The following is a 55,222-nucleotide window of genomic DNA, read 5'->3' on the forward strand; positions in this document are numbered from 1 at the left end:
CGAGGACCTCATCGCGCGGCGGCTGGCGGCGATGCCGCCCGACCAGTACGTGGAGACGCTCCGGACCGCCTTCGAGGAGGACGAGTGGATGCTCATCGGCCTGGGTGCGGTGCTCGGGTTCGTCGCGGGCTGGATCCAGCTGCTGGTGGTGACCGCCGTATGACCGCCCGCGACCCCGAGGATACCGACGCCGGTCCCGACGAGGGGCCGACGGCTGGTCCCGTGGAGGCGGAGACCGGAGCCGATACCGACGGGCCGGCTGACCCCGGTGACGGGATGACGTCGCCGAGCGAGGGCGACGCGGACGTCGACGAAGACGGGACGGAGCCGTCCCCGCAGGGCTCCGACGGTGACGGCCACAGGGACCCGCTGGACGTGACCGAGGCCGACCTCGACACCTCCGAGGTCGACGACGAGGACATAGACCGGCTCGTCGAGCTGCTCGACGAGGCCCGGGACGACCCCGATGCAGTCGGGGGGCGCGACTTCGAGGACATGCTGACGGTGTTCGACGACGCCGGCATCGACACGAACGACCTCGGGGCCGAGGACCTGGAGGAGCGGTTCGACGAGTCGCTGAAGGTGGCCCGGATCCTGGTGACCGCCGCCGCCAACACCGGCGAGTACGCCGGCCTCGCGAGCATCCGGGCGGGCAGCCGGATGGCCGAGGCCGCGTTCACCTCCGAATCCCCCCGCGACCTGCTGGAGGAGACCACGGACATCGCCCGGGACGAGCTGGACCGCCTCGGCCTGCCGTTCGGCAGCCCCGGCCGGGACGGTGACGCCCCGACACGTCGTGAGCGAGGGGCGGACCGGGAGGAGAACGGGCCGATCACCATCGCGGATCTAGAGCGCCACGGGGCCCGGCTGCTGGAGCTGTCGGCGGACGTCGACCACGAGGAACCGTTCCACCCGGCCTACGTCCGCGTCGTCGAACAGCTGTCGGCCGACGAGGCCCGCATCCTCCGCCTGCTCGCTACCGAGGGGCCACAGCCCGCGCTGGACGTGCGGGACCGGGGGTTCCTCCCGCTCGGTCGGGGAACGCTGGCCGCCGGCGACCTGACCATGCTCGACACGGACGCCGGGCTCAGGTACGGCGAGCGCGCGGACGTCTACCTCGACAATCTGGAGCGGCTCGGGCTGGTCCGCGTGAGCAACGACAGCCTCCGGGCGCTGGAGGAGTACCGCGTCCTCCAGGCACAGCCCGACGTGGAGCAGGTCATGGAGCGCACGCGGCGGCCGAAGACGGAGCGCCGGAGCGTCCGGCTCACGTCGATGGGCATCGATTTCTGCCGGACGGTGTTTCCGTTCGAACTCGCCGAGGAACACTACGGCGACGGGGCGTGACGCCGCGGCTTCCGTCCACGGGAAGGTTTACGTTGTAAGGCCCGGACAGAACGGTCGTATGACCGAGCCCGTACTGTACGACGTCGAGGACGGCGTCGCGACGGTGACGCTGAATCGTCCGGACAACCGCAACGCCCTCACGGCGGAGATGTCGAACGCCATCATCGACGCTGTCGACCGCGCGGAGGCCGATGACGAGGTCCGCTGCCTGGTCATCACCGGGCGCGAGGGGACCTTCTGCGCCGGCGGGGACGTCAACTCCATGATGGAGATGATGTCCGGGGCCGCCGAACTACACGAGGCCGTCGAGCGCATCCAGCACAACACCCATCGCGCGGTCATGCGGGTCGCGCAGTTCCACCTGCCGACGGTCGCGAAGGTCGACGGCGTGGCGTACGGTGCCGGTGCCAACCTCGCCATCGCGGCCGACGTGCCGGTGGCGAGCACGGACGCCTCCATCAGCTTCGGCTTCCGGCAGGTCGGCCTCGCGGTCGACTCGGGGACCTCCTACCTGCTGCCCCGTATCGTCGGCGAGAACAAGGCAAAGGAGCTGGTGTTCACCGGCGAGATGCTCTCGGCCGAGGAGGCCGGCGACGAGGGCATCTTCAACCACGTCTACGACGCTGACGCGTTCGACGAGCAGGCCGACGACCTCGTCGAGACCATCGCGACCGGGCCGACGATCGCACTGCGCACCTCGAAGCAGGCCATCAGTCAGGGCCTCAACATGTCGCTGAAGGAGGCGCTGGACAACGAGGCCGCGCTCCAGGCACAGGTGTTCGCCACCGCCGACCACGAGGAGGGCGCGACCGCGTTCATGGAGGGGCGCGCGCCCGACTTCCAGGGCGAGTAGGGCCGCGAGGCGGCGCCACCGTGCTATCATCACTCGTTAACAACGGGTGAAGGGCAGGGAACTCTTTTTAACACCGGAAACCGAAGGATGCGCTATGTCGTTCACCACGACCGGCGAACACGAGGCGATCCGGAAGGCGGTTCGGGAGTTCGGCGAGGAGGAGCTGAAGCCCGTCGCCCGCGAGCACGACGAGACAGGGGAGTACCCCGAGGACCTGCGCCGCAAGGCCGCGGAGCTGGACTTCGTCGCGCCGCACGTCCCCGAGGAGTACGGCGGCGCGGGGATGGATATGATCGCGCGAATCGTCGTCACCGAGGAGCTGTGGCGTGCCGACCCGGGTCTGGGGAGCGCCATCGGTTCGGCCGGCTTCGGCTCCTCGATGCTCCTGAAGTACGGCGACGAGTGGATGAAGGAGGAGTGGCTCACCCGCATCACCGCCGGGGAGTCCGCCTCCTGTTCCTGCATCTCCGAGCCCGCGCACGGCTCGAACGTCGCCGGGATGGAGACGACCGCCGAGAAGGACGGGGACGAGTGGGTCATCGACGGCAACAAGATGTGGATCACGAACGGCACCGTCGCCGACGTCGCCGTCGTGATGGCCAAGACCTCGCCCAGCGAGGGCCACAAGGGAATCACCGCGTTCCTCGTCCCCACCGACCGCGACGGCTGGCAGCCGACCAAGATCGACAACAAGCTCGGCATCCGCGCGTCGGACCTCGCGGAGATCGTCATCGACGACGTGCGGGTCCCCGAGCGGAACGTCATCGGCGAGGTTGACGCGGGCTTCTACCAGCTGATGGACTTCTTCGCCTCCGGTCGGACCGGCGTCGCCGCGCAGGCGGTGGGCGCCGCACAGGGCGCGTTCGACGCCGCGCTGGAGTACGCCGGCGAGCGCGAGCAGTTCGACCAGAAGATCGGCGAGTTCCAGGCCATCCGCCACAAACTCGCGGAGATGGCGACCGACATCGAGGCCGCGCGCTCGCTCACCTACCGTGCGGGCGCCAACGTCGAGGAGGGCAACCCCGACCGGGCCGCCAAGTTCGCGGCGATGGCGAAGCTGTTCGCCTCCGAGCACGCCGTCGAGGTCGCCGACGAGGCGCTGCAGGTGTTCGGCGGTGCGGGCTACGTCACCGACCACCCCGCCGAGCGCTACTACCGCGACGCCCGCATCACGAAGATCTACGAGGGCACCAGCGAGATCCAGAAGAACATCATCGCGGACCGGCTGCTGTAACCCGCCCGGAACCCGACCCCGCTCGCCGTTCGTTCGACCACCACCCTCTCTCAGCTACCGCCGGCGAGCGACGGCCGTCGTCGACCCGCCCGACGGTCGGCTCCGGACTCGACCTCGAAACGCCAGATGCGTGTGGCTCGGACTCACCCTTAGTCACCCCGCCCGTCGCGGGACGGTGTATAATTATCACCAAAGAAAGCGTGGGATATGAATACGGTAGGGTGAAGACTAAGGTCACTCGGCGTGCATGGCGGGTATGGAAACCCGGAAGGTGCAGCGGCTGGGCCCCTCGACGCTGGCGATGACGCTGCCCGCGGAGTGGGCCAAGGCACAGGACGTGGAGAAGGGCGACGAGGTCTCGCTGCGGATGGGCTCGAAGGGGACGCTGACGGTGATGCCGGAGTCCCTCCAGCAGGAGGAGTCCGAGGCCGTCATCCACGCCGGCGAGCTCGACGCCGAGGCCGTCGAGCGGGCCATCCTCGCGCAGTACGTGCTCGGCCGTCGCGTCATCCACGTGGAGGTCGAGACGGGCGGCACGCTGGGGTCGGCGACCATCAACGCCGTCTACAACGCCGAGACGCAGCTGATGGGGCTGGGCGTCATCGAGGAGACCCCCGAGCGCATCGCCATCCGCTGCTCGGTCGACCCGGAGGATTTCACGCTCGACAACCTGCTCACGCGGCTGGAGTCGACCGGCAGCACGATGCGCAACGAGGGCATCAAGGCGCTCGCCCACGGCAACCCGGATCTCGCCCAGCGGGCCCTCAACCGGGAACGACAGGCCAACAAGATCTTCGTCCTCCTGCTCCGGCTCATCTTCACCTCCTACCAGAACCCCAACCTCGCCCGCGCGGTCGGCCTCGACGGCGGGTTCCCGCTCATCGGCTACCGCTCCATCGCGAAGAACCTGGAGCTGACCGCCGACAACGCGGAGGACATCGCCGAGATCGTCCTCGAGACGGAGGGTCACTCCCTGGAGGTCGACCAGGCCACGATGCGGCGCATCCGCGACTTCACCGACGACGTCGACGAGATCACCGAGAAGGGGGTCCAGGCCGCCGTCCAGCGGGACTACGACATCGCCATCGAGGTCCGGGAGCTGTTCCAGCAGATCGAGGACCGCGAGCGGGAGATCCTCGACGACCTGGAGGAGATGCCCAACGAGGACCTCCTCCAGGTCCGCGAGGTGCTGGTCTCGCTCGGCCAGACCGCCCAGTACGCCGTCCGGAACGCCGAGATCGCGACCAACCTCGCGCTCAACGAGGATTCGGAGTTCGTCAGTATCGCGTAGTTCTCCGGCTTTATCGGTCGAATACGCGACCAGGCCGAGCCGTTCAGTGTTTCTCTCGGATATTTCCTCGCTCCCCATCCCGGCGGTTGCGCCCGGACGGGCGTAAACGGCAAGCCGGCGGCCGGACACGTCCGCGTATGCGCGACCTCGACGACACCGACCGGGAGATCCTGCGGCTCCTGCTTGCGGACGGTCGGCGGCCGTACGCCGACATCGCCGAGCGCGTCGACCTCTCGCCACCGGCGGTCTCCGACCGCGTCGAGCGGCTACAGGACCTCGGCGTCATCGAGCGGTTCACCGTCGATATCGACGGGTCGACGCTCCGGGACGGCGTGCAGGTCCTGGTCACGCTCCGACCCGACGGCCACCGAGTGGGTGACGTTCGCGAGACGCTCGCGGGCCTCGACGGCGTTGAGCACGTCTTCGAGACCGCGGACGGGCGACTGCTGGCCTCGATGGCGGCCCCCGATGGCGAGGTCCGGGGGCGTCTCGCCGGGGCGCTAGATATGGCGGCCGTCCGGGAGTTCTCCGTCGACCTCCTCGCGGGGGCGGAGTGGACGCCGGCGCTCGGCGACGCCACCATCGGCATCGACTGCGTGGAGTGTGGCAACACGGTCACCGAGGAGGGGGTGCTCGCCGAGGTGGGCGGCGAGCGACGGGCGTTCTGCTGTGCGTCCTGCGAGGCGGCGTTCCGGGAGCGGTACGAGGAACTGGAACGGGGTGCGTGACCCTCTCGGCTTCGTGTTCCGAAGCCGAACCCTCTCGGAACTTCGGTTTCGAACGGGAAAGGGGGATGAACGGTCGGGACGTACGTGGAGGTGAGGTGACCATTCGTGTCCGAACCACGCCGTGAACGGATCGCCATCGGCGGGATGAGCTGTGCGAACTGCTCGGCGACCGTCGAGGAGGCCGTCGGCCAGATGGACGGCGTCGAGTCGGTCGACGTGAACTACGCGACCGACGAGGGGTCCGTGACGTACGACCCGGACGTCGTCTCGCTGGCTGCCGTCTTCGAGGCGGTCGAGGGGGCGGGCTACGAGCCCGTCACGGAGTCGACGACGGTCCCGGTCACGGACATGACGTGCGCGAACTGCTCGGAGACCGTCGCCGACGCGCTCCGGGCGGTCCCGGGCGTCCTCGAGGCGAGCGCCAACTTCGCCGCCGACGAGGCGCGGGCGACGTACAGCCCCGAGACGGCGTCGCTCGCGGACCTCTACGGCGCCGTCGAGTCGGTCGGCTACACGCCCGTCCGCGACGACCAGGGTGACGGGGAACCCGACGAGGCGCGCCGCGACGCCGCCCGGGCGGCCGACGTCCGCCATCAGCGGAACCGCACCCTGCTGGGCGCGGTGCTCTCGCTCCCGCTGCTCGGGTTCATGACCGTCGAACTGCTCGCACCCGGGACGCTCCCGGAGACGGTTCCCGGAACGGCGCTGCCGTTCGGCTGGGTCGCGTTCGCGTTCGCGACGCCCGTCCAGGTGCTGTTGGGGCGGCCGTTCTACGGGAACGCGGTGCAGGCGCTGCGCAACGGCCGCGCCAACATGGACGTGCTCATCGCGCTCGGGGCCAGCACCGCGTACGGCTACAGCATCGTGACGCTGCTGGACCTGCTCGCCGGCGGGCTCTACTTCGACACCGCCGCGTTCATCCTGACGTTCATCACGCTCGGCAACTACCTCGAGGCCCGGTCGAAGGGACAGGCCGGCGACGCCATTCGCGAACTCCTCGAGTTGGAGGCCGACACCGCCACGCGACTCGTCGAGCGCGACGACGGGACCGTCGAGGAGGAGGTCGCCATCGACGAGGTCGCCGTCGGTGACCGGCTGAAGATCCGCCCGGGTGAGAAGGTCCCGACCGACGCCCGTGTCGTGGACGGCGCTTCGGCGGTCGATGAGTCGATGGTGACCGGCGAGTCCGTCCCCGTCGAGAAGCGGCCCGGCGACGAGGTGGTCGGGGGGACGGTCAACGAGAACGGCGTCCTCACCGTCGAGGCGACGAAGGTCGGCGAGGAGACGGCGGTCCGGCGGATCGTGGAGACGGTCCGCGAGGCCCAGTCCCGCCAGCCCGATGTCCAGCGGGTGGCCGACCGCATCTCGGCGTACTTCGTCCCCGCGGTCATCGCGAACGCCGTCCTCTGGGCGGGGCTCTGGGCCCTGTTCCCCGAAACTCTCGGGGGCATCGTCCGCGCGCTCCCACTGTGGGGGCTCGTCGCCGGCGGCCCGGCCGTCCTCGGCGGGTCCGTCTCGCTCCTGGAGTTCGCCACCGTGGTGTTCGCGAGCGCCGTCCTCATCGCCTGCCCCTGTGCGCTCGGGCTGGCGACGCCCGCCGCGACGATGGTCGGGACGGCCATCGGCGCCCGCAACGGCGTCCTGTTCCGTGGTGGCGATATCCTCGAGCGCGTGCGGGACGCCGAGGCGGTCGTCTTCGACAAGACCGGGACGCTCACCGCGGGCGAGATGACCCTGACCGACGTGGTGGCGCTTGCCCCCGCCGACGGGGGCGTGGCCCCGGACGGTGGGACGCTCGATGCCCCCTACGGACCCGTAGAAGCGCCCGATAAGGCTGCCGTCCTCCGGTACGCCGCGGCCGCCGAGACGGCCAGTGAGCACCCGCTCGCCGAGGCGGTCGTCGAGGGGGCCCGCGAGCGGGGGCTGGACCTCCCCGACGCCGACGCGTTCGAGAACGTCCCCGGCAAGGGCGTTCGGGCGACCGTCGAGGGCCGCGAGGTGCTCGTCGGGAACCGGGCGCTACTGGGTGAGTCCGGAGTCGACCCCACGCCCGCCGCCGACGCCATGGAGCGCATAGAGTCCGAGGGCAAGACCGCGATGCTCGTCTCCGTCGACGGCCGGGTCGTCGGCGTCGTCGCGGATGCGGACACGGTCAAGCCGTCCGCCCGCGAGGCCGTCGCGGCGCTCCGCGAGCGCGGGACGACGGTCCACATGCTCACCGGCGACAACGAGCGGACCGCCCGCGCGGTCGCCGGGCAGGTCGGTATCGACCCCGACAACGTCCGGGCCGGCGTCCTCCCCGAGGAGAAGGCCGACGCCATCGAGGACCTGCAGGCTGACGGCACGCGCGCGCTGATGGTCGGTGACGGCGTCAACGACGCCCCCGCGCTGGCGACGGCGTTCGTCGGCATCGCCATCGGCAGCGGGACCGACGTGGCCATCGAGGCCGCGGACGTGACGCTGATGCGGTCGGACCCGGCGGACGTGCTGAAGGCCGTCCGCATCAGTGAGGGCACCCTCGCCAAGGTCCGGCAGAACCTGTTCTGGGCGCTGGGCTACAATACGGCGATGATCCCGCTGGCGTCGCTCGGTCTGCTCCAGCCGGTCCTCGCGGCCGGTGCGATGGCGCTGTCCTCGGTGTCCGTCCTGGCGAACACGCTGCTGTTCCGGCGGTACGCGCCGACCGAGGACTATCGCCTCCTCGGCGGGTGGCGATAGCCGGACGAGGCGCGTCCATCATCGGGGGAGCGGCGCGAGTCCGGCGGACACACGCGCCCGACCACGACTACCGGCTATTCGGGCCATTCCGACCCTGTGGCGCCCCGCAATCGAATCGGCTCTCGGCCGCTGACCGGCGGGGCGTTCCGGGAACCCGTGGACTTCGACGTGCCCCGTCACGCGACCCGGTCCAGCCGACGCTCACCGGTTGAGCGACCTGCTCATCCCGTGAGTTCATTCCGCTGGGACCCGACTACTGGAACAGGGGGGTGGGAGCACCCGCTTCGCCGCGGGGTTCGGCCGATTCGACCCGACGGCGACGCCGTTTGATACTGCCCGTGAAGACGGCCGTCACGCCGAGGCGCCGTGTTGACGGACGTGGTCGTCCGTGCCGTGCCAGCCCGTGCCGCGCAACCCATTTCCGGGAATCGCCCCTCCATCCGATAATGCGTTCCCTCCATCTCCACCGCGGGTGGTCGCGTCCGTGAGCCGGCTCGCCGTTCCACCCCACTACCGGGACGCGGCACTGTTCGTCCTACTAGCCGCGCTGTTCGGTGGTTCGTTCGCAGCCATCAAGACGGGTCTCGCGGCCTTGCCACCGCTGTTCTTCGCCGCGCTCCGGTTCGACGTGGCCGCCGTCGCTCTGCTCGCCTACGTCGCCGTGACGCGCGACCGGGAGACGTGGCTACCCCACACGCGTGGTGATTATCTCGGTATCGCCGTCGCCGCGGCACTGCTCATCGCGGCGAACAACGCCCTGCTGTTCCTCGGCCAGGGCTCGACCACGACCGCCGCGGCGTCGGTGATGTACGGGCTGAACCCCATCCTCGCACCGCTGTTCGCCTGGTGGCTCCTGAAGCAGCGACTCGCGCCGCTTGGCGCCCTCGGCATCGCCGTCGCGCTCGGCGGTGTGGTCATCATCGTCCAGCCGTCGCCGGAATCGCTGGCCGGCGGGAGCGCGCTCGGACAGCTGCTGGTCCTCGGTGCCGCCGCGGCCGTCGCCCTCGGCAGCGTCGGGCTCCAGTGGGTCGAACCCCGGATGGACAGCGTCCCGCTGACCACGTGGGCGATGGCCGGCGGGGCCGTCCTGCTGCATCTGACCAGCCTCGGCGCGGGCGAAGCCGTCCCGCCACTCGTCTCGCTGGCGCCCGCCGCCGTCCTGAGCGTGCTCGCCGTCGCCATCCCCTCGACGGCCATCGCCTACCCCATCTACTTCGGCCTCATCGGGCGTGTCGGCCCTGTCCGCGCCAACCTCGTCGCCTACGCGGTCCCCGTGTTCGCGACGCTGCTCGGGTGGCTGCTGCTCGGCGAGGTGCTCTCGCCATGGACCGCCGTCGGCTTCCTCGTCGTCGTCGCCGGCTTCGCGCTGGTCGAGCGCGCGGTCATTCGGGAGGAGTGGCTCCGCCTCCGCCGCCGCTTCGCCGCGAGTGAGGCGGACCGGCCGACGGCGGACCCGCCCTGCGACGACTGACCGCGGTTCAGGACCGGTTCGTCGACGAACGGGGCGACGGGCGGGGATGCCGCCCTGCATGAGGACGCCGACACCGAGCCGGTCCGCCTCGCCGGATGCGCCTCCGAGAGGGTCGACGGGCCGAGTCCTGCGACAGCGACCGGGTCGACTTCCGGTTCGAGGGGCAGTCGGGGTCCCCCGTCTCAGCGGCCGTCCCCTGGTTGATCCCCGACTTACCGGTTCCGGCCGAGTTCGTCGTGGCTGGTTACCCAGTCCGACGCGGAGATGGCCGACGCCAACGACAGCTCGCCGGCGAGCACCACGGCGGCGGCGATCTCGGCGAACTTCTCGACGTTGCCGGGGCCGTCACAGCCCAGCATCGACAGGCATTCGCTCTGGGTGGGCAGGCCCGTCCCGCCGCCGTAGGTCGCGACGATGAGCGACGGGATCGTCACGGAGACGTGCAGCGAGTTGTCGTCGAGCAGCGTGGTGTTCACCATCGCCGCCGAGGACTCGGCCACGTTGGCCTCGTCCTGACCGCAGGCGATGAACAGCGAGGCGAGCCCGTTGGCCGGATGAGCACCGTTCGTGTTCGCCCCCGAGAAGAACGAGCCAAGCGTCGCCACCTGTGCGTGGTGGTGGATGGCCTCGGGCTCGGCGCCGAGGTGGTGGAGAATCGTCTGCTCCGAGAGGGTGGTCTCCGCGGTGACGCGCTTCCCGCGGGTCTGGAGGTCGTTGATCTTGGAGGCCTTCTTGTCCGTCGCGAAGTTGCCCTCCAGGTAGAAGTTCTCGACGTAGCCGGGGTACTCCGAGAGGACCCAGTTACACGCGGCGAACGTAGCCTTCCCGACCATGTTCTGCCCGGCGGCGTCCCCGGTCGTGTAGTCGAACCGGAGATGGACGTGGTTGTTCGTGACGTAGTCCTCGATACGCACGAGTTGGGCGACAGACGACGTGGCCTCGGCCTTCTCACGGATGGTGTCCATGTGCTCGAAGACCCAGTCACGGAAGTCCCGTGCGTTGCGGGCGTCCTCGAAGACGAACACCGGCGCACGGTTCATGTTGTCGTCGACGACGGTCGTCTTCGCGCCGCCGCTGAGATTGATGGCCTTCATCCCGCGGGAGTACGACGCCACGAGCGTTCCCTCCGTCGTCGCCAGCGGAACGGGGTACTCCCCGTCGGCGTGCTCGCCGTTGACCTGCACGGGGCCGGCGAGGCCGAGCGGCATCTGGGCGACACCGATGAAGTTCTCGACGTTCCCCTCGGTCACGTCGGCGTCGAAGGAGTTCCGCGGCACGTGCTCCAGCTCGACGCCGGTCTCCGCCGCTATGTACTCGTGGCGGGCGGCGATGGCGGACTCGGAGTAGTTGTCCTCGTCGTCGCGGGGGATGCCGCCGACCGCCTCCTCGTCGCGGATGCTGTCGGTGACCTCCAGGGTGAGCTCGCCGAACGGGTCGGCGATGAAGTCGATCTCGATCTCGTGCTCGCCCGCGCGCAGGTCGATACCTTCGACGACGATGACGACGGTCCGGCCGACGGGGAAGTTGATGGGCCGGCCCTCGTCGATCTCGTCGAGGGTGTACTCGTGCTCGTCGGCGGCAACGACCCGGACGTCCTCGAGGTCGACCCGTTGTCGGTCGACCACGACCCGGGAGACGCCGGTGACCTTCGCGTCCTGAAGCCGGTTCTTGATCTCGAACTCGGCCCCCCGGTCGGCGTTCTTCAGGCTCCCGTAGGTGTAGAGCCGCTGGAGGATGCGGTCCGGGATGTCCAGCGAGAACCGGCCACCGGAACCGACCAGGTTCGCGTAGAGCCGCTTCAACACGCCGCTGTCTGGGGTCGGGATGACCATCTACCGTCCCGCAATCCGGGGCTTCCTAATTAAACCTCGTGTCCCTCCCGACGATTCGGCCGCGCTGGGGCCAAAGCTCCCCGTCTAGCCGGTTCTACCCGGTCAGATATCAACGCCACAGCCGGCTCCGGGCCGCCTCGACCGCCTTCCGGACGCGCCGGCGGATGGAGGGGTCCGCGCCCGGAGTTGTGTGGACGTTCTGTAGCGACAGTGTCCCCCGGACGAAGGGGCGGACCGGGAAGACGCCGAGCTGGCGGTACTCGATATCGACCACCGCGAAGGCGTCGTGGTCACTGAACAGGTCGCCCGTGCGCCGCGTGAGTCGACAGCCCGCCGCGATGCGGCTCCAGAGCGGGGCGAGCAGGCGCTGGGGTATCCGTCGCCAGCCGTCCTCGGCGACGTGCTCGAGGAAGCGGAACTCGCCGCCGGGCCGGAGCACCCGCGCCACCTCGTCGAGCGCCGCCCCCGGGTCGGGGATGGTGCAGAACACCATCGACGCCACCACCACGTCGAAGGAGTCCTCGGCGAAGGGGAGCGACTCGGCCGTCGCGTCACTCACCATCACGTCGAGGTCGCGGTCGCGGGCCGCCGCCACGGCCTGCTCGCGCATGTGTGGGTCCGGCTCCAGGATGGTCACCCTCGCCGCACCTGACCGGACCGGCTCCTCGTAGTAGGGCAGCATCGCCCCGGTTCCGGCGCCCAGGTCGAGCACGTCCCCCTGCAGGTCGCGCGCGAGGTACTCGCGATGGGGCGGGAACAGTTCGGCCTCCGAACGCCGCATCACCGGGTCGTACAGCCGCGCGAACCAGGGATGGGCCGGGCCCTCCGGCCCGTGGTCGCCGGCCTCGGTCTCCCCACCTACCACCCCATCCTCGGCGGTCTCCTCTCCCGTGGTGGCGGTTCCCATAGCGGGATGTAACGGGGTCCCCGGTTTATTCCTCGGGGTTCGTTCGACGGGCGTCAGCCGCCGGTCGTGCGGCGGGGTCCGTGAACTCTGAGCGCGCCGACGGCCCGGACCGCAAACGACAGGGGCCGTCCGGTCCCGGGGGTGGGTATGACCGAGAGTCCCGAGGCCGTCCAGTCCATCGTCGACGACCTGCACGCTGAGGCCGAGCGCGACCGCCCCGCCGCGGACACCCCCGAGGTCGGCATCGTGATGGGGTCGGACTCGGACCTGGACACGATGTACGGGGCCTACGAGGCGCTGACCGAACTCGGGTTCGCCGAGGTGACCGACCGTGAGGACCCGCTCGAGGCCCGGTACACCTTCGAGACGTACGTGGTGAGCGCCCACCGGACGCCGGACCTGATGTACGCGTACGCCGAGACCGCCGAGGCCCGCGGCATAGACGTCATCATCGCGGGCGCCGGCGGGAAGAGCGCCGACCTCCCGAACATGACCGCAAGCATCGCCTACCCGCTCCCGGTGGTCGGGGTGCCGGTCCAGGAGAAGTCCGTGAACAGTGTGCTCGGGATGCCGACGGGCGCGCCCATCGTCGCCGTCGACGCGGGGAAGTCGTTCAACGCGGCGCTGTCGGCGGTCCAGATGCTGGCCCGAGAGCATGACCAACTACGACAGCGACTGGTCGACTACCACGGATCGCTCCAGGCCGGAGTGGGCGAGGTCTCGCGCGACCTCCACGGGACGGGGACGGCAGCGTTCCGGGCCGAACGGGAGTGAGCCGCCGGTTCGGCCGGTCGACCCGCGCTACCGGCGGGAACCCGGACGTCGGAATCGGTCGCTGCGGGCCGTAATTCGGGCGAAGGCGGCGTTATCAACTCTTATGTACGGGGCTTCCTAAGCGACTGTTGATAGTCGTGAGTAATCCATGGATCGCTATCGGGGCGCTTGCGGTTGTGGGGGTGGCGATCCCCCTGACGATGATCGCCGCGTCAGCCCTCATCCGCCCGAGCGTGCCCGAGCAGGGAAAGCGAGCCGTCTACGAGTCCGGCGAGGTTCCGACGGGCAACACGCGCATCCGGTTCAACATCCAGTACTACATGGTGGCGCTGCTGTTCGTCGTCTTCGACATCGAGACCGTCCTCATCTTCCCGTGGACGGTCATCTACCGGGACGCCGTGACCCAGTTCGGCCTGGCGCGGGCTCTCCTGCCCATGCTGGGGTTCATCGGCGTACTGGTCGTCGGTCTCGCGTGGGCGTGGCGTAACGGCGCCGTCCGCTGGGTCAGGAGCGAGCACGTCCCCGGTCAAACCGCAGATTAACACATGAGTTCAGAGAACGCACCACAGACCGAATCGACACAGGAGGCACGGATGGGAGAGGGCGTCGACAGCCGCTTCAACTCGAAGCTGCGCGAGGCCTTCGGTTCCACCCCGTTCATCCTCACCAAGTTCGACAAGTTCATGAACTGGGTCCGGGGGTCCTCCATGTTCATGCTGCAGTTCGGCATCGCCTGCTGCAGCATCGAGATGATGCACACGTACGCGGTCAAGCACGACCTCGACCGCTTCGGGGCCGGCGTTCCCCGTGCCTCGCCGCGGCAGGCCGACGTCATCATCGTCCCGGGGACCATCGTCTCGAAGTTCGCCCCGCGGATGAAGCGGGTCTACGACCAGATGCCCGAGCCCAAGTTCGTCGTCGGCATGGGTTCATGTACTATCAGTGGCGGCCCGTTCCAGGAGGGGTACAACGTCATCAAGGGCGCCGAGGAGGTCATCCCGGTCGACATCCACGTCCCGGGCTGTCCGCCCCGCCCCGAGGCGCTGGTCTACGGCGTCGCCAAGCTCCAGGAGCGCATCGCCAACGGCGAGAGCGCCCCCGTCACGGTCAAGCCGTACGAACTGGAGCAGTTCGGCGACCTCGATCAGGACGAGCTCGTCCAGCACCTCGCCGACGAGATCGACGAGGAGGACCTCGTCATGCGGTACAACTGGGCTGATTCGCCATGAGCCTCGAAGACCCCACCAAACCGGAGAGCGAGGCCGTCGTGGGCGAGACCGAGGACGGGCTCGACTACGACGCGCTGGAGGCACTGCTCGGCGACCTCGCCATCGGCCGCGAGACGCACCTCAATGCCGAGGCGTTCGTCGTCCGCCCCGACGAGGTCGACGCCGCGCTGACGACGCTACGCGACGAGGCCGGGTTCGACCACTGCTCCTGTGTCACCGCCCAGGAGTACGACGACCGCTACGAGTCCATCTACCACCTCCGGAAGTACGCTGACCCCACCCAGGAGGTCGGCGTCGTCGTCCCGACCAGCCGCGACAACCCGGTCAGCCAGTCCGGCAACAACGCCTACCGCACCGCCGACTGGCACGAACGGGAGGCGTACGACCTCGTCGGCATCGAGTACGAGGACCACCCGGACCTGAAGCGCATCCTGCTGCCCGACACCTGGCAGGGCCACCCGCTCCGGAGCGACTACGACCAGGAACAGCCCCAGGTCGTCGCGCTGCGCGAGCACGCCAACCCGCTGCAGGAGGACCACCGCGGCGGCGAGGACTCGGATACGATGTTCCTCAACATCGGCCCGCACCACCCCGCCACCCACGGCGTCCTCCACCTGAAGACCGTCCTCGACGGGGAGACCGTCGCCGACGTCGAGTCCGACATCGGCTACCTCCACCGCTGCGAGGAGCAGATCTGCCAGCAGGGCACCTACCGCCACCAGATCATGCCGTACCCCGACCGCTGGGACTACATCTCAGCCGGCATCCTCAACGAGTGGGCGTACGCCCGCACGGCGGAGGACCTGGCGGACCTGGAGGTCCCCGAGTACGCGCAGGTCATCCGGACGATGTCCGCCGAGATGTGCCGTATCGCGAGCCACATGCTCGCCGTCGCCACGTTCGCGCTTGACGTCTACGGCGACTTCACGGCCATCTTCATGTACGCGATGCAGGACCGCGAGGACATGCAGAACCTGCTGGAGGACCTCACCGGCCAGCGGCTCATGTTCAACTACCTCCGGCTGGGCGGGGTCGCCTGGGACCTGCCCGAACCCCGCGAGGAGTTCTTCGAGAAGACCCGCGACCTGCTGGATGACCTCCCGGAGCGCCTGGAGGAGTACCACAACCTCATCACCTCGAACGAGATCTTCCAGATGCGGTGTGTCGACACCGGCGTCCTGGAACCGGACGTGGCGAAATCCTACGGCGCTACCGGTCCCGTCGCCCGTGGCTCCGGCATCGACTACGATCTCCGGCGTGACGACCCGTACGGCTACTACGACGAGCTCGACTGGGACGTCGTCACCGAGGAGGGCTGTGACAACTACGCGCGCGTCCTCGTCCGGCTCCAGGAGGTCGAGGAGTCCGCGAAGATCATCTCGCAGTGCGTCGACCTGCTGGAGGACTGGCCCGAGGAGGAGCGGACCATCCAGTCCAACGTGCCCCGCACCCTGAAGCCCGAGCCCGACAAGGAGGTCTACCGCTCCGTCGAGGCGGCGAAGGGTGAGCTGGGCATCTACATCCGCTCGGACGGCACGGACACGCCGGGTCGGTTCAAGATCCGGTCGCCGTGCTTCTCGAACCTCCAGACGCTGCCGGAGATGTCCCAGGGCGAGTACATCCCCGACCTCATCGCGTCGCTGGGGTCGCTGGACATCGTCCTTGGGGAGGTGGACCGTTGAACGCGGTCGCTCTCCAGAGCGGCACGCCGCTTCCGGACGCCATCCGGAGCCTGCTCGGGATGCCCGATGGGCCGGCGTTCGAGTTCCTCGCTGCCCTCATCGCCTCGTCCGTCATCGCGGCGGCCCTGCTGGGTCTCGTCGCGGTGTCGGGCATCTGGGGGAAGCGGAAGATCACTGCCGCGTTCACCGACCGCATCGCGGTCAACCGGCACGGGCCGTTCGGCCTGCTCATCATCGTGGCCGACGCCGTTCGGCTCCTGTCGAAGGAGCTCATCGTCCCCGAGGGCGTCGACCGCCCCGCGTGGGACATCGCGCCCATCGTGATGGCCGGCTCCGCGCTGCTCGGGTTCGCCGTCATCCCGATGGGGAACGGCCTCCACATCGCCGACCCGGAGGTCGGCCTGGCCTACGTGTTCGCGGTCGCCTCCATCGCCAGCGTCGGGCTGGTGATGGCCGGCTACTCCTCGAACAACAAGTACTCGCTGCTCGGCGGCCTGCGCGCGGTCGCGCAGAACCTGGCCTACGAGATCCCGCTCATCCTCACCGCGGCGTCGGTGGTCATCTTCGCCGGCACGCTCCGGATGAGCGGCATCGTCGAGGCCCAGGCGACGACCCTGTTCAGCGTCGCCGGCATCGGCATCCCGTCCTGGTACGCCTTCGTCAACCCGTTCGCGTTCGTGCTGTTCATGGCCGCGAACCTGGCGGAGGTCGGCCGGAACCCGTTCGACATCCCGGAGGCGCCGACGGAGATCGTGGGCGGGTGGCAGACGGAGTACTCCTCCGTGTACTTCGTGCTCTGCTACCTCTCGGAGTTCATCCACATCTTCCTCGGCGGCGCCATCATCGCCACCATCTTCCTCGGCGGCCCGGCCGGCCCGGTCCTCCCGGGCGTGGTCTGGTTCGTCATCAAGATGGGGGCGGTCTACCTGTTCACCCAGTGGGCCCGGTCGGCGGTCCCTCGGGTGCGTATCGACCAGTTGATCGAGATCGGCTGGAAGGGTATGCTGGTCCTCTCGATCGCGAACCTCGTCCTCACGGCCGTTATCGTGGGAATCACCGTCTGATATGATCGGCGTCCTCAAATCCATGGCGACGACGATGAAGCACGCGCTCGACGGCGAGACGTACACCGTCGAGTACCCCGAAGAAACACCCGAAGTGTCGCCGCGGTTCCGCGGCGTTCACAAGTTCTCGCAGGAGCGGTGCATCTGGTGCCGCCAGTGCGAGAACGTCTGTCCGAACGACACCATCCAGATCGTCACGGACGAGCAGCGCAACGGCGAGCAGTACAACCTCCACATCGGGCAGTGCATCTACTGCCGGCTCTGCGAGGAGGTCTGCCCCGTCGACGCCATCCTGCTCACCCAGAACTTCGAGTTCACCGGCGACACGAAGGACGACCTGGCCTACTCGATGGAGGAGCTGAAGAACGTCCCCTGGTACAAGGACATCGACCCGCTCGCCTCCCGGGAGCCGGACCGCGGCGGCTGGATCGGCGAGGGCGAGGGCGAAGTGGACTACCAGTAGCGGCCGTATCCGCCGCCGACCCGCTCGCGACGGGAGTCGAACGCACGGCGCCCTTCGCCGGCGGTGGTCCGTCGCTGTCACACGGGGCGTCGGGCTGTGGAACCGGCGGCCCGCGCTCGTTCCCGTTCGTGGGCCCTTGTTTTCACCCGTCGGAGCCACCGAGCCCTGGCCCGAGTCGCCACCCTGACGACCCGCGAACTACGGCCGGGGTACGCGCTCCGAGTCCCGGTACGGTCGAAACCGGTAGGTCCGGCGCTCTCACCGCTGCTTCCGCTATGGACACGGTCGCCGACGGACCGGGCGGGAACCGCATCCAGCGGCGAGGTCGACGGGGTACTCGTTCGGAGAGCCGTCACGGTTCCCGCGGCGTAATCCGGCGACTCTCCTACAGACGTAAAAACACTGTCTCCGCTTCGTCAACTAGAACCTATTTGTATTGCGGATACGTCATAGAAACTGTATGCAGATACCCGACCTGACAACGGCGGCCGTACCGCTCCAGTCGCAGGGCGATGCACTCGCGGCTGTGCAGGGCGACGCGCTGTTGAGTTCCTCCATCTGGGCCAACATCGCCCTGGCAGGGGTCTCCATCCTGGTGTTCCTGTATATGGGCCGGAACGTGACATCCGCGCGGGCGAAGGTCATCTGGGGCGCGACCCTGATGATCCCGCTCGTCTCGATCTCGAGCTATCTGGGGCTAGCCTCCGGGTTGACGATCGGCTTCATCGAGATGCCGTCTGGACACGCCCTGGGGGGCCAGGAGGTCCTCAGCCAGTGGGGACGCTACCTGACGTGGGCGCTGTCCACGCCGATGATTCTGCTCGCGCTTGGCTATCTGGCCGACGTCGACCGCGGGAGCCTGTTCACCGTCATCGCCGCCGACGTGGCGATGTGCGTGACGGGGCTCGCGGCGGCACTCATCACCTCCGGCGTGCTCTACCGCTGGGGTTTCTACGTCATCAGCTGTGCGTTCTTCGCGGTCGTCATAGGCGCACTGCTGATCGAGTGGCCCGCGTCCGCCGCACAGGCCGGGACTAGTGAGATATTCACCACGCTTCGGGCGCTGACTATCGTGCTGTGGCTCGGCTACCCCATCGTCTGGGCGGTCGGCATCGAGGGGCTGGCCCTGATCCAGTCACCGGGCGTCACCTCGTGGGCCTACTCCGCACTCGATATATTCGCCAAGTACATCTTCTCCTTCCTGCTGCTGCGCTGGGTCGCCGCAAACGAGGGGACCGTGGCCGGTGGCGGCGCCGGCGCCGGCATGGGTGCGACCCCGGCCGACGACTGAGTCGCCGACGCGGTTCTCCGTTCTCCGTCCTCTCAGGCCGTATCTCCGTGGTGGTGCGCGGCGCAGGCGCCCGCGGATGGCAAGTTTCAAAGCCGCTCTGACTAACGGGCAGGTAATGGCACTAGCAGAGACACTGACGTTCGCGCTGTTCGCCCTCGTGACGGTAGGGTCGGCGTTGGGCGTCGTGTTGGTCCGCGACATCTGGCACGCGGCACTCCTGTTGGGGGTGGCGCTGGTCAGCGTCGCGGTCCACTTCGTCATGCTGCGCGCCGAGTTCCTCGCGGCGATGCAGATCCTGGTGTACGTCGGTGGGGTACTGGTCCTCATCACGTTCGCCGTGATGTTGGTCCGCGAGCAAGGGGCCGACACCGAGGTGGTCGGCCGATGACGACCCGCCCGCGGCTGAACACGGGGCGGCAGCAGGTCATCGGGATACTGGCGATCGGCCTGTTCGCGGTCCTGTCGGCGGTGTTCCTGACCAGTTCGTTCGGGGAGGCCGCCGGCTTCCCGGGCGGCGGGTCGATCACTGCCGCCATCGGCTACGCGATGTTCGACCTCGACGCCGGGGCCTTCCCCTCTGAGGGGTTCCTCGTCTCCTTCATGGTCATCGCCGTGGCGCTCGACGCCGCGCTGGACGTGGCCGTGATGCTCGGCCAGCGCGAGGACGAGGAGGGCGTCGCGGCCGACGGGCGCGGCGAGAGGGGTGACCGGTGATGGCGGTCCCGGTCCAGTACTACCTCGTCCTGTCGGCGGCGATCTTCTGCATCGGGCTCTTCGGCATCCTGACGCGCCGGAACGCGCTGATGTTCCTGATGAGCGTCGAGCTGATGCTGAACGCAGCGAACATCAACTTCGTCGCGTTCTCGTTCCAGCATGGGAACCTCACGGGACAGGTGTTCAGCCTGTTCACGATGGCCCTGGCGGCCGCCGAGGTCGCCGTGGGTATCGGCATCGTCCTCGTCCTCTACCGCAACTTCGCGGACGTGGACGTGACGAAGGCGACGACCCTGAGGTGGTAACATGGCTGCAGAAGGAGGAATATTCACGTTCGCGCCGGCCATCGCGGTGCTGCCGTTCGTATCGTTCCTGATCGCCCTCTCCGCCGGCAGGTACATGCCGAAGAAGGGGGCGTTCGCCGGCATCGCCGCGACCGGCGGCTCGCTGCTGCTGTCGCTCCTCATGGTCGCGCAGGTCGCGAGCGGCCACGCCCACCACATGGAGCTGTACACGTGGGTCGGCGGCGAGGGGGTTCCGTTCGAGCTGACCTTCGGCATCCTGCTCGACCAGCTCTCGACGCTGATGCTGGTCATCGTCTCGACCATCGCGTTCCTGGTCCACGTGTTCTCGCTGGGCTACATGAACGATGAGGGCGAGCCCGGCCTCCCGCGCTACTACGCCGAACTCGGCCTGTTCACGGCCAGTATGCTCGCCTTCGTCTTCTCGGACAACATCCTGATGGCGTTCATGTTCTTCGAGCTGGTCGGGCTCTGCTCGTACCTCCTCATCGGCTTCTGGTTCCGCCGCTCGGGCCCGCCGAGCGCGGCCAAGAAGGCGTTCCTGGTCACTCGCTTCGGTGACTACTTCTTCCTCATCGGCGTCGTCGGTATCTTCGCCACCTTCGGCACGGGGATGTTCGGCGGCCCCGGCGTCGAGGAGTCGTTCCCGGTCCTCGCCGAGGAGGCGATGAGCGCCATGGCGGCCGGCGAGGCGATGCCCGAGGCCGTCACCACCTTCTTCGGCCTCTCGCCGGGGGCCTGGTTCGGCGTGCTCGGCCTGCTCGTGCTCGGCGGCGTCATGGGCAAGTCGGCGCAGTTCCCGTTCCACACGTGGCTGCCCGACGCGATGGAGGGCCCCACGCCCGTCTCGGCGCTCATCCACGCGGCGACGATGGTCGCGGCCGGCGTCTACCTCGTCGCCCGGATGTACGGCTTCTACGCCCTGTTGCCGACGCTGCTCGCCATCATCGCCTTCGTCGGCGGGTTCACCGCGCTGTTCGCCGCGACGATGGGCGTCGTCAAGGACGAGATCAAGCAGGTGCTCGCCTACTCCACCATCTCCCAGTACGGCTACATCATGCTCGGCCTGGGTGGTGGCGGCTACGTCGCGGGCGTCTTCCACCTGACCACGCACGCGTTCTTCAAGGCGCTCCTGTTCCTCGGCGCGGGTTCGGTCATCATCGCGATGCACCACAACGAGGACATGTGGGAGATGGGTGGGCTCAAAGACCGGATGCCGGTGACCTACTACGCGTTCCTCTCCGGGAGCTTGGCGCTGGCCGGCATCGTCCCGTTCTCCGGCTTCTGGTCGAAGGACGAGGTGCTGTACGAGACCCTGGTCCACGGCCTCGGCGGGAGCCCCATCCTGCTGGGTGCCTACCTGATGGGTATCGTCGCCGTGTTCTTCACCGGGTTCTACACCTTCCGGATGGTGCTGCTGACGTTCCACGGCGACCCCCGTTCGGACCTCGCCGAGGACCCCGAGCCGGTGCGCTGGAACGTGAAGATTCCGCTGGCGATCCTCGGCACGCTCGCCGCCGTCGTCGGCGTCATCAACCTCGTGCCGGTCCACGCCGTCGTGGGGGCCGTCCCGGAGTTCCTCCACGACTGGCTGTTCCACGGCCCCGAGACACTGAACGGGGCGCACTACGAGGAACTGACCGAACAGTTCGCCGGCTACTCCGCCGGCGCCATCCCCGGGCTCGGCGGGCTCGGCACGCTGTTCGCCTCGGCCGGCGTCTCGCTGGCCGTGGCGCTCGCCGGCTCCGCGCTCGCGCTCGGCCTCTACCGTGGGCCCGACCCCGCGGAGCACACGGAGAAACTCGGCGCGCTCAAGACCGTGCTCTACAACAACTACTACCAGGACGAGTATCAGGTCTGGCTCGCGCAGGACCTCACCGAGGGGACGGTCGCGGGGACCGCCAAGCGCTTCGATGACGGCGTCGTCGACGGGCTGGTCAACCGCGTCTCCGACGTGAGCCTCGTCTCCGGCTACTTCCTGCGACGCGTCCAGACCGGCATCGTCTCCAACTACGCGGCCCTCATCACCCTCGGCCTGGTGGTGTTACTGGTCGCCTTCGGGATCATGGGCGGCTGGTTCGGGGGTGTCTTCGCATGATGATCGAGGCCCTCATCGGGCTCTGTCTGCTCGGGGCCGGCGTGGTCATGTTCACCCCCGACCGCTACGCGGCGAAGGTGGCCTTTGGCTGGTCGCTGCTGCCGCTGGCACTGTCGGGCCTGATGCTGCTGAACTTCGACGGCACCGGCAACGCCCTGCTCGGCGGCACGCTGGCCTTCGAGGAGCAGTTCACCTGGATCACGCTCGGACCGTACGACCTCAGCTGGCACGTCGGGCTCGACGGCATCAGTATGCCGCTGGTGGCCCTGTCGACGCTGCTGACCTCGCTGGCCATCCTGTCGGCGTGGACGCCCATCACGAAGCGGCAGAACCAGTTCTACGGGCTGGTCCTCCTGCTGGAGGCGAGCCTCGTCGGCGTCTTCGCCGCGCTTGACTTCTTCCTCTACTTCGTCTTCTGGGAGGCCGTCCTCATCCCGATGTACTTCCTCGTCGGCATCTGGGGCGGCGCCCGCCGCAAGTACGCCGCCATCAAGTTCTTCGTCTACACGAACATCGCCAGCCTCGTCCTGTTCATCGGCTTCTTCGGCCTGGTGTTCGGGCTGGGTGACAGCATCTCGTCGCTGGACCTGCCGGAGATCGCACAGGCGCTCCGGGCAGGCGAACTCGGCTCGCTGGCCGGTGGACTCATCGGCCCGGAGCTGCTGGCGCTGTCCGCGTTCGTCGCGATGTTCATCGGCTTCGGCGTGAAGGTGCCGATCGTCCCGTTCCACACGTGGTTGCCGGACGCCCACGTCGAGGCCCCGACGCCCATCTCCGTGCTGCTGGCTGGCGTTCTGCTGAAGATGGGGACGTACGCACTACTGCGGTTCAACTTCACCATGCTGCCGGAGGTGGCGCGGAGCCTGGCGGTGCCGATCGCCGCCCTCGCGGTCATCAGCGTCATCTACGGGGCGCTGCTGGCGCTTGGCCAGTCCGACCTCAAGCGCGTCGTCGCGTACTCGTCGGTCTCCTCGATGGGCTACGTCATCCTCGGGCTCGTCGCCTACACCAGCTACGGGCTCGGCGGCGCGACCTTCCAGATGGTCAGTCACGGGCTCATCTCCGGCCTGATGTTCGCCTGTGTCGGCGTCATCTACAACGTCACGCACACCCGGGAGATCGGCGACATGGCCGGGATCGCGGAACGGATGCCCCTCACCGTCGGCGCGTTCGTCGCCGGTGCCTTCGCCTACGCCGGCCTGCCGCTGATGGCCGGCTTCGCCGCGGAGTTCTTCATCTTCGTCGGCGCCTTCCAGTCGACGGTCATCGCGGGCAACGGGATGGCGGTCATGACCGCGCTGGCGATGTTCGGCATCGTCATCGTGGCGGGCTACCTGCTGTGGGCGATGCAGCGCTCGCTGTTCGGCCCCTTCGAGTTCGACGGGGACTACGACGTGACCCGCGCCGCACGCCACGACGTCGTGCCGCTGGTCGTGCTCATCATCGTCATCATCGCGCTCGGGACCTTCCCGGACGACACGTTCTTCCGGATGATCACGGACGCGGTCGGCCCGCTGGTCGACGGGGGACCCGCTGAGGCCGCCATCGGCTCCGGGGGTGGATCCTCATGATGCCGCTCCAGGCCCCCATCTCGCCGGACTGGCTCGCACTGACGCCGGCTATCGTGCTTGGCGTCTTCGCGATGGTCCTGTTCCTGCTCGACAGCATCGACCCCGACGAGTCCAACGACGGCCTGCTCGCCGGCGTCGCCACCGTCGGCACCGCCTCGGCGATGGTCGTCGCGGGCGTGTTCCTGCTGTCCGGCGTCGGTGCCGGCGAGGGCGTGTCCGTCTTCAACGGCCAGCTCGTCGTCGACGGGATGGCGCTGTTCTTCACGTTCATCTTCACCAGCGTCGCCGCGCTGATCTGTCTGGCCAGCATCGAGTACCTCGCCGGCACGGACGACATCGCGGGCTACTACTCGCTGGTCGTCCTCGCGACCACCGGGATGACGGTGATGGCGGCGGCCAACTCGCTGGCCACCGTCTTCGTCTCGCTGGAGCTGCTCTCGCTGCCCTCCTACGGCCTGGTCGCCTACCTGAAGAACGACCGGGGCAGCGTCGAGGCGGGGATGAAATACTTCCTCATCGGCGCGCTGTCGTCGGCGGTCTTCGCCTACGGCATCTCGCTGGTGTACGGCGTCACCGGGAGCCTGCTGCTCCCCGACATCGCGTCGGCGCTTGCGGGCGGCGAGACGCTGGCGAACCTCGGCGGCCTCCTCGGCGTCGGCGTGCTGATGCTGGTCGGCGGGTTCGCGTTCAAGACCGCCTCCGTCCCGTTCCACTTCTGGGCCCCGGAGGCCTACGAGGGCGCGCCCGCACCCGTCAGCGCCTTCCTCTCGTCGGCGTCGAAGGCTGCCGGGTTCGTCATCGCCTTCCGCGTGTTCACCGTCGCCTTCCCGATCGAAACGGTGGCGGGCACCATCGACTGGGTGCTGGCCTTCCAGATACTCGCGGTCGTCACGATGACACTCGGCAACTTCGCCGCGGCCACCCAGGAGAACGTCAAGCGGATGCTGGCCTACTCCTCGGTCGGTCACGCCGGCTACGTGCTCATCGGGCTGGCCGCGCTGACCGGACAGGGGAGCGGCGAGATCGTCCTCGGCGCGGGGATGATCCACCTGCTCGTCTACGGCTTCATGAACACGGGCGCCTTCCTGTTCGTGGCCATGGCCGAGTACTGGGAGGTCGGCCGCACCTTCGAGGACTACAACGGCCTGGCGACGAAGGCCCCGGTGGCCTGCGTGGCGATGACCGTGTTCATGTTCTCGCTGGCGGGGCTCCCCATCGGCGGCGGGTTCCTCTCGAAATACTACCTGTTCGCCGGCGCGGTCGGTGCGGGCGTCTGGTGGCTCGCCGGCGTGGCGGCCATCAACTCCGCGCTGAGCCTGTTCTACTACTCCCGCGTGGTGAAGGCCATGTGGCTCGAGGAGCCCAACGGTAACCTCGGGGGCATCGACACCCGCGGCTACCCGACGGGCCTCTACAGCGCCGTCATGATCGCCGCGGTCGCGACGGTCCTGCTGCTGCCCGCGCTCGGCGTCTTCTCGGACGTCGCCTTCGAGGCGGCCAACGCGGTGCTACGGCTCGGCCCCTGACCGGGCGCTCGCCGTCCCGCCCGCGACCCCCGCTCGACCTGCCGACAGCGGTCCCCGGACGGTCGTTCTCGTCTGGGCGTACAACCGCACAGCACCGACTATATCCGATGTGAAGGGCCCATAGCCGGATTATTCCGTGGGTTACCGGGATACCGGCGGCAGGAGCTACTCCAGCGGGGTGAACCGAACGCACAGGTCGCGGTCAGGCTGGAGGTTGATGGCCGAGTCCAGTTCGACGTGGGGTGCCTCGTGGGGGTCGAACTCGTCGGGGGCGACGTCGTGTGGACGGGCGAACTCGACCCGGTAGGTCGAGCAGAGCGCGGCCAGCGCGGCGACGGCCTCCGTGGTGGCGATGGTCTCGCCGAGGCAGGCGTGTCGGCCCTTCGAGAACGGGAGGTAGGCGAGTTCGTGGCGGCCGGCGACCGCCTCGGGTTCGAACCGCGACGGGTCGAACGTCCCCGGGTCGTCCCAGAACTCCGGGTCCCGGTGGGTGACGTAGGGGCTGATGAGGACGTGGGTGCCCTCGGCCAGCGTCTCGCCGCCCACGGTCGTGTCCGTGTCGGCGGTCCGCCCGAAGACGGGGAGCGGCGGGTAGAGCCGGATGGTCTCCTGCCAGACGCGCCGGGTGTACGGCAGCGCATCGATGAAGCTCTCGCCGTCCTCGGTGGCGGGCTCCTCGCCGAGCGCGACGGCACAGGCTGCCTCACCGTGGGGTGCCAGGAGCTCCGTCTCGCGGGCCTCGGCGCGGATCCGCTCCTGCACCTCCGGGCGAGCGGCGAGCAGGTAGCACGCCCACGTCATCCCGGCGGTGACGGTGGCGTGCCCGGCGATGAGCAGGCCCAGGACCTCCTGCCGGAGCGTCGCGGGGTCGAGCGACTCGCCGTCGACGGGGTCGCGCCGGCAGAGCCACGTTCCCAGCGCGTCGTCGTAGGCCCGCGGCGTCCGGAGCCGCCGCTCGATGATGGCGTCGGCGGCCCCGACCAGCTGGTCGACGTACGCCTCGATGCGGGCGTCCTGCCGGCTCCCGAGTTCGATGGTCGGGTCCGCGCCCAGCCCCTCCTGCAGGAAGGTCGGCAGGTGGAGTTCGTCGGGGAGCCGGCGACCCACGTAGCTCGCCACGAGCCGGGTCTGACGCTGCTTGAACAGGTCCCGCAGCCCGTCCACGGACTCGATGATCTCCGTCTCCTGGGCGCGGATGTCGGGGCCGAACAGGCTCACGCCGAGCAGGCGGAGCGTGAGCCGCTGCATCGCGGGGAGCAGACGGACGCCGTCGTGGTCGGGCGCCCGCACCTGGACGGACTCGGGGACCGCCCCGGGGTCGGCTCTCGTCGCGCCGCCGTCGTCGCCCTCGAACTCCGCGAGCGTGGCCAGAGTCGTCTCGACCATCTCCGGGGTCTTCGGGACGACCAGCTGCTCGTTGAACTCCGGCCCGATGAGCCGGATCCGACGGGTCCAGCCGTCCTCCTCGTGGAGATTGACGACGCTGTTGCGAACCACGCGCATGAAATCGCGCGACCCCGGCACGTCGAGCGCCCGGAACTCCGACGGGTGGGACTGGAGCACGTACCGCAGGTCGTCCGGATGCGAGACCAGATACACCTCCTCGTCCAGGGAGGGGTGGATCGGTGGGATACTGACGGTATGCCCGTACGCTCCCGGAGGTAGACCCCGACGGAGAGCGGGTCATCGTTCACCAGCCTGGGCACGAGCTCCACGGCCCGCGCCAGGGACGGCCCGCCGGGTACGTCCGACGGGTAGATGTCCTTGATACCCATACGTTGACAACACTTGGCGCGCGGTAATGAGTGACGCGGCCATTGTGGCCACGGCGCACGACCGACCCCAGGTCACGAGGGTCGTGGCCGCCGACGCGAGTCAGTTGGGCTCCGTGGGGGCGCTACAGCGAGTGCACAGCACCGTATCGGCGACGAAGTTGATGTCGTCGCTACCACACTCCGGGCAGGTGTACCGCCCGGTGTTGAACTCCGTCGAGCCCCGGGGGGCGTGGAGCTTCCCGTCGTCGACGAGGCCCTGGACGGCGGCGGCCATCCGGGACCGGCGGAACTCCCCCCGGTGGACCAGCGCGCGGTCCGGGGCCGCCCCGTGGAGGTCATCCCAGGTGACGCGTCCCGGTCGGGTGAGCTGGGCGACGAGGTCGGTCCCGGCCTGCAGGGGCGCCTCCGTCGTCCATCGTGCCGGCGTCGGGTCGTCGCCCGTGGGCTCGTAGTCGCGGTACAGCTCGACGGCCCGGTCGTAGGCCTCGCGGGCCTTCTCCGACCGTCGGCCGACGGTGTGGAGGTCCCCCTCGAACTCGTGACAGGCCGCCCGACGGACCGGGTGGTCGAGGACGTAGCTGCGCTGGTCCTGGGCCAGCAGGACGCCCTGCGCGGTGCGGTTGGCGGCTCGCCCCGGCCGGCCGGCGATGCGCTCGCAGACACCGGCGAGCGCGAGGTACGCAAGCGGCTCGCCGACCCAGCCGGGGTCGTCCCCGTCGAAGACGGTCCGGCCGAACCCCTCGCTCCCGGCGGCGGTCGCGTAGGCCGCGAGCACGTACCGCTGCGCGGCCGCGTCGAACCGCTCCCGGCCCAGCGCCCGCACCGCCCGGTCCCGGTACTGTACGTCGGCGGCATCCCAGTCGCCCAGCGGACTCACCATACTCCCGGTAAGGGCCCGCACCCGGGCGGCCGTTCCGGAACCGGCGACCCGTGCCGGGGGCGGCTCAGTTCGTCGTCACGACCCCGACGACGGCCCGGTGGTCGAGGTCGGTGTCACCCCCGACCTGCATCCCCGGACGGCAGTCGATACCGTGGAGGAACCCCGTGCCGATGTCCGAACGGAGGTGGTAAGCGAACGCCTCGGCGGTCGCGTCGCCGGGCACGAGGAAGCAGTCCCGGAAGGGACCCTGCGACCACTCGCCGCTCGCGGGACCCGGGAGGACGGCCCTCGGGTCGAGTCGGCGTCGGCAGTGTCAGAGGCGTAGCCTCCTAACGGCTCCGGCCCGTCGCGTCGGACGTGAACGCCGACCTAGACTCGTTCGCCGACGACACCCCCGACGACGACGCGCCGGGCGACGCCCGCGTCTGCATCGTGGCGGCGCAGTCCGACACGTTCGCCGAATGCCGGAAGGGGGTCTACCCGTCGCCCCGCTCCTACGAACGCACCCGTCGTGAGTTCGACTACATGGCCTTCTACCGGACCGCGCCGACCTCAGCGGTCACCCACTACGCCGCCGTCACCGGGCGGGTCGAGGAGTCACGCGGCGACCCGGACGGCCACATGACGGCCGAGCGCTGGGAGACGCTCATCGACCCGTTCTCCGAGGAACGGACCGTCCTCGTGTTCGAACTCGGCGAGCTGGTGCCGCTGGACGACCCCATCGCGAACGACGGCAACGGCGTCCGCGGGGCGTGGTACTGTACCGCCGACGACCTGCGGACGGCGGGGACGCTGTCGGAACTCGCGGACCTGGCGGAGAGCTGAGCACACGGTAGCGCCCGGTCACGGCGGCCCGGTGACGTCGAAGTGCCAGTCGACCAGTGTCGCCTCCGCCCGCCGGATGATGTCGCTCGCGGTGGAGGTGTCGATGCCGAGTTCGTCCGCGACGTCCCCGAGCGTCCCGTCCCGGGGAATCTCGTAGTAGCCCTGCTCGATGGCGGTCGCGACGACCTCGCGCTGGCGGTCACTCAGCAGCTCCACGGAGGACCCGGTATCGGAATCCGTCAGCGACAGCAGTTCGTGTTCGATCTCCCGCTCCCTGAGGGTCTCCACTACCCGGCGGACCCCCTCGCGCGTCGTGGTGAACTCCATCCGGGCCCGCCCATCGACGGCGACGACGGGGTACTCCGGCGGGACGCCGGCGCCGAGGGTGAGCCCGTAGAGCTTCCGGTCGGTCGTCCGGTAGAGCGCGATGGCGCGGTCGGGCCCCGAGCCGAGGAGTTCGAACGACTCGACCGACTGGTCGTCCTCGACGGCGGCCGCGGCGGCGGCCGAGTCGTCGGCGGCGACCTCCCCCACCTCGATGGCCCCCGACCCGGTCGGCAACCCGCTGAGCAATCGGTACTCCGCCTCCGGGTTCGTCCGCGACACCCGACCGATCCAGACCGCCCCCGAGAGCGTCACGGAGAGGACCGCCCTGACCATGCCGACGCATCTATCCGAGTGGATATAAATCGTCCAACACTCGGGCGATCCGAGCTACCGTCATAGAGCCCGTCGGTACGGGTGTGCTCATGACCGAACCCGTCTCACTGCCCGGGGACCGTCCGGTCGCGACCGTCGTCGGGGAACTCCGGGAGCGGAACCGCCCCCTGTCGACCGTCGCGCTGGTCAACCTGGGTCTCGCAGTGCTGTTCACCGCGCTGCTGGCCGTCGACGGGCGGACCCTGCTGGGTCGTAGCGTCTGGCTCAAACCCTGGAAGTTCGCGGCCTCCATCGCCGTCTTCACCGCGACCATGGGGTGGCTCCTGCCGTCGCTCCGACTCGGCGACCGCGCCGAGCGAACCGTCTCATGGGTCATCGCCGGCGCGATGAGCTCCGAGATACTGCTCATCACCGCACAGGCCGCCCGCGGGGTCCGTTCGCATTTCAACGTCGCGACGACGCTCGACGCGAGCGTCTTCGCCCTCATGGGGATCAGCATCACGGTGAGCACGCTGGCCGTGACGTACGTCCTCTGGCGGACGCTCCGGACCCCGCCCGCCGTCGCGCCGGCCTACCGCTGGGGTATCAGTCTGGGACTGCTCGTGTTCGTCCTCGCCAGCTTCGAGGGGGGACTCATGGCGGCCCGCGGCTCCCACACCGTCGGCACCGCCGTCGGGGGCGAGGGGTTACCGGTCGTGAACTGGAGTCTCAGCGGTGGCGACCTCCGGGTCGCACATTTCATCGGCCTCCACGCGCTCTAGGTGCTCCCGCTCGCCGGCTACGCCGCCGCCCGGTGGGACGGGCTATCGACCCGTGGGTCGCTCGCAGCCGTCGGCGGGGTCGCCACGCTCCACGGTGGCCTCGTCGTTGCGACGTTCGTCCAGGCCCTGCGGGGTGTGCCGGTCGTCGCGAGCCTCCCGGATGTCGGCCTGGCGACGGTCTTCACGGGGAGCGTCCTCCTGGTCGCCCCGTTCTGGCTGCTGATGCTGGTCGCCCCCGACGCGACCCTGACCCGGCGGGTCGTTGGGTCCCCGCTCGTCGTCCTCCCGGCGGCGACGCTCTACCTCGCGCTCCTGCTCCCGCAGGCCGGTGCCGTCGCCGGGGGCGCCCTCCGGCCGTCGCTCGACGGGGCCACGGCCCTGCTAGCGACCGATGCGGGCACCACCCTGGCGTGGGTCCACTTCCTCGCGTTCGACCTCCTGGCGGGCCGATGGCTGTACCTCGACGCCGGGCGCCGTGGGGTGCCCCACGCCGTCGTCGCGCCGGCGCTCCTCCTGACGCTGTGCTTTGGCCCCGTCGGACTCCTGGTGTATCTCGCGGCTCGCCCGGTCTTTGGAGCCCAGGCCGGGTCGGAGTCGGCCCGGGAGGCCGCCGGTGGATGATGCCGCCGACCTGCGGGGCGATGTCGTCCACTCGGTCCAGCAGGAGTACGCCCACGCCAAGCCGATGAGAACGGGGACGATACCGCGAAAGGTGACACCGAACAGCGTCGCCTGGTAGGAGGGCTGGCGGGCGAACTCGATGCCCGGGAGCAGGAGGCTGGTGAACGAGGTCGGCAGCATCACGCCGGCCGCGAACCCAATCAGCGCGTCCAGGGTCCGCTCGGAGGGCTCGCGGACCACCACGATGGCGGCCGCGCCGAGCGTGTTCAACAGCGCGATGACCAGCCCGCCCACGAAGACCTGTACCAGCGGGTCGGGCCCGACCAGGGAGACGAACGGTTCCGCCGGTGTCCTCATGGCCCCGTCTCACGGGCTCGGGGCCTGAACGTACCGGTCACCGGCGTGGCCCTACTCCTCCCGCAACAGTCCGTCCTCGCCGTGACGGTCGAGCAGCGCCCGGAGCTCCTCGCGTCCCGCCTCGACGCGGGGGGTCGGCTCGGCGTACGCGTCCGCGAACAGGTCCATCGGGTCCGTCTCGGCGGCCTCGGCCTCGTCGATGGCGTCGGCCACCGTCCCGCTGACCTCCGCCTCGATGGCGTCGTCGCGCTCGTCGTCCAGCCGCCCGGTGGACCGGAGGTAGGCCGCCATCCGGTCGATGGGGTCCTTCTCGCGCCACTGCTCGACCTCGGCTTCGTCGCGGTAGGCGTCCGGGTCGTCGGCGGTCGTGTGTGCGCCGTAGCGGTAGCAGACCGTCTCGACCAGCGTCGGCCGCGGCCGCCACTCCTCACGACCCGGGCCGCGGGCGGTCGTCGCCGCCGCCTCCGTGACGGCGTACACCGCGAGCGGGTCCATCCCGTCGACGCGGACGCCGTCGATGCCGTAGGCGCCCGCCTTCCCGGCGTAGGTCTCGCTGGCGGTCTGCTCGCTCGCCGGCGTCGAGATGGCCCAGCCGTTGTTGTGGCAGATGAACAGCGCGGGCACGTCGTACACGCCCGCGAAGTTGAGTCCCTCGTGGAAGTCCCCCTCCGAGGTGGCGCCGTCGCCGAAGTGGCAGGCGACCACCTCGTCGCTCCCGGCGAGGCGTGCGGCCCAGGCGTACCCCGTCGCGTGGGGGATGTGACCGGCGATGGAGATATTGAGCGGGAGGACGTTCACGTCCGCCAGCGCGGCGTTGCCGGACTCGTGGCCCATCCAGTAGCGGACGTAGCCCGGCGTGAACCCGCGCGAGGCGACCGCCCCGTGCTCGCGGTACTGGTAGGAGACGGTGTCCGAGTCCCGGAGCGCGTGTGTCGAGCCGACCTGCGTGGCCTCCTGACCCGCCGCCGGCGCGAAAGTCCCGACCCGGCCCTGGCGCTGGAGGCTGACCATCCGCTCGTCGAAATGCCGGACGAGCCGCATGTCGCGGTAGAGCCCCAGCAGCTCGTCGTCCCCGATGGCCGGCAGGAGCTCGGGTGCCACCACCTCGCCCTCCTGGTCCAGCACCTGCACGGTGTCCGTCGGGTCCCGGTCCAGCAGGGCGTCGACGCGGTCGTGGTCCACTGTCAGACACCCCTCGTGGGCCGACTCGTCCGCTCGGGCTGGCGCTCCTGTGGAACCTGTGGAGTCATTGATGGGGCCACACCCGGCGCCATCATAACTCTGTGCCGTCCGGCAGGGCGGCGCTCCGGCCGACACCCGGTAGCCGACCGAATCCGGACTCCGGGTCCGTGACACCGGCAGAATCGACTCATAGCGGACGCTGATGGCTAACGATTGGTATGATGAAGTTATTGGGGGTGTTTCCCGATTGTGACCCGACCTCGACCGATCGCGCCGGATGCCTAGACTCAAGTCCACCCTCGATAATATCCCGGTATGACCGAGGGAACCGTGGCGGCGGCCGGCACGCTCGCCGACGCGGGCGAGCGGACGCTCCACGTCGGCGCCGACAGACCCATCCGCATCAGCACGGGCCACCGCATCCTGCACCACGACGGCAGGTGCTCGCGCCCGCACGGCCACAACTACGAGGTGAGCGTCGCGGTGACCGGCGCGCTCACCGAGGCGGGCTGGGTGGTCGACAAGGGCGACGTGACGGCCGTCATCGACGACTGGGACCACCGGTTCCTGCTCGAGCGCGGGGACCCGCTGGTGGAGGCCTTCGAGGCAAGCGGCGACGGTGATGCCGTCGTCGTGCTGGACCACCCGCCGACGGCGGAGGTGATGGCGGTCGTCCTCGAGCGGCGGATGCGCGAGCGGTTCCCCGACACCGTCTCGGACGTGGCGGTGACGGTGGCCGAGACGCGTGAGCTCCGGGCCGGGCACTGACGATGCCGGTCAACGCCGACGCCGCCGGGGAGGCCGACACGAGCGTCCCCACCGAGGTGGACGCGAGCGAGGCGCTCCCGATCAACGAGCTGTTCCACTCGCTGCAGGGCGAGGGGAAACTGGCCGGCGTCCCGAGCACCTTCGTCCGGACCGCCGGCTGCAACCTGCGCTGCTGGTTCTGTGACTCCTACCACACCTCCTGGGAGCCGACGGGGGCGTGGCGGGGGGTGGACGACATCGTCGACGCCGTCGCGGAGCGCCCCGGCGACCACGTCGTCCTGACCGGCGGCGAGCCGACCGTCCACGAGGCCAGTGCCGACCTGCTGGACCGGCTCTCGGCGCGGGGCTACCACACTACCGTCGAGACCAACGGCACCGTCTTCCGCGACGCTGCCATCGACCTGGCGTCGCTCTCCCCGAAACTGGCCTCCTCGACGCCCACGCCCGACCGGCCGCCGGTCGGCGGCGATGCCGACCTCGACGGCTGGACGGAGCGCCACGAGGAGCGCCGCCTCGACTACGACGTGCTGGCCCGCTACGTCGAGACCTACCCCGTCCAGCTGAAGTTCGTCGTCACCGGGCCCGACGACATGCCGGAGATCGAGCGCGTGGTCGACCGACTACGCGAGACGACGAGCACACCCGTCCGCGACGCCGACGTGCTGTTGATGCCCGAGGGGACCACCCGCGAGCGACTGGAGTCGACCCGCCGGGTCGTCGCCGACCTCGCGCTGGAGCACGGCTACCGCTACACCCCACGGGTCCACGTCGACGTCTGGAACGACGCCCCCGGTACCTGACAATGAGCGACTCAGAGAACACCCCGACCGACGAGCGCGGCACCGAGAGCACCGACAGCCCGTCCGGCGTCGACCGGGCGACGGACACCCCGTTCGACGAGCACGACCCGGACGACCGCGCGGTCGTGCTCGTCTCCGGCGGGATGGACAGCGCGACGGCGGTGTACGAGGCCATCGACCGTGGCTACGCGCCGTACTTCCTGCACGCCTCCTACGGCCAGCGGACCGCCGACCGGGAGCGCGAGTGCGCGCGGCGGCTGGCCGACGTCGTCGACGCCGAGTTCCTCCACGTCGAGACCGAACACCTCGCGCGCATCGGCGCGTCCTCCCTGACCGACGAGTCGATGGCCGTTGCGGACGCCGACCTCGAGAGCGACGGGGTCCCCGACTCGTACGTCCCGTTCCGGAACGCCAACCTCCTCTCGATGGCCGTCTCCTACGCCGAGGCCAACGACTGCACGGCCGTCTTCATCGGCGCGCACGCCGAGGACTTCTCGGGCTACCCGGACTGCCGCCCCGAGTTCTTCGATGCCTTCGAGGCCGTGGTCGAAGCCGGGACCAAACCCGAGACGACCATCACCGTCGAGGCGCCGTTCGTCGAGTGGTCGAAGACGGAGATCGCCGAACGCGGGCTCGAACTCGACGCCCCGTACGAGCACACCTGGTCCTGCTACCGCTCGGAGGAGCCGGCCTGCGGGACCTGCGACGCCTGCGCGTTCCGGCTCCAGGCGTTCCAGCGCCTCGACGAGCGGGACCCGATCGACTACGCCGAGCGACCGGATTACACCTGAACTCTCGGCGGGAACGGGGGTGTTCGGGGCCGCTCTCGGCAACCTTTTTGTCCGTGTCGGGCGGCGTGCATCGCATGGCAGCCGACGGGTCCCGGCGGCGAGGTGACCGGCGTGGGTGACACCTTCGCCTCCATCATGCAGAAGTTCGAGGACAGCCCCAGCCAGCAGGCCGTGGTCCGGCTGCTGCTGGAGCGCGGGTTCTCCGTCAACGACGACGGCCGCGTGGTTTCCGGCGGCATCGAGATCCCCAACACGGGTATCGCCCGCGAGATCGGCGTCGACCGGCGGGTCGTCGACGCCACGACCGACGCCATCCTCGCGGACCCCGACCTCGAACCCATCTTCCGCAACATCAGCGCCATCCCGTCGCTGATGGACCTCGCCCCCGTGCTCGACATGACGGTGCTGACCGTCCGCCCGGACGACGCGGAGGCTTCGGGCATCGTCGCGGGCGTCACGGGCGTCCTCGCCGACCACGACATCTCCATCCGACAGACCATCTCGGAGGACCCGGAGTTCACCGACGAGCCGCTGCTCTACGTCATCACCGAGCAGGACCTCCCCGGTGCGGTCATCAACCAGATCCGGGACCTGTCGTTCGTCCGTCGCATCGAGCTGGAGTGACGTTCCTCAAACGCCTCTTTGTGCCTCTGAGAGGCTTATGCCGGCCGTGCCCCGAGCAGTGGGTATGCGACGACGCAGCCTCCTGACCGGCCTCGGTGCCGGGCTCGCGACCGCGCTCGCCGGCTGTTCCGCCGACGACCCGCCGGGGACGGCCGGCTCGCCCGGCGACGCGCCGACCGGGACGACGCCGACGGACTCGACGCCGACCGGTCCCGTTCGCTGGACCACCCCCGTCGACGGCGCCGTGGCCGACCCGCTGTCCACGGGCGCGACCCTGGCGTACGTCGACGGAACCGGCCCCGCATACGACCGCTGGCTGTTCGTCCCGACCGAGGCGGGGACGCTCCACGCGCTCGACCCGGCGACGGGCGACCATCGCTGGCGGGCCGACCTCGGCAAGCCGGTCCGGGACGTAGCCGTCGCCGCGGACGCCGGGGTCGTGCTGGCACACGCCGGGAAGGTCACCCTCGGCGACGACCACCTCGTCAGGGTGTTCGATGCCGGTGGCGCCACGCAGTGGACGTTCCCGGACAGCGCCGGGGTGAACCCGTGGGGACCGCTCGAGCTGCTCGGCGCCGACGGCGAGCGGGTCCTCGTGGCCAGCCGGGACGACCAGCCCGCGAGCGACGGCGAGACGATCTGGTCACTGGATACCGCCGACGGCGCCGCCGCCTGGACCGGCGAGGTCGGCGACCCACAGAGTGCCGCCATCACCGACGAGGCGGTGTTCGTCGCCAGCCGTGGTGCGGTCGACGCCTTTACTCGACCGGCCGGGGAGCGGCTCTGGCGGTACGCGCCGGACGGGATGGAGTACCGGTTCAACACGCTCCGCGGGAGCGGGCGGACCGCCTACTTTTCGACGGGAACCGGTCCCGGGAGCGGGTCCTTCCAGGCGGTCGGCCCCGATGGGAGCCACGCCTGGCAACTCGACCGGTACACCACCTCCGTGACGCTCGCGAACAGCCTCTATCTCGGCGGCGGGCCCGTCACTGCGGTCGACCCAGCGACCGGCGAGGTGCGCTGGGAGACGGCGGGCGAGTCGTTCCTCGCTGGCGGCCCCGTCCACGATGGGAGGCTGTACGCCGGCGGCGACGGCGTGGCCGCGTACGACACCGCAAGCGACGACCGCCTGTGGCAGTGGTCCGCCGACGCCGATATCGTCACCGCCCAGGCCGCGACGGACACCGCAGTGTACGCCGGCACCGGTGGCGGTGACGACGCGCCGCCGGTCGTCTACGCCCGGAAGGCGGCCGACGGGGCGGGACGCTGGACCTTCGAGGCCGACGCCGGGCTCTCGGACCTCGCGCTCGGCGAGCACGTCTACGTCGGCGACGCGGCCGGAACGGTGTACGCGCTGGAACGGTAGTCGCATCGCCGACGGTCGGTTGCCTTTTCTCCCGGCCGGGCGCAGGAACGACCGTGACCGACACCGACGGTGACCCGGATGCGGCGGGGGAGCCGCCGGACGACCCGGACGCCTACCGGACGGTCTCGGGGCGTGGCCGTGCCGAGTACACGGTCAACGGCTCCGAGTTCATCGGCCACGTCACGCCCGCGAGCACCGTCGATGCGGCCGAGGCGTTCGTCGATGAGATCCGCGCGGCGTTCCCGGACGCCACCCACAACGTTCCCTCGTACCGGGTCAACGCGGACCCCTTCCGGGAGTACAGCAGCGACGACGGGGAGCCCTCGGGGTCGGCGGGCAAGCCGATCCTGAACGTCCTGCAGGGACGTGACATCGAGGACGCCGTCGTCGTCGTCACCCGCTACTACGGCGGCACCGACCTCGGCGTCGGGGGACTCGTGCGGGCGTACTCACGGGCCGCGAAGGAGGCCGTCGACGACGCGGGTGTCGAATGGACCGTCCCGCACGAGCAACTGGTCGCGACGGTCGACTACGACGACAGCGGGACCGTTCGCGGGCTACTGGAGTCCGCGGACGTCGAGTTCGAGGCCTCGTACGAGGTGGTGGTCCGGTTCGACGCCCGCGTACCGGCACGGGAGGCCGACGACCTCCGGGACCGGCTCCGGTCCGCGACGAGCGGTCGCGTGGAGCTGGGGTGAGTGGGTCCGGTTCCGTGACGAACCTACCGGCGAGCGCTCGCGACAACTCGGAAACGAGGCGGACCCCCGCTACTTCGTCCCGAACGCGCGGTCCCCGGCGTCGCCGAGGCCGGGGACGATGTAGCCGTCCTCGTCGAGCCGCTCGTCCACCGCGACGGTGAGCAGGTCCGCGGACGGGACGGCTTCGCGGACGTGGAGCAGGCCGTCGGGTGCCGAGACCGCTGACAGCGCGAGCAGTCGCTCGGGCGTCGCCTCGGCGAGCACTTCGTCCAGCACGGCCGCCATCGTCGACCCCGTCGCGAGCATGGGATCGGCCACGATGACGGTGTCCCCCTCGGAGATGTCGGGGAGCTTCACGTAGTCGACGGAGATGGGGAAGTTGCCGTCCTCGTCCATGCCGGCGGACTCGTCGCGCCCGGCGCTGACGACGCCCTGACGGGCCTGCGGGAACGCCTTCAGCAGCCCCTCGACGAACGGCGTCGCCGCGCGCAGGACGTTCACGATGACGACGTCGTCCAGCCCCTTGACGCGCTCGCCGGTCGTGTCGGCCAGGGGGGTCGTGATGGAGACGTACTCGGTCTCCATCATGCCGTCGATGATCTCGTAGCCGCAGATGCGGCCGAGTTTGACCAGCCCGTTCCGGAAGCCGACCTGTTCGGTCCCGTCCGACCGGAGGTCGCTGAGCGTGTGCTTTGCAAGCGCGTGGGTGACGATGTACGCGTCGTCACGGTCCTCGATGGGCATGTCCTGGAACGGACGCGCCGAGGGCTTAACCTACGGGGTCACGGGCCGGGGACCGTGACCGAACCCGCGCGCGAGGCCCGGCCGCGTGGTGTGTACTGATAAAACGTATTAACCTGCATCGTGAACGGGACACCGATGGACGAGAGCGTCTCCGGGTTCAGAGAACGCGGTTCCTGGAGCGATATCGTGGAGCACGGCGAGCGGGTCACCCGCGCGCTGCGGACCCTCGCCGAGGGTGAGGAGGACGTCGACCGCGAGGCCCTGTCCGAGTGGGACGAGTGGCGGCCCAAACACGACGAGCGGCTGGACGAGGACGTCAACCAGAAGACGGCCGAGCAGGCAAGCGTCGGCGAGGGGGCCGGCGAGAAGGCCGGGAAGCAGCCCGACGAGGACATCCAGCAGGCCGGCGAGGAGCTGGCCGAGTCCTACGAGCAGCTGGACTCGCCGGAGGAGGCCGTCGAGAAGGCGGCCGACTCCGTCGGCTACATCGCCCGCGCGGCCGACTCGGCGGGCCGGAAGGCCATCCGCCGCGTCGAGGGAGCGGTCTACAGGAACGTGATGACCCGCATCGCGCCGTACTACTTCGACAACGGCCTCGTGAGCGCGAACGTCTCCCGGGCCGGCCGGGGGGACGACCCGGACTACGAGTTCGAGGTCAACGTCAACGACGACGACCTGAAGATCCGGGTCTCGAACCGGCTGGCCGACCTCGAGAGCGACGTGGAGCGGTGGCACGTCGACACGCCGAAGGAGACGGGGTCGGCCGCGGCCGCCGAGGGCGTCGAACCCCCCACCGAGGCGGAGACGAAGGGGCGTTCGCAGCCGAACACGAACTGAGTCCGGTCCCCCAAGGTTCTCGGGACGACGCGCCGTGCTGTCCGGTATGGAGTCCTCCCTCCGTCGCCGGCTGGACATCGCCCTGCTCCTGCTGTGCCTGGTCGCCGCCAGCAGCATGCTCATCGCCGTCGAACTGGCCGGCGTTCCGGTGCTCGTCATGGCAGCCATCGGCGTGGTCGGGTTCGTCTTCGTGCCCCTGTTCGTGCTGTCGACGCCTGACTGGGCGGAGGGGAGCGCGGGCGACGAGCTGTCGAACTGAGTCAGACCGGGGGCGTCATCACTCCGCCGTAGACGGCCGCCGTCAGCGCGGCCCCACCGAGAACGCCGAGCAGCGTGAGCCGCGCCGCGTACTGGCGGTCCGTGCGACGGGCGACGTCGGAGTCGACCGGTCCGCGCCCGGAGGCCGTACCCCTCCGGAGCGCGAGCGTCACGGGGAACGACTGGCGGGCCCGGGGGCACCGCTCGACGTCGAGCGCGAACGGGACGAACGGCCCGCCCGGGGAGTCGACGGCCGCGACGCGGCGGCACTGGCGGCGGGTCACGGGCCCGATGGTGCAGGTCCCGGGCCGGCAGATGGGGGGGGGTGGACGCGGGTGGACGGAGGGGGGCGAGCCACGTGACCATCCGAATGACACCGTCGCACCGCGTCCGGGGTGAGCGGTCGGTCGGGACCGCAACGCCTTCCGCTCGCGGGGCCGCGGGGGTGGATATGGTACTCCCCTCGGGGTTCGCCCTGCCGCCGCTGCCGTACCTGCTGGCGCTCGGGCTGGCGGTCGGGGTCGCGGGTGCGGCGCTCTACCAGGCCCGGCCGACGGTCACGGCGCGGGCGATGATGGCGTTCACCCCCTGGATCGTCGGCGGCGCGACGCTGTACGCCCTCTACCAGGTCGACGCCGTCCCCGCGACCGTCCGGCCGCTGGTCGGCGCCCCGGCCGTCTACCTCGCCACGTTCGCCGTCGCCGGGGTGGTGTGGGCCGCCTCCGCACTGTTCCCGGCCGACGAGTGGGACCTGCCCTCGGCGCCCGGCCTGCTGCTCCTCGCCGGCACGCTCACCGCCGGCGGCATCGTCGGGTCCGCGCTCCGCATCGGCACCGAACGCGGCGGCCTCCTGCTGGGGCCGCCGGCCGCCGCACTGGTCGGCTCGCTCGTCGTCGCGACGGCCGTCTGGCTGGTCGCGAACCTCAACAGCGAGCGCGCGGCGGCGGCCTCCAGCGTCGGGTGGCTGGTGCTCGTGGGCCACACGCTCGACGGCATCTCCACCGGCCTCGGCACGACGCTCGGCTTCGGCGAGCAGACGCCGCTCTCGCGGGTCCTCATCCGGGCCGGCGGCGCCGTCGTCGAACTCCCGTTCCTCGGGGCCGCCTGGCTGTTCGTGCTGGTGAAGATCGCCCTCGCGACGGCCATCGTCGTCTACATCGGCGAGTACGCCGCCGAGGACCCCGAGCAGGGCTATCTCCTGCTCGGCGGCGTCGCGGCCGTCGGCCTGGGACCGGGGGTGCACAACCTGGTGCTGTTCGCCATCGCGTGACCGCCATGCTCGACGACGTCGCGGACCGGACGCCGCCGGCGCTCGCGCTCGCGGTCGCCGTGGGGGCGGTCTCGACCAGTGCGGTGCTCGTCCGCTGGAGTTCGGCGTCCGCCGCGGTGACGGCCTTCTACCGCGTGCTGTTCACGACGCTCCTGCTCGCGCCGCTGGCCCGGACCCGTTACGGCGCCGCCTTCCGCCGGCTCACGCGACGGGACGGTGCCGTCGCCGCGGTCACGGGCGTGGCGCTGGCGCTCCACTTCGCCGCCTGGTTCGAGTCGCTCCGCTGGACCTCCGTCGCCGCGTCGGTCACGCTCGTCCAGGCCCAACCCGCGTTCGTCGCGGTCGGGGCGTGGCTGCTGCTCGACGAGCGTGTGACCCGACGGACGGCCGCGGGCGTTGTGCTGGCGCTGGCCGGGATGGCGACGCTCTCGGTCGCGGGGTCGACCGGAGACCTCGTCGGCGGCAGTCGGCCGCTCTACGGCAACGCCCTGGCGGTGCTGGGGGCTCTCGCGGCCGCGGCGTACGTCCTCGTCGGGCGGTCGCTCCGCCAGCGGGTGCCGCTCCTCCCCTACGTGACGGTCGTCTACGGCGCCTGTTCGGCGACCCTGCTGGTCGCGGCCGTCGTCGTTGCGCTCGACGGGGCGGGTGCCGGTACGGCCCCGGTCGACGCGCTCGTCAGCGGCCTGTTCGCCCATCCGGCCCGGGACTGGCTGCTGTTCCTCGCGATGGCTGTCGGCCCCGGACTGCTCGGCCACACCGTCATCAACTGGGCGCTGGCGCACGTCGAGTCCTCCGTCGTCAGCGTCTCGTTGCTGGGCGAACCGGTCGGCGCAACGGTACTCGGCGTGCTGCTACTGGGCGAGACGGTCGGGCCCGGCACGCTCGTGGGCGGGGCGGTCGTCCTCGCGGGCGTGGCCGTCACGGCCCGAGCACGAGCCGCGACCGACGACGCGACGGATGCCCCGGGGCCGGAGGCCGTCGACTGACTATCCCCCTGCCTCGTCGTGCGCCCGCCGGACCGCCGAGAGCGCGGCGTCCCGTCCGGCGAAGCGGGCGAGATGTGCCCGGCAGCCACAGTCCGAGGCGCCGAACCCGTCGACGGGGCCCGCGGGGAGAGACGCTGCGACGGCGCACTCGACGTCCGCGCCGGCCGAGGTGACGACATCGCGGAGCGTCGCGTCGGGCCGTCCCAGTACGTAGTCGATATGCCAGTGGCGCGTCGTCCGTTCGCCGGCCGCGAGCTCACGGTGCCGGTCGACGCGGGCGAAGCCGCCGCTCCCGAGCGCGCTTCCGGTGTAGGCGTACCAGCCCGCCCGGAACCGGTGTTCGCCGAGCGCCCCGACTCCGATGGTCGTGGCCGTCGGCAGCTCGATCAGCAGGGTGTAGGTCCCGCCCGCGGCCCACTCGTTCGGGTCCGGTGTCACGGCCGGCGGTCGGAACCCCGACCACTCGGCCCTTTCGCTCGGCTCCGACGGGCTCGGGCCTGCCGGGGGGTCACTCCTGATTCCGACACCACTCGGACCGATCATCGCCCGCTACCTGATAGCGGAGACCGTCCCGGATGGCACCGTCGAGTACGGCGGAGCACCGCTATCGACGGACGACGGGCCCGCGAGCGGTTCGCGAGCCCGCACGATCCGGCCGAGCGTGAAGACATCGATCATACAGCCGGGGACGGCGCGCGAGCGGCTCGTCGCGAATCCGGAGTCGCACGCGGGTGAGCGCGGCGAGTCACCGCCGACGGACCCACCCGCCACGAGCGATGACGACGGGGACGGAACGGCGAGCGACGCTGACACCCACACGTTTACACCACCGCCGGACGGGGTGACAGGTATGACCCCGGAGCACGCGGACGGAGACGGGAGCGAACGGCTTCCGGTCCCCGGCGGGGACCTACGACTCCCGGAGACGGCCAGCGACGAGGAGGCCGCGGCCCTCGTCGCCGCCGTGGCGAACCACCTCCGCGAGCAGCGCGCGGCCGCGGCGGCGGCCGACGACGGGCCGGAACTGGTGAACCCGTGGTCGTTCGCCGGCCGCGTCGGCGCCCGCGAGCGGCGGGACCTCCCGGGACAGGTCGAACGCGGCGACGAGTGGAAGCTCGCCGGACGGCTCCAGCGATAACCGGCGAGCCTATCGGGTTCCCGGCGAACGGTTCGGTCGTATCGACTGATGCCGGAATTATCCAGCTATCATTGTGGTTGCCGTAAAATAGCCCGCGGAGGCCACCGTCTTAGGCGCACCAAAACATCGTCAAGACTTTAGGATACCCTAAACAATCCGGGAGCAATGAGTGTCCACACGGCGGGAGAGACGCCCGACACCTGTGTCGTCGTGCCGACCATCCGCGAGTACGAGTGCGTCCGGGAGTACGTCGCCAACGCCCGCGAGTACGGGCATGCCGACCGGCTCCTCTTCGTCCTCGTCACGGAGGACTTCTGCGACGCCGACGCGATGCGCGCGATGCTCGACGACCTCGACGTCGCCGGCGTCGTCTTCGACGAGTCCGACCGCCACGACTGGTACGCCGAGCACGGCATCGGGGACTACGACCATGTCGTCCCCGCGGCGAGTCACGCACAGACCTCGTTCGGACTGCTCTACCTCTGGGCCCACGACTTCGAGTTCGGCTTCTTCATCGACGACGACACCCTGCCCCACGGGACGGACTTCTTCGGCGGCCACTACCGGAACCTCTCGTACGAGGGCTCCATCACGCAGGTCCGGTCGGCCGACGACGAGGAGCGCTGGGTGAACGTCCTCCACCAGAACTTCGACGAGCACGGTCTCTACCCCCGCGGCTACCCCTATGCCGCGATGGGCGGCGGCCACGAGTCCGAGACGGTCGACCTCGCCCGGGGCGACGTGGTCGCCTCGCAGGGGCTCTGGACGAACGTCCCCGACCTCGACGCCGTCCGCATCCTGATGGACGGTGACCTCCAGGGTCAGGCCCAGACCCGGACCACGGCCGCGGACTACGGCGAGGACTTCCTCGTCGCCCCCGGTCACTACACCACGGTCTGTTCGATGAACCTCGCCTTCCGGCGCGAGGTCGTCCCCGCGTTCTACCAGCTCCCGATGGACGACAACGGGTGGGACGTCGGCCGGTTCGACGACATCTGGTCGGGCGTCTTCCTCAAGCGCGCCGCCGACGTCCTCGGCAAGCGCGTGTTGACCGGGACGCCCCTGTGCGAGCACAACAAGGCCCCGCGGTCCACGTTCGACGACCTCAACAACGAGGTGCCCGCGCTGGAGCTGAACGAACACGTCTGGGAGGTCGTGGACGACGTCGGCGGCGACGCCGACACCTTCCGCGGGGCGTTCGCCGCGATGGCCGACGCCCTCGCGGATGGGGGGTTCGAGGCGTGGACGAACAGCGACTTCCTCACCTTCGTCGGCGAGCACATGCGCGACTGGCTGGACTGCCTCGATGCACTGGACGCCGGTCGGCCCGTCCCGAGCGCCGCCGCCCCCGCGGTCGCCGAGACCGGTGGTGAGGCCGATGACTGAAGGGGGCCGTGACGGCCGGAGCCGGCGCCGCTTCCTCGCCGCGGCGGGCGCTGCGAGCGCGACGGCGCTGGCCGGCTGCAACGGGATACTGAACGACGGCGGCGGGGACGGAACCGGCGCCCCGGCCGCGGCGACGTTCGACGACTTCCGCGGCTCCGGCGCCAACATCGGCGGGCGGGGCGAGATAACCGGCACCCGCGTCGCGGACCTGCCGGACCTCTCGGGCCAGCTCAACATCTACCTCGGCGGCGGCGAGGGCGGACTGTACACCGACCTGCTCAGCCTGTTCGGTCAGGTCTACCCCGACTTCGAGCCGAACGTGCGGCTGGAGCCGAGCACCCAGCTGGCGAGCAAGATCCGCGAGGAGCAGTCGGCGGGCGGCAGCTTCGCCGACGTCTTCTGGGCGGTCGACGCCGGCTCGCTGGCCGCCGTCGCCAGCGAGGGGTACACCCGCGCGCTCCCGGACGATGTCGTCGAGGTGGTACCGGACCAGTTCCGCCCGGACAACGCCTGGACCGGCGTCGCCGGTCGGGCCCGCGCCGTCCCGTACAACACGGACCAGCTCTCCGCGAGCGAGGTTCCGGACACGGTTCGGGAGTTCCCGGACACGGCCGCGCTCCGGGATTCGATGGGCTGGGCGCCCACCTACGGCTCCTTCCAGGCGTTCGTCACCGCGATGCGGCTGCTTCGGGGCGACGAGGCGACCCGGCAGTGGGTCACCGACATGCAGGACGCCGGGGCCGCCGGCTACGCCAACGAGTTCCTCATCTCCAACGCCGTCGCGGACGGCGAGCTGGCCGCCGGTTTCGCGAACCACTACTACGCGCTCCGGGTGAAGGCCCAGCGGCCGGATGCGCCCATCGACCTCGCGTTCACCAGCGGCGACGCCGGCGCGCTCATCAACGTCTCCGGCGCCGAGGTGCTGGAGGGGACCGAGCGGGTCGACCTCGCGGAGAACTTCATCGCGCACCTGCTCACGGCGGAGGCCCAGGAGTTCTTCGCCACTCGGACGTTCGCCTATCCCATGGTTCCGGGCGTCCCGCCGGTCGGCGGACTCCCCCGGGTCGACGAGCTGAGCCCGCCGGATATCGACCTCCGGCAGCTCGACGACGTGGGCGGCACCATCGACCTGCTGCGGGAGACGGGGGCGCTGTAGGGGGATGTCGACGCGGGAGGGGCTCTCGGCGCTGCGACGGCGGCTCCGGCGCGAGGCCGACGGCGACGGCCTCGGCCTGACACTGCTGAGTGGCGCCATCGCCGCCGCCGTCCTCTCCCCCGTCGCCTGGCTGTTCCTCCGGGTCACCGACGTCCCGACCGCCGAGGCGGTCTCCCTCCTCACGGCCCCCTCCACGACGCGGGTGCTGACCAACAGCGTCCTGCTCGTGACGACGGTCACCGTCGCCTGCGTGCTGCTCGGCGTCCCGCTGGCGATGCTCACCGCCCGGACCGACCTCCCCTTCCGCCGCTTCTTCACCGTGGTCCTCGCGCTCCCGCTGGTCGTCCCCTCCTACATCGGCGCGTTCGCCTTCGTCTCGGCGTTCGGGCCCCGGGGTGCGCTCGCGGACCTGCTCGCCCCGCTCGGCGTGGGGCGGCTGCCCGAGATCTACGGCCTCGGCGGCACCACGCTGGTCCTGACGCTGTACGTCTACCCGTACGTCTTCCTCACGACGCGGGCGGCGCTGCTGTCGCTCGACGCGGCCCACGTCGAGGCCGCCCGGATACTGGGGAAGAGCCGGCTCGCCGCCTTCCGCGAGGTGACGCTCCCGCGCATCGTCCCCGGCGTCGCCGCCGGCGCGCTGCTGGTGGCACTGTACGCGCTCTCGGACTTCGGCACGCCGGCCATCATGGGGACGGACGTGTTCACGAGCTACATCTACGTGGCGTACAACGGCTTCGCGGCCGACCAGGCGGCCCTGCTCTCGCTCCAGCTGCTCGGGGTTACGACGGTCATCCTGGCGCTGGAGTCCCGCGTCGGACAGGACGACGCCAGCGCCTATGCCTCCGGCGGCTCGCGGTCGGCGGCCCGCATCGAACTCGGGCCGTGGCGCTGGGTGGCGGCGCTCTGCTGTCTGGCCGTCGCCGCCGTCTCGCTCGCGCTCCCGGTCGGCGTCCTCCTGCTGTGGCTGTTCCGGGGTGGGCCCGGCTACGCCGCCGGCGGCTTCCCCTTCGACCTCTCGTTCGCGGTGAACTCCGTCGGCGTCTCGGCGGCCGCGGCGCTCGTCTCGGTCCTCCTGGCCGTGCCGGTCGGCTACCTGGCCGCCCGGCGGGCCTCGTGGCCCGCCCGCCTCGCCGAGCGGGCCACCTACGTCGGCTACGCGATGCCCGGCGTCGTGCTGGGGCTGGCGCTGGTCTTCTTCGGCGTGAAGTTCGCGCCGACGGTCTACCAGACGCTCCCGCTGCTCGTGTTCGCCTACGTCGTCCGGTTCCTCCCCCAGGCCGTCGGCACGACCTCGTCCTCCGTGCTGCAGGTCGACGCGCATCTGATGGAGGCCGCCCGGGCCCTGGGGGAGTCCCCGCGGAGCGCGTTCCGGCGCGTGACGCTCCCGCTCATCTGGCCCGGTGTGCTGGCCGGCGCCGCGCTCGTCTTCCTCACGACGATGAAGGAACTCCCGGCAACGCTGTTGCTTCGTCCGACAGGCTTTGAAACCCTCGTCAGTTACATCTGGCAGGTTCAGGAGGCGGGCTACTACGGGTTGGCCGCGATACCGGCGCTCACCCTCATCGCGGTGTCGGCCGGCTCGATGGCCGTCATCCTGGCACAGGAACGGGGCTGACATGACAGGACAGCAGGACACGTCTGAAACGGGCGATGTCGGGGGGACGCCGGGCGGGGCCGCCGGCGTCGAGCAGCAGCTAGACCGGACCCGCGCGGACCCCGCGCTCGACACCGACGTCGGGTGGTCGGTCGACGAGGACCACGAGGGGGCGGTGCTCGAACTCGACGGCGTCACCAAACGGTTCGGCGACAGCGTCGCCGTCGACGACGTCTCGATGGCCGTCGAGGAGGGGGAACTGCTGACGCTGCTGGGACCCTCCGGCTGTGGCAAGACGACCACGCTCCGGCTGCTGGCGGGCCTCGAACGACCCGACGAGGGTGTCATCCGGCTGAACGGCGAGCCCGTCGCGGCCGGGACGGGCGACGGCGCGGCGGCCGCCGAGACGGGCGACGTCGGGGACGGCGGGTTCCGCCCGCCCGAGGAGCGCGACGTCGGGCTCGTCTTCCAGGACTTCGCCCTCTTCCCACACCTCTCGGTCGCCGAGAACGTCGCCTTCGGGCTGGAGGGTGACGCCGACGACAACGCCGACCGCGTCACCGAGCTGCTGGAGCTGGTCGACCTCCCGGGCTACGGTGACCGGACGCCGGACAACCTCTCGGGCGGCGAGCAACAGCGGGTCGCGCTGGCCCGGTCGCTCGCCCCCGAGCCGGCCGTCCTGCTGCTCGACGAGCCGTTCTCGAACCTGGATGTCCGGCTCCGGGTCGCCATGCGCGAGGAGGTCCGCGACATCCTCAAGCGGGCCGGCGTCACCGCCGTCTCCGTCACCCACGACCAGGAGGAGGCGCTCTCCATCTCCGACCGCGTCGCGGTGCTGAACGGCGGACACGTCGCGCAGGTCGGCGGGCCCGAGCAGCTGTTCCAGCACCCCGAATCCCGGTTCGTCGCCAGCTTCCTCGGGCAGGCCTCCTTCGTCGACGCCGAGGTCCGCCCGGACTGCATCGAGACTGGCCTGGGCTGCATCGACCCCGTCGAGCTGGCCGGCCCCATCGACGCGTACGACGGGAGCCACGTCCAGGTGCTCGTCCGCCCGGACGACCTCCGGGCCACCCCGATGACGGCGGAGGAGGCCGACGGCCGCATCGTCCGGCGCCAGTACAACGGTCCCACCTTCGTCTACCGCGTCGAACTCGATAGCGGCGACACGGTCCACTGCATGCACAACCACGTCGAGGAGTTCGATGTCGGCGACCCGGTCGCCGTGGACCTGGTCGCCGACCACCGGCTCGCCTGGTACCCGCCGTGAGCGCGTCCGGGTCCTCCGGTGGGCGGACGGGGGCGGATCCGGGGCCGCTCGCCCGGGTCGGTGGGCGACTCCCCGACGACCGGCGCGACCGGTACCGACTCGGGGCCGCGGCGCTTGCCGTCACCGCCGGCGTCCTCGTTTTCGTGCTCTCGCACCGTGTGTTCCCGTACCTCTCGACGAACCACGACGAGGCCGTCTACCTCCAGCAGGCCGAACTGCTGTTGCAGGGACAACTCGTCCTCCGGCCACCGGTGGCTGAGGCGTTCGAACCCTGGTTCTTCGTCGAATCCGGGCCGGAGCTCTATCCGAAGTACACCCCCGTCACGGCCGCCGTCTTCGCGGTCGGGATGGCGCTCGGCGACCCGGCGCTATCACAGGCCGTCGTCGGGGCGGGGCTCGTCGCCCTGACGTACGCCGTCGGCACCGAGGCGTTCGACCGTCGGACCGCCCTGTTCGGGGCCGGCCTCGTCGCCGTCTCGCCGTTCTTCCTGGTGCAGACCGCGACGTTCCTGCCGTACGCGCCGACGCTGCTCATCGAACTCCTGTTCGCGTGGGCTTACCTCCGGGCCGCACGAACCGGCTCCCGCAGGTGGGCCGTGCTCGCGGGGCTCGCCATCGGCATCGCCTTCTTCGCCCGACCGTATACGGCGGTGCTGTTCGCGACGCCGTTCGTCGGACACGCGCTGTGGACCGTCAGCCGCGGACTCGGAACCGGGCGGTCGGCGGCGCTCGACGCGCTCGGACCGCAGGTCGTCGTGGCTCTCTGCGGCCTGCTCGGCGTCGGCGCGACGCTCGCGTACAACGCCCGCATGATCGGTGACCCGTTCACGTTCCCGTACCAGATCTTCGCTCCTCGGGACGGGCTCGGCTTCGGGACCCGTCGCATCCTCGGGTACGAGCGGGACTACACGCCGGCACTGGCGCTGGAGGCGAACGCGAAGGTGGTATGGCTGCTGTTCACCCGATGGGTCGTCGCCGGCCCGCTCGGAACGGCCCTCGCGGCGGTCGGGCTCGGTGCCACGGCGCTCCGCGTCCGGCGGGCACTGGCGCGGCGCGGGGGTGGGTTGATCGGACGGGTGGCCCGGCCCGACGGCGGGACGGACGCCGCCGATCGCCTCGCTCCACGGCTCGTCCTCGCGGGGCTGTTCGCCAGCGTCATGGCCGGTAACGTCTACTTCTGGGGGAGTCTGAACGCGCTCGGCGATCTCGACCGCGCGGGTGACGGGCTGGTCTCGCTGTACGGCCCGTACTACCACTTCGACCTGATCGTCCCGACGGCGCTGTTCGCGGCGCTGGCCTGCCGGCTGCTGGCCGGTCGCTGGCGATCGTTCGTCCGGGGCCGCGTCGGCACCCCGGACGGCACCACCGCCCGCCGCGTCGCGCTCGCGGGGCTGGTGATCGGTGGCCTGCTCGTCGGCGGCACGTCGGCCGCTATCGCGGGCGATCCCCTCGCCGACAACCGGGACGCCTCCGACCAGCTCGGGGCGGCGTACGAGCCGTTCGAACCCGAGCCGCCAGCCGGCGTGGTCGTCCTGCCGACGCCGTACGGCGACTGGCTCAACCATCCCTTCCAGGTCCTCCGGAACGACCCGGACTACGACGGCCGGACGGTGTACGCGATGGACGAGCGCGAGTTCGCCGTGGTCGACGCGTATCCCGACCGGCCGCTCTACCGCTACGGCTTCCGCGGCGAGTGGGCGCCGTTCCTCGGTGACCCGGTCCAGCCCCGGCTCTATCGCGTCGAGCACGTCCGTGGCGAGCGGGTAACGTTACACGCGACCCTCGGCATCCCCGCCGGTGTCGATACGGTGACGCTCCGGCTGGCCGGCGGCGGCGAGAGCACCTACTACACCGTTCGCGGGCCGCCGGACGAACTCGACGCACGGGTCGTCGTCGGGGACGGCCGCGCGCGGCTGGTCGGCGACGACGTGGTGCCGGTCGACCCGGACGACACGACCGTCCCGGTCCACGCCCGCGACGAGGTGCTGGTCGAGGCGAACGCCGAGTACGCCCCCGGGAACGCGTTCACCTACCGCCTGGAGACCCCCGTCGCCATCGACGACGGGGACTACCGGCTGCTGACGCCACACCCCGAGGTCTGCCGCGGCGCGACCCTCTGTGACGGCCAGGCTGCCCACATCCCGGAGACGGCGCGGCCCGGGGTCTCCGTCGAGACGCGCGTCACCGCCGGCACTTCCGGCGCGTCGACGAACCGAACCGCGATCCACTCCACGACATGATGAACCACGACGAACCGCCGACCGACGGGACGGACGCCGAGCCGAGCGACACGGACGCCACCCTGACCCGCCGCGACGCGATAGCCGCGTTGACGGCTGTTGGGGCCGCGACCGCGATAGGGGGCAGTCTCTCCTGGGGCCTCCTGTCCGACGGGGACGAGGCAACGGACACCGGACGCTTCGGCGGGGACGAGCGGGCCACGCTGACCGCGCTGGCGGAGGTGCTCTACCCGTCGGCGGTCACGGAGATACCGGCGTTCGTCGAGCGCTACACCGTCGGCCGCGTCACGGACCGTCCCGAGTACGCCAGTGGGATGGCCGAGGCACTCGCGACGCTTGACGACTACGGCCAGCAGTGGGCCGACGACCGCTTCGCCGACCTGCCGCGGGACCGGCGCGAGGCGCTGCTGGAGAGCATGGGCGTCCCGACGGCCTCGCCCGACCCGGACGGCATCGACCCGGAGCGGGTCCGGTTCTACCTCGTCAACGAGCTGCTGTTCGCGCTGTACGCGACGCCGACCGGCGGGGAGCTGGTCGGCATCGAGAACCCGCAGGGCTACCCCGGCGGGACGGCCAGCTACCGGCGCGGCGACCCCGACCCGGAGTGAGGGCCCAGTCCGCCAGTAGCTTCGGATACCACTCCGTCGCGCCGTCGAACGACGTCGGCGAGTCCCAGCCCTCCAGCGGTCGAAGGGCATACCACCCGCCCGACGACGCGAAGACGCGGGGGGCCGCGGCACTCCCGTCTCCGAGCGGTTCGCGCAGATTCGGGACGGCGTCCGGGCGTACGGACCCGACGGAACGGAGCACCTGCTCGGTCGCATCGGCGAGGAGCACGAGGAGTTGCGGACGGCCATCGGGCGCGAGACGGGTGCCGACCGACCCGGTCCGGGCGTCCCGCCACGCGGTCGAGGGGCGTCGGGGCCTCGCGGCCGCCACCACTGACTCCGGCGGCTGTGGCTCGCCGTCGACGGCGCCCCGACGTGATCCTTCCGGCGGGCCGGGGTGCTCGGGGTCCCCGGCCGGGCGTCGGACCGCCGGAACAGTTAGGCCGTCGCCGCCGGTTCTCCTGGTATGAGGGACGTAGCCATCGTCGGGGCATCGATGACCCGGTTCGGTGTCCGTGACGGGTGGGTCATGGATCTGCTCGCGGAGGCGGGCGGCGACTGCATCGCGGACACCGGCATCGGCCCGGACGACATCGAACACCTGTACGTGTCGAACATGGCCAGCGGCGAGTTCGAGGGCCAGACGGGGGTTCCGAACGCGCTGGCACACGACCTGGGTGCTATCCCGGCGTACACCCAGCGCGTCGACCAGACCTCCTCGTCGGGCGCGGCCGGTATCTACGCCGCCTGGCAGTCGGTCGCCTCCGGCGCGAGCGACCTGACACTGCTGGTCGGCGGCGAGAAGATGACCCACCGGACCACCGGCCAGGCGACCGACGTCATCGCGTCGCTGACCCATCCCGCCGAGTACAAGCACGGCGTCACGCTGCCGTCGTTCGCGGGGCTCACCGCGCGCCACTACCTCGACCGGTACGACGCCCCGCGGGAGGCGCTCGGCCACGTCGCAGTGAAGAATCACCGCAACGGCGTGGACAACCCGAACGCGCAGTTCCGGAAGGAGATCACGCTGGAGACAGCCCTCTCCTCGCCGATGGTGGCCGACCCGCTCCGGCTGTACGACTTCTGCCCGGTCACCGATGGCGCGGCAGCGCTCGCGATGGTCCCCGCCGAACACGCGCACTCCTACGCCGACACGTTCGCCCGGGTCACCGGTATCGCCGGCGCGACCGACACCCACGTCGTCCACGAACGGGCCGACCCGACGCATATGGGCGCAGTCGCCGAGTCCGGCCGCGAAGCGTTCGGCATGTCCGGCCACGACCACGCGGACGTCGACGTGGTGGAGCTCCACGACATGTTCACCATCCTCGAACTGATGCAGTTGGAGGCGCTGGGCTTCGAGGAGCCCGGCGAAGCCTGGGAGGCCGCGATGGACGGGCGCACGGCCCGGGACGGCGAGCTCCCGGTCAACACCTCCGGCGGGCTCAAATCGAAGGGACACCCGCTGGGCGCAAGCGGCGTCGCCCAGGTGGTCGAGGTGTACGGACAGCTGCTCGACGAGGCCGGCGACAGGCAGGTCGACGCGGACGTGGGCCTGACCTGCAACGTCGGCGGGTTCGGCAACTGCGTCATCACGACGGTCATGGAGGCGAGCGCATGAGCGATGACGGTCCCGGGGACCGCGACCGTCCGCCGATGACCGCCGCACGCTACGCCGATGGCTCGGTCACCTACCCGCCGCACCCGGTCGGCCCGGACGGGAGCGAACCCGTCGCGGAGGTCGACCTCTCGGCACAGGAGGCGGAGGTGGTGACCTGGACGACCAGCCACGCCACCCCGCCGGGCGTGCGGGAGCCGAACACGCTCGCCATCGTCGAGTTCGACCTCGACGGGTCGCCGGTCCGCGCGCTGGGCCAGTGCACGACGGACGACGTGGCAGTCGGGGACACCGTCGAACCGGTGTACGTGCCGGAACTGCGCGACCCGGACGCCGGCATCCGGGAGCGCGAGAGCCAGCGCTGGGACGGCTACCGGTTCCGGCCGGTCGAGTGAGCGGCCCTACCCCTCGCGCCCGTCGCCGTTCCCACCATCGTCGGCGTCGTCGCGGCCGGCCCGCTCCTTGAGCGACGCGAGCTCGGCGTCCACGTCGACGGTCGTGCGGTCCGCTCCGTCCGCACTCCGGTCGGGCTCGTCGTCCTCCGAATCACTCGCCGCGAGCCGGTCGTCGATCTCCGCACGGAGGTCGCGCGCGTCCGCCAGGAGGCGGCGCGCGTCCTCGTCCGGCGGCTCGCCCTCGTACGCGCGCTGGAGCTCCACGAGTGCGTCGTCGACCCGGTCGAGGGCCTCACGCCCGCGCTCGGCGGCCTCCTCCGCGGCCCGGTCGCGGGCCACCGTGGATACGTCCGTCAGGATGCCCGACCCGCCGCTCCCACGCGTCTCGGACGGCCGTGGGTCGCGCCCATCGAGCACCCGGATGGCACCGGCCAGCAGCTCCAGCGCCCGGATGGCGGCCTCCAGCACCGCTACCAGCGTCGGGATGGTGTACGTCTCGGTGAACCGCAGCAGTTCGCGCGGGCTCGGCGGTTCGGGGAGCGTCGGTCCGTCGCGCCGCCGCTCGGGAGGCGGTCCCTCGTCGACCGCCGCACGGAGGTCCGCCAACGTCCGCTCCAGCTCGTCGACCAGTTCGACGAGCTCCGCGGGGTCCTCGACGGTCCCGGCGGCCGGTTCCGGCGCGCTGGACTCCCCGCCCGACGGTTCCGTGACGACGGGGACCGGCTCCCCGTTCGCGTCCCAGTCGCTCATATACGGGGGTCGGTGGGCGACGGGCAAAACACCCGGGTTTAGGAACACCGAAACCTTCATGTCCTCTAGGCCCACCTAATCAGGTGATGGAAGCCACCCGGAGTCGGGATTCGCACCCCGAGTTGCCAACGGTCAGCGCTCACGGCCCCTCCCCGGAGCGCACCGTGTTCACCGAGGAAGGGAACCCGGACGCCTGGATCGCCACGGACACGCTCGTCGACCTGGAGAACTGAGGCCCGCGGGTCGGCCGCCGCGACGTGCGGCGAAACGCCGTTCTCGCCGAACGTAACCGACAGTTCACCGAGGGCTACGGCTCGTCGAATACTCGGGCTGTTCCAACGGAACACCGCTCGTTCCGGAACTGCCGGCGGAAGAAATCGGGACCCGTTTCGTCGTCCTCCGTCGCCGGAGGGGGGCGACCGGTAAGCGACCGTCGCCGGTCAGTGGGTGGCCTCGTCGACGACGAGGCTGTCGTCCTCGAGGTAGTGCTCGAAGTGGTGGGCGTGCTCCTCGACCGTCTCGAGGTTGCGCCGGAGGATCTCGCTGGAGGTGTAGTCGCCGAACTCCTCCATCATCCCGATGTGGTCGCGCATCGTCTCGATGATGTCGCCCAGCATCTCCATGTCGTTGGCGATGGAGGTGCGGACGTCGAACACGTCGTCGGCCTCGGGCTCGACGGGCGCGTGGGCCTCGTGGTTGGCGCCGCCGGCGAGCGGGACGCCACCGAGGGCCTGCGCGCGCTCGGCGAACTGGTCGGCCGCCTCCTCCAGGTCCTCGGCGACCTCACCCAGGTAGACGTGGATGTCGCGGAACTCGGCGCCCTCCACGTTCCAGTGGTGCTTCTTGATCTGGTGGTAGGCGACGTACGAGGCCGCGAGGTCGGTGTTGAACGCCTCGATGATCTGCTCGGCCTTCTCCTGATCGATGCGGAGCGCCTCGCCTTCCTCGACGGTACCGGCCTGCTGACGGACGGACTTCTGCGTGCTCATTACACGCAGTTGTTGGGCCGGGCGACACTTAACGTTTTCCGCCCACCAAAAGCGATTTTCCGAAAAGAAAAGAATAGTTCGCCGCAGCTAGGCGACCCTAATCCAGCGACGCGCTCAGTCCCGGTAGATGCCGACGCGCTTGCGGTGGTAGGCGAGTTCCGCGGGGTCACAGCGGGTCACGAGGTCGCGCTCGGCGTCGGCGAGCGCGGAGTGGACGGAGCCGTTCGGCCGCGCCACCATCGAGCGGCCGCCGTAGGTCGCCGGTCGCGCGTCGGGGAGGTCGCGCCGCCCGGTCCGGCCACAGGCGACGGCCCATCGGGCGCCGTCGAGCGCACGCGCCCGGACCAGCAACCGCCAGTTCTCCGAGTGGGCGGCGGGCCAGGCCCCGACGATGAACAGCGCGTCGACCCGCGCCTCGGTGAACGCGGCGCTGTCGGCGACGAAGTTCAGGTCGTAGCAGGTCACCAGTCCCGTCTCGCCCAGCGGCGTCTCGACCGTGACGCGCTCGCGTCCGGGCGTCAACACCTCCAGTTCGCCGCCCCAGAGGTGGCGCTTCCGGTAGACCGTCGTCGACCCGTCCGGGCGGACGTACGCGACGGCGTTGTACAGGTCCCCGCCCCCGTCCTCGACGTAGCCGACGAGCAGCGCGAGGTCGTTGGCCGCCGCGCAGTCCCGGACCCCATCCATGGCCTCGCCGTCGGTGTGGACCGCGGCGTCGGCCATCCGCTCGTCCGGGACGAACCCGGTCAGGAACTGCTCGGGGAACAGCGCGACCGCGAC

59 protein-coding genes (2 of these 59 only partly in view) are annotated in these 55,222 nt (G+C 70.4%); 46 read left to right on the top strand and 13 right to left on the bottom strand.

From position 1 onward, the window contains the following. From DP107_RS09015 to DP107_RS09050, 8 genes are all read left to right on the top strand, one after another. A protein-coding gene (locus DP107_RS09015) for a DUF445 domain-containing protein (protein WP_144261828.1) crosses the window boundary here: on the top strand, positions 1-163 show its final stretch. Its footprint begins 1,121 nt before the window's first position; only the last 163 of its 1,284 coding nucleotides appear in the window; its start codon lies off the left edge, out of view; it ends in the stop codon at positions 161-163. Then, a complete protein-coding gene (locus tag DP107_RS09020; protein WP_144261829.1) occupies positions 160-1,347 on the top strand; it encodes an Abi-alpha family protein in 1,188 nt (395 codons plus the stop codon). Before DP107_RS09015 ends, DP107_RS09020 begins: the two co-directional genes overlap by 4 nt. A gap of 58 nt (positions 1,348-1,405) precedes the next feature. Beyond that, positions 1,406-2,200 carry an enoyl-CoA hydratase/isomerase family protein gene (locus DP107_RS09025; protein WP_144261830.1) on the top strand — a complete coding sequence of 265 codons (795 nt, stop codon included), beginning with the start codon at positions 1,406-1,408 and terminating at the stop codon, positions 2,198-2,200. 94 nt (positions 2,201-2,294) lie between these two features. Further along, complete coding sequence (locus tag DP107_RS09030) at positions 2,295-3,434, top strand: acyl-CoA dehydrogenase family protein (RefSeq protein WP_144261831.1); 1,140 nt, start codon at positions 2,295-2,297, stop codon at positions 3,432-3,434. 256 nt (positions 3,435-3,690) lie between these two features. Next, entirely contained in the window at positions 3,691-4,725 is a 1,035-nt protein-coding gene (locus DP107_RS09035; RefSeq protein ID WP_144261832.1) for a phosphate signaling complex PhoU family protein, read from the top strand. A 137-nt stretch (positions 4,726-4,862) separates the two neighbouring features. Continuing rightward, entirely contained in the window at positions 4,863-5,453 is a 591-nt protein-coding gene (locus tag DP107_RS09040) for an AsnC family transcriptional regulator (RefSeq protein ID WP_144261833.1), read from the top strand. A gap of 105 nt (positions 5,454-5,558) precedes the next feature. Then, a complete protein-coding gene (locus tag DP107_RS09045; protein ID WP_202877370.1) occupies positions 5,559-8,171 on the top strand; it encodes a heavy metal translocating P-type ATPase in 2,613 nt (870 codons plus the stop codon). 484 nt (positions 8,172-8,655) lie between these two features. Beyond that, positions 8,656-9,642, top strand: a complete 987-nt coding sequence (locus DP107_RS09050) for a DMT family transporter (protein ID WP_238330837.1) — start codon at positions 8,656-8,658, stop codon at positions 9,640-9,642. A gap of 212 nt (positions 9,643-9,854) precedes the next feature. Here the strand turns inward: DP107_RS09050 and DP107_RS09055 are convergent, their stop codons facing one another. Next, positions 9,855-11,474, bottom strand: coding sequence for a hydroxymethylglutaryl-CoA reductase (locus DP107_RS09055; RefSeq protein ID WP_202877371.1), 1,620 nt, complete (start codon positions 11,472-11,474; stop codon positions 9,855-9,857). A gap of 109 nt (positions 11,475-11,583) precedes the next feature. Beyond that, positions 11,584-12,381, bottom strand: a complete 798-nt coding sequence (locus DP107_RS09060; protein ID WP_144261835.1) for a class I SAM-dependent methyltransferase — start codon at positions 12,379-12,381, stop codon at positions 11,584-11,586. Positions 12,382-12,528: 147 nt separating this feature from the next. Between DP107_RS09060 and purE the strand changes: the two genes are divergently transcribed. The 13 genes from purE to DP107_RS09125 all read left to right on the top strand — a co-directional run bounded on the left by purE (position 12,529) and on the right by DP107_RS09125 (position 25,095). Further along, positions 12,529-13,155, top strand: coding sequence for a 5-(carboxyamino)imidazole ribonucleotide mutase (purE, locus tag DP107_RS09065; RefSeq protein ID WP_144261836.1), 627 nt, complete (start codon positions 12,529-12,531; stop codon positions 13,153-13,155). A gap of 137 nt (positions 13,156-13,292) precedes the next feature. Further along, positions 13,293-13,697: an NADH-quinone oxidoreductase subunit A gene (locus DP107_RS09070; RefSeq protein ID WP_144261837.1), complete on the top strand. Its 405-nt coding sequence runs from the start codon at positions 13,293-13,295 to the stop codon at positions 13,695-13,697. Between the two features lie 51 nt (positions 13,698-13,748). Continuing rightward, positions 13,749-14,384, top strand: a complete 636-nt coding sequence (locus tag DP107_RS09075) for an NADH-quinone oxidoreductase subunit B (protein WP_394348536.1) — start codon at positions 13,749-13,751, stop codon at positions 14,382-14,384. Then, complete coding sequence (locus DP107_RS09080; RefSeq protein ID WP_144261839.1) at positions 14,381-16,066, top strand: NADH-quinone oxidoreductase subunit D; 1,686 nt, start codon at positions 14,381-14,383, stop codon at positions 16,064-16,066. Before DP107_RS09075 ends, DP107_RS09080 begins: the two co-directional genes overlap by 4 nt. A gap of 59 nt (positions 16,067-16,125) precedes the next feature. Continuing rightward, positions 16,126-17,130: a complex I subunit 1/NuoH family protein gene (locus DP107_RS09085; RefSeq protein WP_144261892.1), complete on the top strand. Its 1,005-nt coding sequence runs from the start codon at positions 16,126-16,128 to the stop codon at positions 17,128-17,130. A gap of 1 nt (position 17,131) precedes the next feature. Beyond that, positions 17,132-17,593: a NuoI/complex I 23 kDa subunit family protein gene (locus DP107_RS09090; protein ID WP_144261840.1), complete on the top strand. Its 462-nt coding sequence runs from the start codon at positions 17,132-17,134 to the stop codon at positions 17,591-17,593. A 460-nt stretch (positions 17,594-18,053) separates the two neighbouring features. Beyond that, positions 18,054-18,884 carry a bacteriorhodopsin gene (locus tag DP107_RS09095; protein ID WP_144261841.1) on the top strand — a complete coding sequence of 277 codons (831 nt, stop codon included), beginning with the start codon at positions 18,054-18,056 and terminating at the stop codon, positions 18,882-18,884. 115 nt (positions 18,885-18,999) lie between these two features. Next, positions 19,000-19,272 (top strand): NADH-quinone oxidoreductase subunit J, encoded by a 273-nt coding sequence (locus DP107_RS09100; protein WP_144261842.1) that lies wholly within the window; start codon positions 19,000-19,002, stop codon positions 19,270-19,272. Further along, entirely contained in the window at positions 19,269-19,598 is a 330-nt protein-coding gene (locus tag DP107_RS09105; RefSeq protein WP_144261843.1) for a hypothetical protein, read from the top strand. Before DP107_RS09100 ends, DP107_RS09105 begins: the two co-directional genes overlap by 4 nt. Then, positions 19,598-19,903 (top strand): NADH-quinone oxidoreductase subunit NuoK, encoded by a 306-nt coding sequence (gene nuoK, locus DP107_RS09110; RefSeq protein WP_144261844.1) that lies wholly within the window; start codon positions 19,598-19,600, stop codon positions 19,901-19,903. Before DP107_RS09105 ends, nuoK begins: the two co-directional genes overlap by 1 nt. Position 19,904: 1 nt before the next feature. Continuing rightward, complete coding sequence (gene nuoL / locus DP107_RS09115; RefSeq protein ID WP_144261845.1) at positions 19,905-21,998, top strand: NADH-quinone oxidoreductase subunit L; 2,094 nt, start codon at positions 19,905-19,907, stop codon at positions 21,996-21,998. Beyond that, a complete protein-coding gene (locus DP107_RS09120; RefSeq protein WP_144261846.1) occupies positions 21,995-23,569 on the top strand; it encodes a complex I subunit 4 family protein in 1,575 nt (524 codons plus the stop codon). The genes nuoL and DP107_RS09120 overlap by 4 nt, the downstream gene beginning before the upstream one ends. Then, entirely contained in the window at positions 23,566-25,095 is a 1,530-nt protein-coding gene (locus DP107_RS09125) for an NADH-quinone oxidoreductase subunit N (RefSeq protein ID WP_144261847.1), read from the top strand. The genes DP107_RS09120 and DP107_RS09125 overlap by 4 nt, the downstream gene beginning before the upstream one ends. A 165-nt stretch (positions 25,096-25,260) precedes the next feature. Here the strand turns inward: DP107_RS09125 and DP107_RS09130 are convergent, their stop codons facing one another. The 3 genes from DP107_RS09130 to DP107_RS09140 form a co-directional block, all read right to left on the bottom strand. After that, positions 25,261-26,694 carry a cytochrome P450 gene (locus DP107_RS09130; protein ID WP_144261848.1) on the bottom strand — a complete coding sequence of 478 codons (1,434 nt, stop codon included), beginning with the start codon at positions 26,692-26,694 and terminating at the stop codon, positions 25,261-25,263. Positions 26,695-26,970: 276 nt separating this feature from the next. Beyond that, complete coding sequence (locus DP107_RS09135; RefSeq protein WP_144261849.1) at positions 26,971-27,750, bottom strand: hypothetical protein; 780 nt, start codon at positions 27,748-27,750, stop codon at positions 26,971-26,973. 64 nt (positions 27,751-27,814) lie between these two features. Further along, the gene (locus tag DP107_RS09140; RefSeq protein WP_202877372.1) at positions 27,815-27,973 is read right to left on the bottom strand and encodes a hypothetical protein; all 159 of its coding nucleotides are present in this window, start codon (positions 27,971-27,973) and stop codon (positions 27,815-27,817) included. 134 nt (positions 27,974-28,107) lie between these two features. Between DP107_RS09140 and DP107_RS09145 the strand changes: the two genes are divergently transcribed. Beyond that, complete coding sequence (locus tag DP107_RS09145) at positions 28,108-28,575, top strand: hypothetical protein (protein ID WP_144261850.1); 468 nt, start codon at positions 28,108-28,110, stop codon at positions 28,573-28,575. A gap of 18 nt (positions 28,576-28,593) precedes the next feature. Here DP107_RS09145 and DP107_RS09150 read toward each other — a convergent pair whose 3' ends face one another. Then, positions 28,594-29,235 carry a helix-turn-helix domain-containing protein gene (locus tag DP107_RS09150; protein ID WP_144261851.1) on the bottom strand — a complete coding sequence of 214 codons (642 nt, stop codon included), beginning with the start codon at positions 29,233-29,235 and terminating at the stop codon, positions 28,594-28,596. An 89-nt stretch (positions 29,236-29,324) separates the two neighbouring features. Here DP107_RS09150 and DP107_RS09155 point away from each other — a divergent pair, with 89 nt between their 5' ends. From DP107_RS09155 to DP107_RS09165, 4 genes are read left to right on the top strand one after another with little or no spacing between them, the layout of a single operon-like run. Beyond that, complete coding sequence (locus DP107_RS09155; RefSeq protein ID WP_144261852.1) at positions 29,325-29,996, top strand: hypothetical protein; 672 nt, start codon at positions 29,325-29,327, stop codon at positions 29,994-29,996. Then, complete coding sequence (locus DP107_RS09160; RefSeq protein ID WP_202877373.1) at positions 29,997-30,617, top strand: ABA4-like family protein; 621 nt, start codon at positions 29,997-29,999, stop codon at positions 30,615-30,617. Further along, on the top strand, positions 30,610-30,735 hold the full coding sequence (locus DP107_RS21125; protein WP_272949838.1) for a hypothetical protein: 126 nt from the start codon (positions 30,610-30,612) through the stop codon (positions 30,733-30,735). The genes DP107_RS09160 and DP107_RS21125 overlap by 8 nt, the downstream gene beginning before the upstream one ends. Positions 30,736-30,777: 42 nt before the next feature. Next, positions 30,778-31,002 carry a hypothetical protein gene (locus DP107_RS09165; RefSeq protein ID WP_144261853.1) on the top strand — a complete coding sequence of 75 codons (225 nt, stop codon included), beginning with the start codon at positions 30,778-30,780 and terminating at the stop codon, positions 31,000-31,002. A gap of 23 nt (positions 31,003-31,025) precedes the next feature. Here the strand turns inward: DP107_RS09165 and DP107_RS09170 are convergent, their stop codons facing one another. Continuing rightward, positions 31,026-32,156, bottom strand: a complete 1,131-nt coding sequence (locus DP107_RS09170; protein WP_185977242.1) for a thiamine pyrophosphate-dependent enzyme — start codon at positions 32,154-32,156, stop codon at positions 31,026-31,028. A 315-nt stretch (positions 32,157-32,471) separates the two neighbouring features. On the opposite strand from DP107_RS09170, the gene DP107_RS09175 reads away from it, so the two are divergent. From DP107_RS09175 to DP107_RS09200, 6 genes are all read left to right on the top strand, one after another. Beyond that, positions 32,472-32,924: a 6-pyruvoyl trahydropterin synthase family protein gene (locus DP107_RS09175; protein WP_144261854.1), complete on the top strand. Its 453-nt coding sequence runs from the start codon at positions 32,472-32,474 to the stop codon at positions 32,922-32,924. A gap of 2 nt (positions 32,925-32,926) precedes the next feature. After that, entirely contained in the window at positions 32,927-33,724 is a 798-nt protein-coding gene (locus tag DP107_RS09180; protein ID WP_144261855.1) for a 7-carboxy-7-deazaguanine synthase QueE, read from the top strand. A gap of 2 nt (positions 33,725-33,726) precedes the next feature. Next, positions 33,727-34,515: a 7-cyano-7-deazaguanine synthase QueC gene (queC, locus tag DP107_RS09185; RefSeq protein WP_144261856.1), complete on the top strand. Its 789-nt coding sequence runs from the start codon at positions 33,727-33,729 to the stop codon at positions 34,513-34,515. Between the two features lie 135 nt (positions 34,516-34,650). Beyond that, positions 34,651-35,139: an amino acid-binding protein gene (locus tag DP107_RS09190; protein WP_144261895.1), complete on the top strand. Its 489-nt coding sequence runs from the start codon at positions 34,651-34,653 to the stop codon at positions 35,137-35,139. A 64-nt stretch (positions 35,140-35,203) separates the two neighbouring features. Beyond that, complete coding sequence (locus DP107_RS09195; RefSeq protein WP_185977243.1) at positions 35,204-36,505, top strand: outer membrane protein assembly factor BamB family protein; 1,302 nt, start codon at positions 35,204-35,206, stop codon at positions 36,503-36,505. A 53-nt stretch (positions 36,506-36,558) separates the two neighbouring features. Beyond that, positions 36,559-37,203: an IMPACT family protein gene (locus DP107_RS09200; protein WP_144261858.1), complete on the top strand. Its 645-nt coding sequence runs from the start codon at positions 36,559-36,561 to the stop codon at positions 37,201-37,203. Positions 37,204-37,272: 69 nt separating this feature from the next. On the opposite strand, the gene upp is transcribed toward DP107_RS09200, so the two are convergent. Continuing rightward, on the bottom strand, positions 37,273-37,947 hold the full coding sequence (upp, locus tag DP107_RS09205) for a uracil phosphoribosyltransferase (protein ID WP_144261859.1): 675 nt from the start codon (positions 37,945-37,947) through the stop codon (positions 37,273-37,275). A gap of 135 nt (positions 37,948-38,082) precedes the next feature. Here upp and DP107_RS09210 point away from each other — a divergent pair, with 135 nt between their 5' ends. Both DP107_RS09210 and DP107_RS09215 read left to right on the top strand, forming a co-directional pair. Next, on the top strand, positions 38,083-38,784 hold the full coding sequence (locus DP107_RS09210; RefSeq protein WP_144261860.1) for a DUF5828 family protein: 702 nt from the start codon (positions 38,083-38,085) through the stop codon (positions 38,782-38,784). A gap of 46 nt (positions 38,785-38,830) precedes the next feature. Next, positions 38,831-39,043 carry a hypothetical protein gene (locus tag DP107_RS09215; protein ID WP_144261861.1) on the top strand — a complete coding sequence of 71 codons (213 nt, stop codon included), beginning with the start codon at positions 38,831-38,833 and terminating at the stop codon, positions 39,041-39,043. Position 39,044: 1 nt separating this feature from the next. On the opposite strand, the gene DP107_RS09220 is transcribed toward DP107_RS09215, so the two are convergent. Beyond that, on the bottom strand, positions 39,045-39,326 hold the full coding sequence (locus tag DP107_RS09220) for a hypothetical protein (RefSeq protein WP_144261862.1): 282 nt from the start codon (positions 39,324-39,326) through the stop codon (positions 39,045-39,047). A 167-nt stretch (positions 39,327-39,493) separates the two neighbouring features. Here DP107_RS09220 and DP107_RS09225 point away from each other — a divergent pair, with 167 nt between their 5' ends. Both DP107_RS09225 and DP107_RS09230 read left to right on the top strand, forming a co-directional pair. Further along, complete coding sequence (locus DP107_RS09225; RefSeq protein WP_144261863.1) at positions 39,494-40,312, top strand: DUF63 family protein; 819 nt, start codon at positions 39,494-39,496, stop codon at positions 40,310-40,312. 5 nt (positions 40,313-40,317) lie between these two features. Continuing rightward, positions 40,318-41,298: a DMT family transporter gene (locus tag DP107_RS09230; protein ID WP_144261864.1), complete on the top strand. Its 981-nt coding sequence runs from the start codon at positions 40,318-40,320 to the stop codon at positions 41,296-41,298. On the opposite strand, the gene DP107_RS09235 is transcribed toward DP107_RS09230, so the two are convergent. Beyond that, entirely contained in the window at positions 41,299-41,736 is a 438-nt protein-coding gene (locus tag DP107_RS09235) for a GIY-YIG nuclease family protein (protein ID WP_238330838.1), read from the bottom strand. 412 nt (positions 41,737-42,148) lie between these two features. Between DP107_RS09235 and DP107_RS09240 the strand changes: the two genes are divergently transcribed. The 9 genes from DP107_RS09240 (at position 42,149) to DP107_RS09280 (ending at position 52,703) form a co-directional block, all read left to right on the top strand. Further along, positions 42,149-42,436 carry a hypothetical protein gene (locus tag DP107_RS09240; protein WP_144261866.1) on the top strand — a complete coding sequence of 96 codons (288 nt, stop codon included), beginning with the start codon at positions 42,149-42,151 and terminating at the stop codon, positions 42,434-42,436. 165 nt (positions 42,437-42,601) lie between these two features. Beyond that, positions 42,602-43,822 carry an alpha-1 4-glucan-protein synthase gene (locus DP107_RS09245; protein ID WP_144261867.1) on the top strand — a complete coding sequence of 407 codons (1,221 nt, stop codon included), beginning with the start codon at positions 42,602-42,604 and terminating at the stop codon, positions 43,820-43,822. Then, positions 43,815-44,978, top strand: a complete 1,164-nt coding sequence (locus DP107_RS09250) for an extracellular solute-binding protein (RefSeq protein ID WP_144261868.1) — start codon at positions 43,815-43,817, stop codon at positions 44,976-44,978. Before DP107_RS09245 ends, DP107_RS09250 begins: the two co-directional genes overlap by 8 nt. Before the next feature lie 4 nt (positions 44,979-44,982). Then, positions 44,983-46,596: an ABC transporter permease gene (locus DP107_RS09255; protein WP_144261869.1), complete on the top strand. Its 1,614-nt coding sequence runs from the start codon at positions 44,983-44,985 to the stop codon at positions 46,594-46,596. 1 nt (position 46,597) lies between these two features. Then, positions 46,598-47,842 (top strand): ABC transporter ATP-binding protein, encoded by a 1,245-nt coding sequence (locus DP107_RS09260; RefSeq protein ID WP_144261870.1) that lies wholly within the window; start codon positions 46,598-46,600, stop codon positions 47,840-47,842. Beyond that, positions 47,839-50,082 carry an ArnT family glycosyltransferase gene (locus tag DP107_RS09265; protein WP_144261871.1) on the top strand — a complete coding sequence of 748 codons (2,244 nt, stop codon included), beginning with the start codon at positions 47,839-47,841 and terminating at the stop codon, positions 50,080-50,082. The genes DP107_RS09260 and DP107_RS09265 overlap by 4 nt, the downstream gene beginning before the upstream one ends. Beyond that, the gene (locus DP107_RS09270) at positions 50,082-50,690 is read left to right on the top strand and encodes a gluconate 2-dehydrogenase subunit 3 family protein (RefSeq protein ID WP_144261872.1); all 609 of its coding nucleotides are present in this window, start codon (positions 50,082-50,084) and stop codon (positions 50,688-50,690) included. The genes DP107_RS09265 and DP107_RS09270 overlap by 1 nt, the downstream gene beginning before the upstream one ends. Before the next feature lie 466 nt (positions 50,691-51,156). Beyond that, on the top strand, positions 51,157-52,311 hold the full coding sequence (locus DP107_RS09275) for a thiolase family protein (RefSeq protein WP_144261873.1): 1,155 nt from the start codon (positions 51,157-51,159) through the stop codon (positions 52,309-52,311). After that, complete coding sequence (locus tag DP107_RS09280) at positions 52,308-52,703, top strand: Zn-ribbon domain-containing OB-fold protein (protein WP_144261874.1); 396 nt, start codon at positions 52,308-52,310, stop codon at positions 52,701-52,703. The genes DP107_RS09275 and DP107_RS09280 overlap by 4 nt, the downstream gene beginning before the upstream one ends. A 6-nt stretch (positions 52,704-52,709) precedes the next feature. Here the strand turns inward: DP107_RS09280 and DP107_RS09285 are convergent, their stop codons facing one another. Beyond that, positions 52,710-53,453: a DUF7547 family protein gene (locus DP107_RS09285; protein WP_238330839.1), complete on the bottom strand. Its 744-nt coding sequence runs from the start codon at positions 53,451-53,453 to the stop codon at positions 52,710-52,712. Positions 53,454-53,539: 86 nt separating this feature from the next. Between DP107_RS09285 and DP107_RS19985 the strand changes: the two genes are divergently transcribed. Further along, positions 53,540-53,686, top strand: coding sequence for a hypothetical protein (locus DP107_RS19985; RefSeq protein WP_185977244.1), 147 nt, complete (start codon positions 53,540-53,542; stop codon positions 53,684-53,686). Positions 53,687-53,893: 207 nt separating this feature from the next. Here DP107_RS19985 and dpsA read toward each other — a convergent pair whose 3' ends face one another. Beyond that, the gene (dpsA, locus tag DP107_RS09290; protein ID WP_144261875.1) at positions 53,894-54,442 is read right to left on the bottom strand and encodes a DNA starvation/stationary phase protection protein DpsA; all 549 of its coding nucleotides are present in this window, start codon (positions 54,440-54,442) and stop codon (positions 53,894-53,896) included. A gap of 114 nt (positions 54,443-54,556) precedes the next feature. Then, positions 54,557-55,222 carry the 3' portion of a carbon-nitrogen hydrolase family protein gene (locus tag DP107_RS09295; RefSeq protein ID WP_144261876.1) on the bottom strand. 120 nt of this gene lie beyond the right edge of the window, so the window shows 666 of its 786 coding nt (coding positions 121-786); its start codon lies off the right edge, out of view — the gene reads right to left on this strand; it ends in the stop codon at positions 54,557-54,559.

The sequence above is a fragment of the Haloglomus irregulare genome (assembly GCF_007421925.1).
Lineage (GTDB): Archaea > Halobacteriota > Halobacteria > Halobacteriales > Haloarculaceae > Haloglomus > Haloglomus irregulare.

Excerpts from the sequence above, each read along its gene's own strand:
- DP107_RS09275 (WP_144261873.1), top strand. The coding sequence starts at position 51,157 with ATGAGGGACGTAGCCATCGTCGGGGCATCGATGACCCGGTTCGGTGTC.
- DP107_RS09255 (WP_144261869.1), top strand. The coding sequence starts at position 44,983 with ATGTCGACGCGGGAGGGGCTCTCGGCGCTGCGACGGCGGCTCCGGCGC.
- DP107_RS09075 (WP_394348536.1), top strand. The coding sequence starts at position 13,749 with ATGGGAGAGGGCGTCGACAGCCGCTTCAACTCGAAGCTGCGCGAGGCC.
- DP107_RS09060 (WP_144261835.1), bottom strand. The coding sequence starts at position 12,381 with ATGGGAACCGCCACCACGGGAGAGGAGACCGCCGAGGATGGGGTGGTA.
- DP107_RS09250 (WP_144261868.1), top strand. The coding sequence starts at position 43,815 with ATGACTGAAGGGGGCCGTGACGGCCGGAGCCGGCGCCGCTTCCTCGCC.
- DP107_RS09085 (WP_144261892.1), top strand. The coding sequence starts at position 16,126 with ATGCCCGATGGGCCGGCGTTCGAGTTCCTCGCTGCCCTCATCGCCTCG.
- nuoK (WP_144261844.1), top strand. The coding sequence starts at position 19,598 with ATGGCGGTCCCGGTCCAGTACTACCTCGTCCTGTCGGCGGCGATCTTC.
- DP107_RS09245 (WP_144261867.1), top strand. The coding sequence starts at position 42,602 with ATGAGTGTCCACACGGCGGGAGAGACGCCCGACACCTGTGTCGTCGTG.
- nuoL (WP_144261845.1), top strand. The coding sequence starts at position 19,905 with ATGGCTGCAGAAGGAGGAATATTCACGTTCGCGCCGGCCATCGCGGTG.
- DP107_RS19985 (WP_185977244.1), top strand. The coding sequence starts at position 53,540 with ATGGAAGCCACCCGGAGTCGGGATTCGCACCCCGAGTTGCCAACGGTC.
- DP107_RS09285 (WP_238330839.1), bottom strand. The coding sequence starts at position 53,453 with ATGAGCGACTGGGACGCGAACGGGGAGCCGGTCCCCGTCGTCACGGAA.
- DP107_RS09040 (WP_144261833.1), top strand. The coding sequence starts at position 4,863 with ATGCGCGACCTCGACGACACCGACCGGGAGATCCTGCGGCTCCTGCTT.
- DP107_RS09215 (WP_144261861.1), top strand. The coding sequence starts at position 38,831 with ATGGAGTCCTCCCTCCGTCGCCGGCTGGACATCGCCCTGCTCCTGCTG.
- DP107_RS09020 (WP_144261829.1), top strand. The coding sequence starts at position 160 with ATGACCGCCCGCGACCCCGAGGATACCGACGCCGGTCCCGACGAGGGG.
- DP107_RS09025 (WP_144261830.1), top strand. The coding sequence starts at position 1,406 with ATGACCGAGCCCGTACTGTACGACGTCGAGGACGGCGTCGCGACGGTG.
- DP107_RS09105 (WP_144261843.1), top strand. The coding sequence starts at position 19,269 with ATGACGACCCGCCCGCGGCTGAACACGGGGCGGCAGCAGGTCATCGGG.
- DP107_RS09210 (WP_144261860.1), top strand. The coding sequence starts at position 38,083 with ATGGACGAGAGCGTCTCCGGGTTCAGAGAACGCGGTTCCTGGAGCGAT.
- dpsA (WP_144261875.1), bottom strand. The coding sequence starts at position 54,442 with ATGAGCACGCAGAAGTCCGTCCGTCAGCAGGCCGGTACCGTCGAGGAA.
- DP107_RS09035 (WP_144261832.1), top strand. The coding sequence starts at position 3,691 with ATGGAAACCCGGAAGGTGCAGCGGCTGGGCCCCTCGACGCTGGCGATG.
- DP107_RS09135 (WP_144261849.1), bottom strand. The coding sequence starts at position 27,750 with ATGGTGAGTCCGCTGGGCGACTGGGATGCCGCCGACGTACAGTACCGG.
- DP107_RS09175 (WP_144261854.1), top strand. The coding sequence starts at position 32,472 with ATGACCGAGGGAACCGTGGCGGCGGCCGGCACGCTCGCCGACGCGGGC.
- DP107_RS09280 (WP_144261874.1), top strand. The coding sequence starts at position 52,308 with ATGAGCGATGACGGTCCCGGGGACCGCGACCGTCCGCCGATGACCGCC.
- DP107_RS09240 (WP_144261866.1), top strand. The coding sequence starts at position 42,149 with ATGACCCCGGAGCACGCGGACGGAGACGGGAGCGAACGGCTTCCGGTC.
- DP107_RS09080 (WP_144261839.1), top strand. The coding sequence starts at position 14,381 with ATGAGCCTCGAAGACCCCACCAAACCGGAGAGCGAGGCCGTCGTGGGC.
- DP107_RS09095 (WP_144261841.1), top strand. The coding sequence starts at position 18,054 with ATGCAGATACCCGACCTGACAACGGCGGCCGTACCGCTCCAGTCGCAG.
- DP107_RS09090 (WP_144261840.1), top strand. The coding sequence starts at position 17,132 with ATGATCGGCGTCCTCAAATCCATGGCGACGACGATGAAGCACGCGCTC.
- DP107_RS09150 (WP_144261851.1), bottom strand. The coding sequence starts at position 29,235 with ATGGTCAGGGCGGTCCTCTCCGTGACGCTCTCGGGGGCGGTCTGGATC.
- DP107_RS09125 (WP_144261847.1), top strand. The coding sequence starts at position 23,566 with ATGATGCCGCTCCAGGCCCCCATCTCGCCGGACTGGCTCGCACTGACG.
- DP107_RS09260 (WP_144261870.1), top strand. The coding sequence starts at position 46,598 with ATGACAGGACAGCAGGACACGTCTGAAACGGGCGATGTCGGGGGGACG.
- DP107_RS09190 (WP_144261895.1), top strand. The coding sequence starts at position 34,651 with ATGCAGAAGTTCGAGGACAGCCCCAGCCAGCAGGCCGTGGTCCGGCTG.
- upp (WP_144261859.1), bottom strand. The coding sequence starts at position 37,947 with ATGCCCATCGAGGACCGTGACGACGCGTACATCGTCACCCACGCGCTT.
- DP107_RS09270 (WP_144261872.1), top strand. The coding sequence starts at position 50,082 with ATGAACCACGACGAACCGCCGACCGACGGGACGGACGCCGAGCCGAGC.
- queC (WP_144261856.1), top strand. The coding sequence starts at position 33,727 with ATGAGCGACTCAGAGAACACCCCGACCGACGAGCGCGGCACCGAGAGC.
- DP107_RS09030 (WP_144261831.1), top strand. The coding sequence starts at position 2,295 with ATGTCGTTCACCACGACCGGCGAACACGAGGCGATCCGGAAGGCGGTT.
- DP107_RS09195 (WP_185977243.1), top strand. The coding sequence starts at position 35,204 with ATGCGACGACGCAGCCTCCTGACCGGCCTCGGTGCCGGGCTCGCGACC.
- purE (WP_144261836.1), top strand. The coding sequence starts at position 12,529 with ATGACCGAGAGTCCCGAGGCCGTCCAGTCCATCGTCGACGACCTGCAC.
- DP107_RS09230 (WP_144261864.1), top strand. The coding sequence starts at position 40,318 with ATGCTCGACGACGTCGCGGACCGGACGCCGCCGGCGCTCGCGCTCGCG.
- DP107_RS09055 (WP_202877371.1), bottom strand. The coding sequence starts at position 11,474 with ATGGTCATCCCGACCCCAGACAGCGGCGTGTTGAAGCGGCTCTACGCG.
- DP107_RS09225 (WP_144261863.1), top strand. The coding sequence starts at position 39,494 with ATGGTACTCCCCTCGGGGTTCGCCCTGCCGCCGCTGCCGTACCTGCTG.
- DP107_RS09120 (WP_144261846.1), top strand. The coding sequence starts at position 21,995 with ATGATGATCGAGGCCCTCATCGGGCTCTGTCTGCTCGGGGCCGGCGTG.
- DP107_RS09100 (WP_144261842.1), top strand. The coding sequence starts at position 19,000 with ATGGCACTAGCAGAGACACTGACGTTCGCGCTGTTCGCCCTCGTGACG.
- DP107_RS09180 (WP_144261855.1), top strand. The coding sequence starts at position 32,927 with ATGCCGGTCAACGCCGACGCCGCCGGGGAGGCCGACACGAGCGTCCCC.
- DP107_RS09155 (WP_144261852.1), top strand. The coding sequence starts at position 29,325 with ATGACCGAACCCGTCTCACTGCCCGGGGACCGTCCGGTCGCGACCGTC.